Raw genomic sequence first — 55,447 nt, 5'->3', positions numbered from 1 at the left:
CGAGGCAGTGGTCGAAGAGGCGCTGATGGAAGCCAGCCCCGCGCTCGACGAAGAATCGCGCAACAGGCTCTCCGAGGTCCTGCGCGAGCTGCTCGAGTGCAAGCGCATCCTTGAACGCGCCCGCGAGCACTGAGCCTCCCGCTGGCATTCTCGGAATTTCCGTTTCATTCCTTTCAGAAATCGCCTAATCATTCCACCGCAATTCGGCCGCGCCGCCGGCCTCAGCGGTGGAGAGTTTCGCATGTCTGTTCGTTTTGGCCTGCTCGGAGCCGGGCGCATTGGCAAGGTTCACGCCAGGGCCGTGACGTCCAATCCCAAGGCACGCCTCGTCGCAGTCGCCGACGCCATGGCCCAGGCTGCCACTGACCTGACTAGCCAATATGGCGCCGAGGTTCGTACCATTGAGGCGATCGAGGCCGCCGGCGACATCGACGCCGTCGTCATCTGCACGCCAACCGACACGCATGCAGAGCTGATTGAGCGCTTCGCCCGCGCCGGCAAGGCCATCTTCTGCGAGAAGCCCATCGATCTCGACGTCGAGCGCGTCAAATCCTGCCTAAAAATCGTCGACGAAGTCGGCGGGACCTTGATGGTCGGCTTCAATCGTCGCTTCGATCCCCATTTCCAGGCCGTGCGAAAAGCCATCGACGAGGGCCAGATCGGCGACGTCGAGATGGTCACCATCGTCTCGCGCGATCCCGGCGCGCCCCCGGTCGACTACATTAAGCGCTCCGGCGGCATCTTTCGCGATATGACCATCCATGATTTCGACATGGCCCGCTTCCTGCTTGGCGAGGAGATTGACACGGTCAGCGCCCAGGCTTCCGTGCTGGTCGACAAGGCTATCGGCGCGGCCGGCGATTATGACAGCGTCTCGGTCATGCTCGCCACTGCCTCGGGCAAGCACGCCACCATTTCCAATTCGCGCCGCGCCACCTATGGCTACGACCAGCGCATCGAAGTCCATGGCTCCAGGGGCGCCGTAGCCGCCGAAAACCAGCGTCCGGTTTCCATCGAAATCGCCAGTGCGTCCGGTTACACCCGGCCGCCACTGCATGACTTCTTCATGACCCGCTACACCGAAGCTTATGCGAGGGAAATCAGTAGCTTCATCGATTTCGTGGAATCAAAATCTCCGGCCTCGCCGAGCGGCATAGACGGCCTCATCGCCCTTGCGCTTGCCGACGCCGCGCTCAAATCCGTCCGAGAAGGTCGGGCAATAAAAGTCAGCGAAATCACCGGCCCCCTGGCCGACCGCTCGGTGTTCCAGGGGCGGTAACGCTGCCGACTGATCTAGCCCCTCTCTCTCCACGCACACTCTTCTCCCTCCCCTCGATGGGGAGGGCCGGGGTGGGGTGGAGCCACAGAAGCAGACCTACGGGCGTTCATACCCCCACCCAACCTCCCCTGACAGGGGGAGGAGCCGGCTGGTGGCTCACCGACCTTTCCGTGACATCGATGCAATCCCTCCCCCTATCAGGGGGAGGCGAGGAGGGGTTCTTACCCCCAGAAACACAAAAAGGGCGGGAATGATCTCTCATCCCCGCCCCTTCGAAATCACTCGGCCGGCGCCATGTCCTTGCCGGTATAGACCTCTTCGACCCAGTACTGGTCGCGCCGGTCAAAGCCGTTGAACGGCGTCAGCGAGGCCTGGGTATAGGCACCCATCAGACCGAACTCGATCCAGTCATCCTCGTCGATATCGGCCGGCAGGGTGAACACCTGTGGCAGCACGTCATAGCTGTCACAGGTCGGGCCCCACAGCGTGAATTCGCTGAATTCGGCGTTGTTGTCGTGGATACGCGGACCGCGCCAGACGCGAACCGGCGGGGTGAAGTGCATGAACTTCACTTCCATCAGCGCGCCGTAGGCCCCGTCATTGACATAAACGGCCTGGCCGCCGCGCTGGTGTTTTACGCGCAGCAGCAGCGAGGTGGACGACGTCACGATCGCGCGGCCTGGCTCGATGATCAGCTCTGGCTTGCGCTTGCCGAAATGGTCTTCCACGGCATTGCCGATGGTTTCGAAATAGTGGTCCATCGGCGGCGCTTCGCTGGTCGGGTAGGGGGCTGGATAGCCGCCACCGATGTTGAGGCGCTTGAGTTCGATGCCGGCTTCCTCGACGATTCGAGCCGCTGCCGCGATGTGGCGCTCATAGGCATAGGCGTCTTCGCACTGCGAACCGACATGGAAGCAGAGGCTGGGCGTATAGCCCATCTTCTCTACGGCCGTCACGATTTCGGCCGCGCCCTGTTCCATCACGCCGAACTTGATGCCGAAATCATAGGATTTCAGCGCCTTGCCGGCCTTGAAACGGGTGGTCACTTCCACGTCGCGGCTGGGCGACACGACGGAGGCCAGCTGGTCGAGCTGTTGGGGATGGTCGATGGTGAAGCTGCGAACGCCGAACTCTTCATAGGCGCGTTCGATTTCGCGCTTGTTCTTGATCGGGTTGTTGTAGTGCATCACCGCGCCCGGCGCGTAGTCGCGCACCAGTTCCATCTCGCGGTTCGAGGCAACGTCGAACGCCTTGAGCCCTTCGGCATGCAGCTGCGCGATGATGTGCGGGGAGGGGTTGCACTTCACCGCATAGGTCAGCAGCCCGTCAAAGCCCTTCCGGAACACCTTGATGGCGCGATGAAACTCTCGTTCCGAAAACAGGAACGAGGGATAATCCGGCGCTTCCGCAGCGATCAGCGCGGAAGTATTGGGATAGACGGTTTTCGGCTCGTCGGTCATTGGACAACAGGCCTTTCGGGGCTGGAGGAAGGGTGGGGAAGTGCTGCGGGTCCGGGAATTTTCTGTCCCAATCATTCGGCCGGATGCGCATCGAAATGAGCGCTGCATATAGGGCGGTGTGCCCCCCGGCGCAAACGATTATTTCCCCCTGGAAACAACAATGTTCGCGCGTCATTTTCATGACAGATTGCAAGCGTTTTCGTCTGCATCCGGCACCGGTGCTTCGGTGATGAAAAAAAGCGATTGAGGATTGAGCCATGTCATTAAGAACACTGGTGTTTTCGGGTGTCGCCCTGGCGGTTTTGGCGCTTGGGGCCACCCTGGCCCTCACGACAGTCAACGCGCCGACACAGCCTCAGGTTCAACTGCTCGTTTCGCCTCCCGATGCGGGCGAGCGTCTCGTGCCCACCAGCGATGGCCAGGTGAAGCTCAGTTTTGCCCCGGTAGTGAAGGCTGTTTCCCCGTCCGTGGTCAATGTCTATGCCACTCGCATCGAGTCGCAGACGACCTCGCCCTTTGCCAGCGACCCCTTCTTCTCGCGCTTTTTCGGCGATCAATACTTCCAGTCCCGCCCCCGCGAATCCCGCTCCCTTGGTTCGGGCGTTATCGTCGAAGGCGCCGGCGTCATCCTGACCAATAGTCACGTTATCAGCGGCGCGACCGACGTCCGCATCGCCCTCAGCGATGGGCGGGAATTTGCGGTCGATATCGTGGTTGAAGACAAGCAGACCGATCTCGCCGTCCTTCGCGTCCGCGACCCCAAGGGCGCCACCTTCCCCGCCATTACTTTTGCAGACAGCGATGGCTTGCTGGTCGGCGATCTCGTCCTCGCCATCGGCAATCCCTTCGGCGTCGGCCAGACCGTGACCAGCGGCATTGTCTCGGCTTTGGCGCGCACCGGCGTCGAGGCCTCGGAGTATGAGTTCTTCATCCAGACCGACGCCGCCATCAATCCCGGCAATTCCGGCGGCGCCTTGGTCGATCTCGACGGCCATTTGGTTGGCATCAACACCGCCATTTTCTCTCAGACCGGCGGATCGGTCGGCATTGGCTTTGCCATTCCTGCAAATATGGCGCGCCTTGTCGCCGAGGCGGGAGTCACGGGCGGCCAGATCATCCGTCCCTGGTTCGGCGCCAAGATGCAGCCGGTCGACGCCGACATCGCCCAAAGCCTCGGCATGGACGCGCCCCACGGCGCCCTCCTGACCGAAATAGCGCCGGGCGGCCCCGCCGAGCGGGCCGGTTTCCGCTCGGGCGATGTCATCCTGTCCGTGGATGGTCAGCGCGTCGACGATCCCAGCGCCTTCAATTTCCGCCTCGCGACGAGGCCTATTGGGCAGATTGCCCGTCTGGAGCGCCTGCGCGGTGGCGCGGAGGAGACGGTCGAGTTCACCGTCGAGGCCGCACCCGCACCGTCTGACGCCGCTCTCGCCACAATATCGGGCAATTCCCGCTTTTCTGGGGTCTCGGTTCGCCAGCTCGATCCCGCCCTCGCCGAAGCCAAGGGCCTGCCCTATGACGCCACCGGTGTCATCATCACCGCGGTCGCTCCCGGCTCTCCCGCCGAAGGCATGGGCCTGCGCGTCGACGATATCATCCTCTCGCTCAACGATCGGGACATGGTCGATGCCGCGACCTTCTCCTCTCTTGCCTCCCAGCGCGTCCGCACCTGGCAAATCATCCTCCAGCGCAACGGCCGGGTGACCAGATCGATTGTGAGTGGCTGACGACGTAGTCGTCAGGCCCTGAGAGCTATGTTCGAAGGGCGGGCAAAAGCTAAAGCAGATTCAATTTCTCGGACATGTTCAGCAAGAGGCTGAATCTAAACGGGTTATTACCTGCCGTCCCCTGGCTTCCCTCGGGCTCGACCCGAGGGCCACTCAGCGAGCCCCCAAGCTGCAATTGGCGCTCAGACAGACAGCGCTCCAGATAGTGCGATCCCTACCGCACTCTGCTAATAACCTCCCATGTCCGATCTCTTTTCTGCCGATCCCAACGAAACCGACAAGGCCCGTCCGCTGGCAGATCAGCTCCGCCCCCGGACGCTGGATGAGGTTATCGGTCAGGAGCATCTGCTTGGCCCCAACGGCACGCTGCGCCGCATGCTCGCGTCGGGCCGCCTTGGCTCGCTGATCCTCTGGGGACCGCCCGGCACCGGTAAGACCACTGTCGCCCGCCTGCTCGCCGACCAGATCGGCTACAAGTTCGAGCAAATCTCGGCCATCTTCTCCGGCGTCGCCGATCTCAAGAAGGTTTTCGAGAAGGCCCGCTTCGAACGCCTCTCCGGCCACCGCACGCTGCTCTTCGTCGACGAGATTCACCGCTTCAACCGCGCCCAGCTCGACAGCTTCCTGCCCGTCATGGAAGACGGGACCCTGGTCCTCGTTGGAGCGACTACGGAAAATCCGTCCTTCGAACTCAACGCCGCCATGCTCTCGCGCGCCCAGGTGCTCCGCTTCCAGTCCCTCGGGCCAGAGGACCTCGAAAAGCTGATTGGCCGCGCCGAAACCCTGCTCGGGACAAATCTGCCACTCACCGAGGAAGCTCGTCACACCCTGCTCGGTCTCGCCGATGGGGACGGGCGGGCGCTGCTCGGCCTGGTCGAAGAAATTTTAGCATCGGTGGCGGCGAATGAGACGCTTGATGCTAACAGTCTGCTAACAATAGTGCAGCGTAGAGCGCCTATTTATGACAAGGCGCAGGACGGGCACTACAACCTGATTTCGGCGCTGCACAAGACCATTCGCGGCTCCGATCCCGATGCCGCGCTCTACTATTTTGCCCGCATGCTCGACGCTGGCGAGGACCCGCTTTTCCTTGCTAGACGCTTGATTCGTATGGCTTCTGAGGATGTCGGCCTCGCCGACCCCCAGGCCCTTCCCCTCGCCATCGCCGGTCGCGATGCGTACCAGATGCTAGGCTCGCCGGAGGGAGAACTCTCCCTCGCGCAGGTGGTCGTCTATCTCGCCCTCGCCCCCAAGTCGAACGCCGTCTACACCGCCTACAAGTCTGCAGTTTCCATTGCGAAATCAACGGGTTCGCCCATGCCTCCAATGGTCATTCTCAACGCCCCGACCAAACTGATGAAGGGCGAAGGCTATGGCGACGGCTACATTTACGACCACGACACGCCCGAAGCCTTTTCCGGCCAGGAATACTTCCCGGAAAAGATAGGCCGGCAGGCCTTTTATGAGCCGGTGGAACGCGGTTTCGAGAGGGATCTGCGCAAGCGCATGGATTATTTCGCCCGACTTCGTGCTGAAAAATCAAAGGGCAGGGACTAGTTATCCCCGCCCGGTGCTTGCGCGCTATTCTTACGCCGATTGTCGAAGGGTAAGGGGCGTGACGACACTGAGACATCAAAAGAAAAACGCACCAGCGAGGCCAGTGCGTTTGTCCGGTCAGTTGCGGTGGTGCCACGCACCGACCTTGCCGCTTTGCAGGCCGTAATCGTACAGCATGCTCAGCCATTGCGGTGAGCCGAAGAGGCTGCTGCTCTCCGGAAACTCTGCCGGAATGGCCGTGACACGATAGCTCACGCCGCTGTTCTTGGCCGAGCTGGCCAGCTCCGCAAGATTAGCGCGGCCGAGATATTTCAACATTGTCGGCACGGCGCGCTGCAGAAGGCTTACGCTGGATATCTGCACGGTCTCTCTAGTTGGCTCGACGACGCCGTTGAAGATCACATAGAGCTGGGCTGTGCCATTGCCGCGATTGCCGTAGCCGCCAGGCATGAGCAGAACCTGCTGGGTCACCCCTCCATCGACGTGCAGTTCGTTGAACGCCTGGCCCTGGGCTGCCACATCCACCAGAATCGGCGGGAACACGCCCGGAACTGCTGCAGACGCGAGGATGATATTGTGTACCAATTCCAGGCGGTTAGGCAGATTGCTGTTGGCAATGGCGCCGATATCCCAAACCACCGGGCGCTGGGCGTCGAGATTGGTCGTACCGACATAGAGGCGGCGACCGTCGCGATGCGCCTTGGCGATATCAGTGAGCACGCGCTCATCCACGACTGTGGCGATAGCGGCCCGCAGCGGCGCATTGCTGAGGATGGACGGCGCACCGAATACGGCCGAAATGAAATCGGCAGCGGGATTGGTGGCTTCGGTCAGCGACGAGAAGACCAATTTCAATTTTTCGTCGTACGGCGTGCCGAGAAAGGCGAGGGGAGCAATGATGGCACCCACGCTGATTCCGGTGACGACTTCGAATTCAGGCCGTTTTCCGCTCTGCGACCATCCGACCAGGAAACCGGCGCCATAGGCGCCGTTGATTCCGCCACCGGACAGGGTAAGAAAATCCACCTTTCCGTCCGAGCCGGCCTTGACGCGGGTGTGACTGAAAGCAAACTCGGGATCATCGCCCCAATAGCGCAGCGTCGTGCTCGTGCCTATGCTGGCCGTGTCAGCCAGCGCTGCCGGGACCAAGGCACGTTTGGGCGCGACGAACGAACAGGCACCCAAGGCGATCGCGACTGTCATGATGATAGAGAGTTTCAACAGGCGCTTCATGGGTCTAGAATTCCGATTCCTGAGGTTTAGCGGCACCTTAGAGTGCAGGAATTTGAATGGTGCAAACAAATTGTCAGGCTTTGCCGACAATCGCTTGCGGGGCCTTTAACCATGGGTAGCGTGCTGCTCGTCGGGGCAGGCGGGGCGCTGGGGGCCATGGCGCGCTACAGCTTTACCCTGTTGGTCACGCGTCATCTCGAGACCAACTTTCCCTTCGCGACCCTGCTGATCAACATAGTCGGCTCGGTGGTCATGGGGATTTTCATCGGCCTGCTGGCCCGCTTTATGCCACCCTGGCAGGAAGCCGCTCGCCTCTTCGTCGCGGTGGGCATTTTGGGCGGTTTCACGACCTTTTCAGCCTTTTCGCTCGACGCCATTACACTTATTGAGCGCGGCGAATTGGCAAACGCTACCTTCTATGTCGCCTTGTCGGTTGTGATTTGCCTCGCCGGCCTATATCTCGGGCTCTTGATTAGCAGAGGCGGAGCGGCATGAGCGCGGTCCAACATAAAGAAGTCACCCCAGACGAAGACGGCATGCGGCTCGACCGCTGGTTCGCGCGTAATTTTCCGCAGCTGGGTTTTGGGCGTTTGCAGAAGCTCATCCGCAACGGCGACATCCGCGTCGACAAGGCGCGGGCACAGACCAGCACGCGGCTGGTCGCCGGCCAGACTGTCCGCGTCCCGCCGATCGATGATCCCGGTACGGTCAAGCCGCTTCGGGTCAACGAGGAAGACGTGCGCTTCCTGCGCGATATCACCCTCTATGAGGATGATGACGTCATCGTCTTCAACAAGCCTCACGGCCTAGCCGTGCAGGGTGGCAGCGGTACCGTCCGCCACCTCGACGGCATCCTCAAGAGCATTCCCAATGCCCAGGGCGAGGCGCCGCGCCTGGTCCACCGACTCGACCGCGATACGTCCGGTTGCATCATCGTTGCCAAGACCGCTGCAGCCGCCAAGCACTTCGGCTCGGTGTTCCGCTCGCGTTCAGCGCGCAAGATCTATTGGGCCATCGTCGCCGGCAACCCGACACCCCGCCAGGGCGAGATTTCCTGCTTCCTGGCCAAGCAGGTGACGGCCGATGGTGAGCAGATGGTCGTTGTCCGCAACGGCACTCCAGGCGCCCAGCATTCCTCGAGCTATTATTCGACGACAGATACCGCGAGCCGGCGCTTTGCCTGGGTTACGCTGAAGCCTGTTACCGGCCGCACCCATCAGCTGCGTGTGCACATGGCCCAGCTCGGCACCCCGATCATCGGCGATCCGCGCTACTTCAACATCGAAAACTGGCAGGCAGCCCCGGGCCTCGGAGAGGGTTTGCACCTCCACGCCCGACGCCTGTCTTTGCCCCTGCGCAACGGCAAGCGCCTCGACATAACGGCGCCGTTGCCCCCGCATATGCGCGAGAGCTTCGATGCGCTTGGCTTCGATGCCGATCGCTACGACGTGCAATCCACCGATCCTGAGGACAATCCGTGAAACTTGTCATGTTCGACATGGATGGCACGCTGATCGACACGGAAGCGTTGATCACCGAGCACATGGCCGTGACCTTTACCTCCGCGGGCCTCACGCCTCCGACACCGGCGCAGTCGCGCCGGGTCATTGGCCTTTCGCTCCCGGTGGCCATGGCTCGTCTCCTCGGTTCGGACGACACGGATCTGGCCAATAGGCTCGCTGATGAATACCGGGCCCATTACCGGGCCTCGCTGTTGACGTCCGAGGGTCGGGAAGGGCTGTTTCCCGGCGCTCTGGACGCCCTCAACCTTCTGCGCGACCGAGCCGATACCCTTCTGGGCATTGCAACCGGCAAGGGGCTTTTCGGCGTTCACCGCCTGACGGCCCTGCATGGCATTGCCGACCATTTCGTCACTCTGCAGACCCCCGACCACAATCCCTCCAAACCCCATCCGGGCATGATGCTGCGGGCCATGGCCGAGACCGGTGCCGAAGCGAGTGACACCGTGATCATCGGCGATACCACGTTCGATATAGAAATGGGCAAGGCCGCGGGCACCAAGGCGATCGGCGTCACCTGGGGCTATCACCAGCCCGAGGAACTGATCGCCGCCGGAGCCGATCTGCTTGTGACGAGCTACGACGAGCTGCCCGCCGCTATCGATGCCGTTATGGAGTCCTGACCATGCGCGACCAATTGGAAGACGCCCACAAGCACATGGATGATGGCTATGGCCGCGCCCAGCACCTGAACAAGGTCGAACTGCCTAAGCGGTTCTACAAGGAAGTCGATGTTGCCCGGGTCGACGACGGCTATGCGGTGACGCTCGACGGCCGTCAGGTTCGCACGCCCGGTCACAAGATTCCGGTTATTGTTCCAGCACTTAGCATCGCCCAGACCATGGCGGCCGAATGGGCGGCGCAGGGCGAATTCATCGACCCGGCGACCATGCCCATGGTCCGTCTGATCAACTCCGCCGTCGAAAGCGGGGAGGAGAGGATTCCCGAGTTCCGGGCGGAAATCGGCAAGTTTGCGGCTGGCGATCTGCTGCTTTATCGCGCGGATGCGCCCCAGGAACTCGTCGCCGAGCAGGACCGCGAATGGGACGGCGCCCTGGTTGCCCTGGCACGCAAATTCGATGTGGCCTTCCAGCCGACGATCGGCATCATTCACCAGGCCCAGCCTGCGGAAACGCTGAGGAAGCTCGACTTAACCCTTGAAAATCAAGGGCTTCTGTCGCTGACGGCGCTGGTGTCTATCACCGGCATCACCGGTTCGGGCCTGCTCGCCATCGGCCTCCTGCACGGCCTATTTACGCCCGACCAGGTCTGGAAAGCCGCCCATGTGGATGAGGATCACCAGATCCGGCTGTGGGGTGAAGACGAAGAAGCCAGCGAGCGCCGCGCCAAGCGCCGGGTCGAATTCGACATCGCCGTCGCCGTCGTCGAGGCTCTCAAATAGGGGCTTGATGCTAGCAGACTGTTAGCATTTGCTGATATCAGTTGCGAATGCCCACGATCCAGTCGGCCGTCTCGGGAGCAATCTCCCGCAGCGGCCCCAGGACGAACTCTCGCTCATGCGCGAAGGGATGGGGGAGGGTAAGCCTGCCCGTGTGCATCTCGACCCGCTCATAGGCAATGATGTCGATATCGATGAGGCGGGGACCCCAGACCTCGTGCCGGACCCGACCCATGTCGCGCTCGATGTCGAGACAGACATGAAGAAGGTCGACCGGCTCCAGATCGGTTTCGACCTCGGCCGCCATATTGGCGAAATCCGGCTGATCGGTATTGCCCCAGGGCGCCGTGAGGATCACCGACGATTGCCGCGTCACCGAAATCCCGGCATGGGCATCCAGCCGCTTGATCGCTTGGACGAGTTGCGCCGCCGGGTCGCCGATATTGGCCCCAAGGCTGAGCCAGGCCCGCGCCATTATTGCGGCCTCACGCGGTGGAGTTCGATCGCCGCTTCGCCCCGCACCATGGCAATCGGTGCCTCGGGCTTGCGCACCCGGATAATGATCCAGTTGATTTCGTCGAAGGTTTCGAACAGGGCGTTGACGATATTCTGCGCCAGCGCCTCGATCAGCTTGGTGCGCTTGCCGTCGAAAGTTGCTTTCACCACGTCGAAAATGTCGGCGTAGGAGACTGTGTGGCCGAGCGCATCACTGCTCGCGGGGCCAGACAGGTCGAGACCACATTCGAGCTCGATGAAGAATCGCTGGCCGAGCTTCTTCTCTTCCTCGAAAACGCCGTGGTAGCCGTAAAAGCCCAGATCACGAAGGATGATGCGGTCGCCGGAAAATGCGGTGGTCATAAAAACTAGTTCCCTGTGTCCGGTGGGCCGTAGAGCGTGGCCTCGGAGACCCGAAGCACATCGGAATTGGCGCGCACATCATGGACGCGAAAGATATGGCCACCCATCGCATAACCGAGCGCGGTGGTGGCCAGTGTTCCCGGTAGTCTCTCCTGAGGTTCGTTGTCCAGCAATTTGCCGATCATCGACTTTCGGGATGTGCCGACGAGCAAGGCCAGATCCGGAAAATCGATTCTGAGATCAGCCAGTTGGCGCAGGATCGTGTAGTTCTGCTTGAGGCTTTTGGCAAAGCCGAAGCCGGGATCGAGAATTAGCTTTTCGCGTGGGAGGCCCGCCCGTTTGGCAATGGCGAGCGTTGAATGGAAATAATCGGCCATGGCGGGCAGGGGTTCGGTTTGCGCTGTCCAGCTCCGGTCCCAGTGCATGGCAATCACCGGCGCCTGGTAGAGGGCGGCGATTTCCGCCATCTCCGGTGGTCCTTGCAAGCCGTTTACGTCGTTGATGATGTCGGCACCCGCCTGGATAGCCTGGTCGGCCACGAGCGGCTTGTAGGTGTCGATGGAGATCGGGGTCGCGATACCGGCGCTGCGGAGGGCCTGGATTACCGGGATGACGCGGTCGAGTTCTTCCTGGACACCCACCGGCGCCCCGCCGGGCCGCGTACTCTCGCCCCCTACGTCGATGATGTCGGCGCCTTCCGCCAGCATGGCCTGGGCATGGGCCAGCGCTGCCGCAACACCGTCGTGCTGGCCACCATCGGAAAAACTATCCGGCGTCACATTGAGAATGCCCATGACCAGGGCACGCCGTCCGAGGACCAGCGGTGGTCGATTGGCGAGAGCGATTGTGTGGCTGCTGTGCATGGCAAGACCCATTTGGCTTTGCCGTGAGATAGACCCCACGCCCACAAAAGGCGAGGGGGAACGTGACTGCCAGCCCGGCCTTACCCCCACCCAGCCTCCCCCTGAAATAGGGGGAGGAGCCAGTCTGTGGCTCTCAAATGATTGAGCACACTCGATCTATTCCTCCCCGATCAGGGGAGGAGGGCTCCCGGGTCGCCTTACAGCCTACCGTTCTTCCCAGGCCTCCAGCGCCGATTTCAGCACAAGTGTCAAAACGGCGATCAGCGCCAGGGTCGAGGCGGCGGCAAAGGCCCCGGTGATGTTGAAGTCGTTGAAAAGCAGATTGATCTGCAAGGGCAAGGTATTGGTTTGGCCACGAATGGCGCCAGAGACCACGGAAACTGCCCCGAACTCACCCATGACCCGCGCATTGGTGAGGATAGCGCCGTAGATGAGCCCCCAGCGGATATTGGGGAGGGTGACGTGCCAGAACATCTGCCAGCCATTGGCACCCAGCGAAAGCGCTGCCTCTTCGTCCTCCGTGCCCTGCTGGCGCATGAGGGGTATGAGTTCACGTGCCACATAAGGCGCGGTGACGAAGAGGCTCACCAGCACGATGGCGAGCGGCGTGAACATGATCTGCACGCTGGCAGACTGGAGCGTCGGGCCAAGAAGGCCCTGGCCGCCATAGAGGAAGAGATAGACCACGCCCGCCACGATCGGACTGACGGCCGCCGGCAGCTCGATGACGGTGACCAGGAGGTCGCGACCGCGGAAACGGAAGCGGGTCACGAGCCACGCGAGCGCCACGCCGACCGCCATGTTGATCGGCACGACGATGATTGCCGTGATGACGGTCAGCCAGATCGCGTGCAGCGTATGGGGTTGGGTGATGTTCGCGACGTAAGTGCCGAGACCCTCGCGCAGGGCGAAGGCGAAAATGATTGCCAGCGGGACGGCCAGGGTGACGGCCGCCGCGACGACAGCGATGGAGATCAGCGCGATTTCGCCGACGGAACGGGCGGCCATCTCAGCTTCTCCGCTCGGCGTAGCGCGTCTGCCAGACGCCCAGCATGTTGGTGCAGATCATGGCCAGGAAGGCTACGACCAGCAGCACGAAGGCCAAGGCGGCCGCCGCCTCGTAATTATACTCATCCAGCCGGATATAGATGAGCAGCGACACGATCTCGGTCACGCCCGGAAGATTGCCGGCAATGAACACCACGGCGCCGAATTCGCCGAGCGAACGCGCAAAGGATAGAACGCACCCACCGATGAACGCGGGCATGATGGTGGGCCAGATCACCCGCGCGAAAATCTGCCAGCGACTGGCGCCGAGCGTCCTTGCTGCATTTTCGAGGTCGTCATCGACCTCTTCAAGTACTGGCTGCACGGCGCGCACCACGAAGGGGATGGAGGTGAAGGTCATCGCGGCGATAATGCCCAACTGGCTATAGTTGACCTTGATGCCATTGGGTTCGAGGAACTGGCCATACCAACCTGTCTTGGCAAAGAGCGTCACCAGAACCAGCCCGGCAACCGCGGTGGGCAGGGCGAAAGGCAGGTCCACCAGGGCGTCGAGAACTCGACGGCCCGGAAAGCGATAGCGCGTGAGGACCCAGGCGAGCAGGAGGCCGAGCACCCCATTGATGATCGTGGCGATAAGCGCCGAGCTGAAGGTGATGCGATAGGCGGCGAGTGCGCGGTTCGAGGTGATGATGCGCCAGAATTCCGGCAGGCCCATGCCGGCGACCTTGAGCAGCATCGCCGCCAGCGGCAGAACGATGATGAGCGTGAGATAAAACAGGGACACGCCCATGGTCAGCCCGAAGCCGGGCAGCAGGTGTTTGCTGCGTTTGTAAGCCATTGGCCCTTATGCCTTTAGGCGGGCCAAGGCCCGCCGTCGTGGTAGTGCTGAGATGGGTGGGGACATGAACACCCCCACCTGACCTCCCCCTATCAGGGGGAGGTTGGGAGGGGGTAAGCGACTACTGGTTGAGGAAGACCTTGTCGAGCAGGCCACCTTCGGCGAAGTGCTCGGTGGAGACCTTGTCCCAACCGCCGAATACCTCTTCGACGGTGAGCAGGCGCACTTCCGGGAAGCTCTCGGCGTGGGCGGCTACGACGGCTTCGTCATGCACGCGGTTGAAGAAGGTCGCGAGGATTTCCTGACCGGCAGGCGAATACAGATAGTTCAGATATTCGGTGGCGATTTCCTGGCTGCCACGGGCATCAGCGACCTTGTCGACCACGGCCACGGGGAATTCCGCCAGGAGGCTCACTTCCGGCACGACGGCGTCGTACTTGTCTTCGCCCAGAAGCTTGCGAATGCCGTGAACTTCGGCTTCGAAGGTGATCAGCACGTCGCCCAGTTCGCGTTCGGTGAATGCAGTGGTGGCGCCACGGCCGCCAGTCTCGAACACCGGCACATTGCTGAAGACCTTGGTCAGATAGGCCTCGATCTGGGCTTCGTCGCCCGCGAATTCCTCATTCGCCCAGGCGCGCGCGGCCAGATAGGTGTAGCGCGCATTGCCGGATGTCTTGGGGTTGGGGAAGATCACCGCAACGTCGTCGCGGGCCAGATCGGCCCAGCCGGCGATGTTCTTGGGGTTGTCGGCGCGCACCAGGAACGCCGGCAGAGAGTAATAGGGCGAGGCGTTGTTGGGGAATTCTTCCTGCCAATTGGCCGAAACGAAGCCTTCATCGGCGAGCTTCTGGATATCGGTCACCTGGTTGAAGGTGACGAGATCGGCCTGAAGGCCCTCCAGAATGGAGCGTGCCTGTGCCGAGGAGCCGGCATGGGACTGGTTGACCGTGAGATCGACACCGTGCTCGGCCTTGTAGTGGGGCACGAATTCCAGGTTCACCGCCTCATAGAGTTCGCGGGCGATGTCATAGGACACGTTGAGCAGATCGGTCGGTTGAGCCAGGGCAGGAGTGGTGCCGATGGCAAGGGCCAATACGGCAGAGGTAACCAGCTTGTTCATGACGCTTTTTCCAGCACTTCAGAAGGTGTTGGCGCTGGTGATGCGATGTCCTCCGGGGAGCGTAAAGCGCTAAATCACTGGTTAGGATGAGTAATTTACTGGGCTTGCAGCGGGAGCAACGCCGTTGCCTATCGCCCGCTTCCCGCGCCAATTTCTTCCTGCGCAGGAGGGGCCGGCCGCCAGCGGCGACCGGCATGAAGCCTATTTCGAAACGGCTCTGCCGATGAAGATGATGATGCAGGCGCCAATGAACCCGGCGATGAGGTAACCCACCCATCCACCAAAGGAGATGCCCAGAAGTCCGAAAACCAGGCTTGCGATAATCGCGCCGACAATGCCGAGAATGACGTTTTTGAGAACGCCGCCCCCCGCATTCATGAACATGCTCGCGAGCCATCCAGCGACGCCACCAATTATGATGGCGGCAATCCAACCCACTCCGTCAAAACCCATCGTGCTCTCCTCTCGCAACTGAGTCTTTCGACCCTTTGAGGGTGGCACAGCGGGAGGAAAAGGCAAGGCGCCGTAAGCACTGGCTTTACATCCCCCGCCGGACCAGCACACTGGAGCCCAAAGGGGGAGTTCGCATGAGACAATTGATCACCACATTGGGACGTTTCGACCGGGACCAGCTGGGACTGATCCTGCCGCATGAGCATGTCTTTGTGGACCTGCGTACCCCCGACCAGCCCGGCTATGCAGAGGCCGAGGCCGACGATGTCATCCGCTTGATGGCGCCCGAGATTGAAGCGATCAAGGCTCAGGGCGTGACGGCGCTGGTCGAATGCTCCACCGGCGGCGTGGGGCTGAGGGTCGATATCGACCTCGCGGTTTCGAAAGCCACCGGCCTGCCCATCGTCGTCCCCACGGGCAATTATCGTGAGCCGTGGATCCCCGATTGGGTCGCAGAGGCCAGCCTCGAGGCGCTGGAAGCGTGGATGGTTGGCGAGCTGACCGAGGGTATCGGAGACACGGGCGTGGTCGCTGCCTGGATAAAGGTCAGCGCCGGGGACGATGGCATCACCCCGCTCGAAACGCGGATCCTGCGGGCGGCGGCGCGTGCTTCGGCCCGGACCGGGGCCATCATTGGTTCCCATACGATCAAGGGGCGCGTCGTCCTCGACCAGCTCGACATCATCGCATCCGAAGGTGGTTCAGCCGAGCGGTTCATCTCGATCCATACGCAGGAGGAGAAGGATTTTGGTCTCCACCGGGAAGTGTTCGGCCGTGGCGCATGGTTGGAGTTCGACCATATCGGGCGCGTGCCCGATGCAGAGGTGGTCGCTCTCGTCACCCGTGCCCTGGCGGCGGGACAGGGCGAACGGCTGCTGCTGAGCCATGATCGCGGCTGGTATGATCCCGCCCTGCCGGGCGGTGGAACGCCGCAGCCTTATACGCATCTGGTGGGGAGCTTCCTGCCCGCCTTGCGAGAGGCTGGCGTCGATGAGGCAACGGTCACGCGACTAACGCACGACAATCCGTTCAACGCCTTTTCGCGGTGAGCCGGGGCGAGAGGTCGGGCGGGGAAGTCTGCTCCGCCCCAGCCGGGACAGGTGCGCGACGGAGCGCCACACCCAATATCCCGCATTCGATACTCTCCGCGCCAAACAAATTAATCTTTAATTCAATAGCTTGTTTCAAAGAGGGTCGCGCGGCCCGGATCTGTATCGGGGCTGGTGTGCCGGCCCGTCAAGTATTGGGTTGAATGTATGGCTGGCAATGCGGGCACTCCATTTCCAAACGAAATGGAGTTTGTCAGATATGCGCTCGATAGTGCGGCTATCGTGGCAATGACGGATGTGCGGGGGGCAATAACCCTCGTCAACAACAAGTTCTGCGAGATCAGCGGATATTCCCGCGAAGAACTTGTAGGCGCCAATCACCGTCTTCTCCACTCAGGCGTGCATGACGTACAATTCTTCCGCGATATGTATCGCGACATCGCAAACGGCAAGGTTTGGCACGGCGAAATATGCAACCGGCGCAAGGACGGCGCTCACTATTAGGTCGACACCACTATAGTTCCCCATATTGGCGCCAGTGGCAAAGTCGACAGCTACACGGCGATCCGCTTCGACATCACCGCGCGTCACCAGGCACAGAAAGAGCTCCGCCGGATCGTCAACATCGACCCGATGACCGGCATCCCGAATCGCAGGCACTTCCAGGAACACCTCGAAACCGCATTGCGGGAGGCACAAGACAATGCCCGAACCGTCCATCTGGCACTGCTGGACCTCGATACGTTCAAGGAAATCAATGATTGGTTCGGCCACGATGTGGGTGACCGGCTTCTGCGGATCATCGCCGAGCGACTGAGCGCGCTGGGCCGGGATGGCTACTTCGTGGCGCGTTTGGGCGGTGACGAGTTCGGCATCGTCCTCACCGGCAAGAACGATATCGAAGTAAACGCGATCATCGGCGAGGTGCTGGCGGTCATTCGTCGGCCGATCCAATTGGCCGACGTCACGCGGCGTTGCACCGCCAGCGTCGGCATCGCCATGTCTTCGCCGGATGGTATTTCCACCGAGGACATCTTCAAGAACGCCGACCTGGCGCTATACCGCGCCAAGGAATTGGGTCGGGACCGCGCCAGCATGTTCGAGCAGATATTGGGCGACGTTTCACGGCAAAGGAATGAACTGACCCGCGCTATCGAGGACGGTCTTGGACGCGGCCAGTTCCTTTTGCACTATCAGCCCGTCGTGCCGATGGCCGCGAACGGCGTCATCACGCTCGAGGGGCTGTTGCGGTGGCAGCACCCGCTCAATGGGCTCGTCGCACCGGGGGCCTTCCTCACCGATTTGCGTGACCCGGGGCTCTTTGCCGAACTGGGGATGCTCGTCGTGGAGCAGGCGGTCAACGACATGAAGGCGATGAAGCGTCAGGGCCTGACTGTCGGACGTATCGCCATCAACGTGACCAACGCGGATTTCCGGTCGGACGTGTTCATCAAACGCTTCTTCAATCTCACCGAGAGCGCGGCCCTGCCGCCCAGCGCATTCTGCATCGAGGTCACCGAAGGTGTCTTCCTCGGGCGCGATTTCGCCGACATCGAACGAAGGATCTGCCGATTGCACGATGCGGGGGTGGAGGTGGCGCTGGACGATTTCGGCACGGGCTTTGCGAGCCTTACCCATTTGCGGCGAATGCCGATCGACCGGGTCAAGATCGACCAGACCTTCGTGGCCAATCTGACGCAGAGCAGTGCCGACCTCGCGATCGTGCGGGGGATCATCGATATCACCCATGGCATGGGCAAGGTGGTGACGGCGGAAGGCGTGGAAACGCGCGCGCAGGTCGACCTGCTGCGAGATCTCGGATGCGATTCCATGCAGGGGTGGTATTTCGCCAAGGCACAGGCACCCGAGCGCCTGCCCTATGTGCTCAAGCACCTGCCTTCGAGCCGGGCGGAAACGGCTGCTGTGGAGAGAATCGCAAGCAAGTGAGAGCGGATGACCAACGACGCTATATCGCGTCGTTGGTGAGGTTCACTATCGGCTCAGTTCGTGGCCGGCGTGGCGAACAGATCGTATTCGTCATTGTCGGTGACCGTGACCGAGACGATATCGCCGATCTTGATGCCGTTGGCATTGTCGACGATCACCTGTCCGTCGATCTCCGGCGCATCCCATTTTGAGCGGGCAATGGCGCGGTTCTCTTCGGGGCGAACGTCATCGACGATAACGTCGATGGTGCGGCCGACCTTCTTCTGCAGCTGGTGGTAGGAGACGTCCTGCGCCACTTCCATCAACTGGGCAAAGCGCTCTTCCTTTACCTCGTCGGGAACGATGCCCTCGAGTTCATTGGCGGGCGCACCGGTGACGGGCTCGTACTTGAAGCAGCCGGCACGATCGATCTCGGCCTCTTCCAGCCAGTCGAGCAGGAACTCGAAATCCTCGTCCGTCTCGCCGGGATAGCCGACGATGAAATTGGAGCGGATGGTAAGATCGGGACAGATGTCGCGCCAGTTCTTGATCCGGTCCAGGGTCTTTTCCTGGTTGGCCGGGCGACGCATCGACTTGAGCACGTTCGGAGCGGCGTGCTGGAACGGGATGTCGAGATAGGGGAGCACGAGGCCCTCTGCCATCAGCTCGATCACCTGGTCGACGTGAGGGTAGGGGTACACATAGTGCAGGCGCACCCAGGCCCCCAGCTCGCCCAGTTCCTTGGCAAGGTCATAGAACTTGGCCTTGACCTCGCGGCCGCGATACTTCGAGGTCGCGTATTTGACGTCGACGCCATAGGCGCTGGTGTCTTGCGAGATGACCAGCAATTCCTTGACGCCGGAGCGGATCAGGCCTTCGGCTTCCGAAAGAATGCCGGCGGCGGGACGCGAAACGAGATCGCCGCGAATCTGCGGGATGATGCAGAACGAACAGCGATTGTTGCAGCCCTCGGAAATCTTGAGATAGGCGTAGTGACGTGGCGTCAGCTTGAGCCCGCTTTCGGGCACGAGGTCCACGAAACGGTTCGGCACGGGCGGCAAATGGTTGTGCACCGCCGCAACCACGCTCTCATACTGGTGCGGGCCGGTAATGGCGAGCACACTGGGATGGGTTTCGCGGATGAGGTTTTCCTCGACGCCCAGGCACCCTGTAACGATCACCTTGCCGTTTTCATTGAGCGCCTCGCCGATAGCCTCGAGGCTCTCCTGCTTGGCGCTGTCGAGAAAGCCACACGTGTTCACGAGGACGATGTCGGCGCCGGCATAATCCCGGCTAAATGAATAGCCCTGGGCCCGCAGCGTGGTCATGATCCGTTCGCTGTCCACGAGAGCCTTGGGACAGCCGAGGCTGACAAGGCCGATTTTTGGCGCCTGAGTCATGCGCGTTCAATGGTCCGAATTGAAGGAAGTTGGCGCGTCATACAGCAAATGACCCCGGTTACGCAATGTTACCGTCCCTTCAATCTGCGCGGGGCAGGCCTGAGCACAGCGGTGAGCACCTGATGTTGAAGGGAAAGGATCGGTGAACAGTGCGTCCGCAAAGGACACGGTTCTGCTTTAATCCATGTTCGATTAGCAAAGCGGCAGTCGATAGCGATGATCCGCTCTCGAAATGATCTGGCTCTGCGTTTGCCGGAGAATTGCCTCTGGACGCCTTATTTGGAGACTTCCTCTTGTTCGACCGACTCTCTGCCTATGCGCCGCAGGCTCTAGCCGTCCTGCGCATCGTCACTGCCCTGCTGTTCATCGCCCACGGCACACAGAAGCTTCTCGGTTTCCCGGCCGCCGAATTCGCGCCGCCGATGTTCTCGATCTTCTGGTTTGCCGGGGTCATCGAAATCGTGACCGGCATCCTGGTCGCCATTGGCCTGTTCACACGGCCCGCCGCGTTCCTGGCTTCCGGCACCATGGCCGTCGCCTATTGGATGGCGCATGCCCCGGCAAATTTCTTCCCCACCAATAACGGCGGCGATGCAGCGATCCTGTTCTGTTTCGTCTTCCTCTACCTCGTGTTTGCGGGTCCTGGCGCCTGGAGCGTCGACAAGAAGTAAGCTCGTTCTGCTGAAATGAAGAAGGCCGCCCGGAGCGATCCGAGGCGGCCTTTTTCGTTTCAGGTGAGGGAGTGGGGTGGGCTGCGTCTTGCAGTGCGTCGGGCCTTGAACGGTTCGCCCGGCGTTACCGATGGCTCCCGCGCCGGTGAGGAGCTGTGCGGCACAGGCTCGGTGGCGGGTGTGAAATATTCGTCGGCTTCGGCATAGTCGGTTTCGTCGCCCTCTTCGGCCAGTTCGCGAATGGCATCGCGGACCTCATCGAGCAATGAAGATGAGAACCGCGTCCGACTGACTGTCTCGCCCGTACTTTCATGGGTTTTGAACCAGACGATCAGCGCTTCACAGCCAATGCGCAGGCCGACCAGCGCGATCAATCCGAACACCAGGATCTCGAGGATACCCCAAAGCCCGTTCCCGAAACCCGTGCCGAACCGGTAGAAAAAATGGTTGATGGCCCAGAGCAATATGCCGGCCAGGCCAAGGGCATAAAGAATCGGCACCAGGCGCGGTGACAGGATTGCGTCGAGCCGGAACAATGTCTGGCGGGTGAAGAGACGTTTCAGATCGTCCAGTGTCATTGCAGGCTCCTCGATTCGAGCGTGTCAGCCAAAGTGGTCGGCCAGGGCAGGCCCGGCCAGCGTCGCGGTAGCAGTTCTGGTGGGACCGAAAATCTCTTCGAAGCGCGCCCGAAGCACAGAATCGACCTCCGGCAGGGTCACCAATTGCCCCAGATCTTCAAAACTCGTCACGCCCTGATCTACAATCCCACAGGGCACGATGCCATCGTAATGGCTCAGATCCGGGTCGACGTTGAGCGATATGCCATGAAAAGTCACCCATTTGCGCACGCGCACGCCGATTGCCGCAATCTTGTCCTCGCGCCCGGCACCCTTGTCCGGCCGCTGCACCCAGACCCCGACGCGCCCCTCCCGACGCTCGCCAATGATATTGTGGCTGGCCAGTGTGTCGATAACCCATTGCTCGAGGCCGTTTACAAGGCAGCGGATATCGCGGCCGCGTTTTGTCAGATCGAGCATGACATAGGCCACGCGCTGCCCGGGCCCGTGATAGGTGTATTGACCGCCCCGGCCCGCAGGATGGACCGGAAACCGCTGCGACAGGAGATCTTCCGGACGCGCCGAGGTGCCAGCGGTATAGAGGGCAGGGTGTTCCAAGAGCCACACCGCCTCGGAGGCCTGGCCGGCAGCGACCAGCCCGGCCCGCTCTTCCATGGCAGAGAGCATTGCGGGATAGTCCTGAGGACCATCAAAAATGCGCCACTCGACCGCTTCTGCGTCATCGCGATGCAGTTTCGAACGAATTTGGCACGCTTCGGCGCTGGGCGTTAAGACTTCCATAACCAAGCCTGAGCAATCCTTAATTTATCGAATCCGCCGGCGTCGGGCACAACGGACCTCAGAACATATCTATGAGCACACTGGACCATATTGAAGTCGATATAATCGTCGAACTCGGCGCAACCAACATGCCCGTGCATCACCTTTTGCGCATGGGCCGCGGTGCTGTGATCGAACTCGATGCCACCGAGCACGATCCGCTGAGCATTTATGCCAACAACACATTGGTCGCCAAAGGCGAGGTCAATGTCGAGGACGGGCACCTCCGTGTGCTGGTGACGGAAAAAGTTTTCCGCGTCGGCTGAGAAACAGACAGTCCCAAAGGCGCGGCCAGCCTGCCTTAAAAGGCCGTGAGAGCCGCCCCAGGGCGAAACTCTCCACAGGCGAAAAAAGAAATTACGATTTAACCGCTTGAGGTTCCCGGGAACCTTTGCTAAATCCCCACTCGCTTCGGGACGCAAGAAACGAAGCTTCTACCACACAGTGCGGTCGTGGCGGAATTGGTAGACGCGCAGCGTTGAGGTCGCTGTGTCGCAAGACGTGGAAGTTCGAGTCTTCTCGACCGCACCATTCTCTCCCGAAAGGGAGATGAAACAAAAAGCTGCCCTTGGGCGGCTTTTTTGTTGTCTGGAGTTCGGCGCGGCCGTGTCGCTCATCGAGGATGGCACCTGTCAGGCTTCGATCGTCTGGGGAATCGTCACCTCGGGCGATTTGAACCCCATTGCGATCCACGCGCCCAGCAGCCTTGCATAAAAGCCCGCAGTGACGAGAGGTCCGGACGGCAGATCATCCGGCAGGGAATTGCCCGCCGGCCGGTCGGATACCATCGTGCGAATGGACGGTGCCGGGGCCGTGCCTTCGGGCCAGAGGGCGCTATACAGGCTGAGCCAGTGTCCGCCCTTGAACTCAAGGAACACCGGCGTTCTGCAGCATGTCGTCACGACCCTTCGCGTTGGCGTCTCGGCGTTCAGGCGAAATTCGGCAAGATGCTCCTGTCCTTTCATCAATCTCACCCGATCCTTGCGATAGAGAACGAAGGGGGTGCCGTCGTTGCTTGCGAGCATCTTTCGGGCGAGGGGCAGGGCGTCAAGGCGCTTGCCGGCCTCGCGGCAGCTGTTGCAATGGCATTCGGCGGTGATGAAGGGCTCACCGGTCAATTCGAGCGCAAAGGCGCCGCATGCACAGGAGAGCTCTGTTTTCGTGGCCATTGAGTAATCCTTGGTTTGGGCGCAGGGCAGGGCGGCTATCAGGTCTTCTTTGCGGCCAATCGGCTCGGCGCCTTGAAGCGCCAGGCATCCTCGAGCCTTAGTGCCAGTTCCTCGTCGGTGATCGCTCCGAGGCGGACCAGCACGGCGTCATAGCCAACATAATGATCGGTCTCGAAGTAAATGTCCGGCGAAATCTCCATGAGCAGGACCTTCTGCTCCAGCGGGCAATGGAGAACCAGCGTTTCGGCATCGAGCAGCCGCACGAACGCGTTGTCCCGCACCTTCAATGCCGGCGTGCCGTAGCTGGTCGACGGCTTTATCTCTGCAAGCTGGCGCTGTTCTGCCAGCCGTCGGACGCGCTCGAACATTCGATCGAGTTCTGTATTGTCGCTCATCGTTCCCTCCTTGAAACCGCCTCTGGCCAGCGAGAAAACTTTTCGTTCCAGTCTGGCGCGTTCGCATCCGATTGGCTACAGCTTGCCTCGCCCCTGAAACCCCCAGGACACGAAAAGGGCTCCCTATGAGCAGCGAATTCGAGACTGAGCCTGGCCGGGACGCCGGGTTGGAAATCAACGCGTTCCGCGATTCGGAAGACCGTATCAGTCCTATCTGGCTCGAGCGGATGCGGAGCTATCTGCATGGACATGAGGCCGACGAACTCGCGCGCTTCATGGAGCCTCTGCACACCTCGGACGTGGGCGATGTGCTGGAGCGGCTCGAATCTGACGAGCGGCTGGCCCTTGTGCGCCTGCTCGGGGACCGGTTCGACTATTCCGCGCTCACCGAGGTGGACGAAAGCATCCGCGTCGAACTCATGGAGGCGCTGCCCAACGCTGAAATCGCGCGGGGCGTGTCCGGTCTCGACAGCGACGACGCTGTCTTCATCCTCGAGGATCTCGAAGATGAAGACCGGAACGAGGTTTTGTCCGCGCTTCCGGCCTTCGAGCGCCTCAGCCTCAAGCGCAGCCTCGATTTTCCGGAAGACTCCGCCGGGCGGCGCATGCAGACGGATTTCATCGCCATTCCGCCCTTCTGGACGGTTGGGCAGGCGATCGACTATCTGCGCGCAGAAAAGGATCTGCCGGACGAATTTTACCAGCTCTACGTCGTCGACGCCGCCTACAAGGTTCTCGGAACCCTGCCGCTCGACCGTTTCCTGCGCGCCCAGCGCAGCGCCAAGATCGATTCGATCATGAACACCACCCTGGTGCTGGTGGAAGCCAATGAGGACCAGGAAGAAGCGGCGAGAGATTTTGAGCGCTACGACCTTGTCGAAGTCGGCGTGGTCGATGAGAGCGGGCGCCTGGTTGGCGTGCTCACCATTGACGACATGGTCGACGTCATCACCGAGGAAGCCGACGAGGACATAAAACTCCTGGCCGGCGTTGGCGACGAGGACGTTTCCGACCGCACCATCGATACGGTGCGCAGCCGGGTGCCGTGGCTGGTCGTCAACCTCGTCGCCGCAGTCCTGGTCTCCTATGTCATCGGCTTTTTCAACGCCACCATCGAGCAGATGGTCGCCCTGGCTGTGCTCATGCCGATCGTCGCCTCGATGGGCGGCAATGCGGGATCCCAGACCATGACCGTCACGGTGCGCGCCCTGGCGATGCGCGAACTCGACGGGCAACGGCTCAAGCGCCTGATACGGCGCGAAATGATCGTCGGCTTACTCCACGGCATCATCTTTGCCATTCTCATCGGCATCGTGACCTGGGTACGCTACGCCAGTATCGAGCTTGGGGCGGTCATCGCCATGGCCATGATCACCAATATGATCGTGGCCGGCACAGCCGGAATTCTCATTCCGCTCGGCCTCGACCGGGTCAAGGCCGACCCGGCGATCGCCTCTGCCGTGTTCGTTACCACCATCACCGACATCGTTGGTTTCTTTGCCTTTTTGGGCATTGCGGGCCTCTGGTTCGGCCTCTTCTAGGCCGGCCCCCGACATTCGCAGGGGCTTGTCAACTGTTGCACTTTGGTCGCTTGCAAAGGCCTTTTGCCACGGTTAACGATTTGACACTGGCCGGGGGGCTTCGCCCTTGGGCGGCCAGCGTGAACGGCTGACAAGGAGCGAACATGCGCAGTCAACCGAAATCCAATGCCTGGCAAGCCACGAGCTGGGCCCTGGTTTGCCTCCTCTCGATGGGGCTGGTTTTCTCCGTGATTGCTGGCGTCTGAAGCGCTAGAGTTCTTCACTGACACAAATTGGAGAAGGGCGCCCCTGCCACAGGGCGCCCTTCCTGTTCTCTGAACGGAAGACGCGATGAAACTGCTGATTGGCAACCGCAATTATTCAACCTGGTCGCTCCGTCCCTGGTTGGTCCTGCGGCACTTTGAAATCCCGTTTGAAGACGAAGTTCTGCAATTATCGGGGCCGCGCTGGCGCGAAATCCTGGCGGAGCGGTCGCCGACCGGCAAGGTCCCGGTGCTTATCGATGGCGATCTCGTCATCCCCGAGACCATCGCCATCATCGAATATCTGGCTGAGCGCTTTCCCGATCTGCCGATCTGGCCGCGTGATTCTCGCGACAGGGCATTGGCGCGCGCCGCGGCCGCAGAAATGCATGGCGGCTTTTCGGCGCTGCGCAGTCATGCGCCGATGAATCTGCGTGCTTCGCACCCGGGCAAGGTTGACCACGACGCCGTTCGGGGGGATCTCCAGCGCATCGAACGTCTCTGGGGCCAGCACCTGGCGCGCTCCGGCGGCCCCTATCTGTTTGGTGAATTCTCAGCGGCCGATGCCATGTTTGCGCCCTTGGCGACGCGGCTGCGGACCTATGCCCTTCCGGTCCCAGACCAGGTTTCGGCCTATGTTGAAGCCATTTATGCCCTCCCGGCCTTCCAGGATTGGCTGAGCCAGGCGCTGCGCGAGCCATGGATCGTCGACGACGACGAGATCGACGTCATTCAGGGCCGCGTCGCTCCGGGAACGTTGGCATGATCCACATGGTCAAGCTGTGCGTGGGCATTTCCAGCTTCGAGGAGCTGGAGAGCTACCGGGACCAGCGCGCCCATTGGTGGGGCGCCGACTACGGTGAGGATGTGCATGTGCACCGCACCCGCATGATGCCCAAGCGCGCCGAAGAGATGGAGCGGAAGTCCTCCATCTATTGGGTCATTGCCGGGCAGATCGCCTGCCGCCAACCCATTCTGCGGCTCGCGCCCTACAAGGATGAGGAGGGCAAGGATTATTGCGACATCATCATGGCGCCTGATCTTGTCCGGACAATTCCCTATCCCAAGCGGCCGTTCCAGGGCTGGCGCTATCTCAAGCCTGAAGATGCCCCGCCGGACATGGCTGCGAACGACCCCAATAACTCGCACGAGCTCGCCGCCGAACTGGCCCGGCTGGGCTTGTTGTAGAAGGCAGTTAACATTTTAGTCAGCATAAATCCGCTTGTGCGACGCGGCGGAAAACCTGAGACTTACCGAAGTGATTTGGGGGATCGATAGTGCGACAAGGCGCGCATGTCATTGTCGTGGGGAATGAAAAGGGCGGGTCGGGCAAGTCCACCACAGCCTTTCATCTTGCCATCCACCTGCTGTACCAGGGCTATAAGGTCGCTTCCATCGACGTGGATAGCCGCCAGCAGACCATGACCCATTACGTCCGCAATCGGCGCAATTGGGCACGCAGCAAGGAACTGGCGCTTCCCCACACGACGCATTTTCACCTGCCTGTGGCGCGGGGCGATTCCGTCAAGGAAAACCACAGGGTCGAGTTCGATCTCTTCCGCCAGGCCATCGTGGAAGTCGAGCAGAAGGCCGATTTCGTCGTCATCGACACGCCGGGCTTCGATACCAATCTGACGCGTCTGGCGCATTCTCTGGCCGATACGCTCGTCACCCCGGTCAATGACAGCCTGATCGACCTCAACGTCATGGCGCAGATCGATCCGATATCCGGCGAACCACGAGAACTCAGCCATTATTCCCGGCTGGTGCAGCGCGCGCGTTCGGAGCGCCTCGCCATAGACGGTCGGAATATCGATTGGGTGCTGGTGCGAAACCGCATCTCGATGCTGTCGTCGCGAAACATGCGGCAAGTGCAGACGACACTCGAAAAGATTGCCTTGCGGCTGGGATGCAGGCTGGCCGACGGCATCGCCGAGCGGGTGATTTTTCGCTCGCTCTTTGCGACCGGCATGACCGTTTTCGATTCTCTGGATGACGAATTGCTGGGGGGCTTGCCAACCTCATCCCACATAAGCGCGCGACAGGAATATCGCTCGCTCGTTGCGGCGCTCAACCTTCCGGATCGCCCCAAGGCATCGGCGCGCAACGAAATCGTGGGGGCGGATCGGGCTGCCGATGCAGATCATCGCGCGCTTGCCGAGACGGATAGCTAACGCCATCCCCAGGTCAGGTGGAACCGGGACCTCGACCCCGTCCGGGAGCGCCTGCAGCAAAACCGCACGCGCCCTGTGGGGCTGTATCACTCGCTCATAGCAATGGCGAAATGCCTTAGCCCCGCGCGTATGCGATCTTGCGGGGCTGCGCCGCAGCAGTGATGCTTTCTCTTGCATCATAGATCGCGCGGGCATCGAGAATGGCCATATGGTGCTCTGCGGACCAGTTCCACAGCTCATCGATCGGCTGCTGCAGGGTCTTGCCCATCTCGGTGAGATTGTATTCCACGCGCGGTGGCACCTCGGGATAGATGGTGCGGCTGACCAGACCATCGCGCTCGAGATTGCGAAGGGTCAGCGTCAACATGCGCTGCGACACACCGTTGATCAGCCGCTTGAGTTCGTTGAAGCGCAACGTGCCATGGCGTCCCAACATCCCGACCACCATGACGCTCCATTTGTCGCCGATGCGATTGAGCACGTCCGACATGGCCAGGCAATTGGCTGATTTGGAAGTGTCGGTCAGGGACATGGGGGCGCCTTTCGTCTTTTTTATCAGGCACTGAATATAGCCATGGTTACTAAGAGATACCAGTGCCTATTTGTTACTGCCTCCGCACATCAGCCATGCACATGCTCTGCGGCGTAGAGATTGAGGTAGAAATCCAGATCGCCATTCCGCAGGCCCATCGACTCGAGCACCGCCCCCATGAAGCTGACTGGCGCCGTGCCCGGTGCGGTCACGATATGCCGATCGAGGACCGCGCGCGGTTGGTCCCGATAGTTCGCCACACCGCCATAGCCTGTGTCCGGCAAGCTTTCGGGTCCATTGGACGTGTGGGCGACGTCGTCGAGAATGCCGGCGCGCGCCAGCGCCAGCGTGCCATCGCATATCCCGCCAATCGTCTTGCCGGCATCGCGGGCGCGCACGAGCAGGTCGGAAAGGTCGGGAGCGTCCGGCGAAGCCCAGATCGTGCCGCCATTGACGACAATCGCGTCCACCGCCGCCAGGTCGATGTCATCGACCGACATTTGCGGCACCACCTTGAGCCCACCGGCAGACGTGACCTCCTCGCCGCGCGGCGAGGCGAACAGGGTTTCGATTCGATAATACTGTCGGGCGCCGGCATTGAGCAGCGCGGTTTCCCAGTCGGCAAAGCCGGAGGTCAGTATCGTAACGATTGTCGGCATGGCAAAATTCCTTCTTAGTGGCACCAACCTTGAATGATCCCAGTGACAGGCCGCGTCAGCAGCTTCACATGCGTGTCAAAGGAAGGGCGCTTTGCTTGAGGCCGACCGCGTGCACTGCTAAGAGGTCGGTGTCGACGGGCGCCAGACACGCGTTGGCATCTTGCCCTCGACGACGCCTGCCAGGTTCGGTCGCAAAGCCGCTCAGACACCTGGCGAAAATCCCCGGAGTTATCGCCTTGTCATTGCTGCGCCGTCTCGTCCTTGCCCTTGCCTTCGCCGTCTCTGGCTTGTTGCCGGTTGCGGCGATGCCCATGCTGCTGGTGGATCGCGACACTTTGCAGGTGCTTTACGCCGAAGATGCGGGCCAGCCCTGGCATCCGGCCTCGCTGACCAAGCTGATGACCGCCTATGTGGCCTTCGAGGAAATCGCCAAGGGGACGATCACGCTCGACACCCCGGTGACCCTGTCCAAGGCAGCGTTCAACCTGGCCCCGGCCAAGTCCGGCCTGCCAGTGGGCGGCACCGTGACGATGAAGGACGCGCTCTACATCCTGATCGTCAAATCGGCGAACGACATTGCCATGGCGATCGCCGAGACCATCGCCGGAGACGAACCGCGCTTCGTTGCCAAGATGAACGATGTTGCCCAGCGAATGGGCCTCACGGCAACGAATTTTGCCAATTCTCACGGGCTGCATAATCCCGCCCAGTTCACCACTGCCCGCGACATGGCGATCATTGCCCTCTATATCGAGCAGAGTTTCCCGCAATATATGCCCATGTTTTCGACTGGCGCCGTGCGCCTGGGCAAGACGCGCCTCGAATCGCAGAACGGCCTGCTCAAGGGTTTTGCCGGGGCTATCGGCATGAAGACGGGCTATATCTGCGCCTCCGGCCTCAACCTTGTCGGATCCGTGGATCGCAATGGCAAACGTCTTCTGGCCGTCGTTCTGGGGGGCTCATCAGGGCGCGAGCGCAATGAGCGCGCTGCCGAATTGCTGCTGAAGGGGCTCTCGGGATCGGCGCAGGCCACGGGCCAGAGCGTGCTGAACCTGGCCAATGCCGTCGGACGCCCGCCTGTGGACATGCGCGCCAATATTTGTGGCAAGGATGCCTCGGCGTATGTGAAGGCGCAGGAAGCCGCGTTCCCCATGGGGCTCAAGGGTCAGCCAAGCTACCTGACCGACCAGATCGCCCTGCGCGAATATACGGCCGTCGATCTCGGCCGCATCCGCACCGGCATCCCGATCCCGCGTCCGCGTCCGGCCCATACCCCGGTATTCGCCGTTGAGCCGGCCCTGGCAGATGCCTCGCTCAACGCAAATCTGCGGCCGACCCTTGGGACGATGGGCGGTAGCAGCGTGCCATTCCCACGCCCGCGCCCGGCATTCATGCAGTAGCGCGGCGTCGGCGCTCGCTAGCCTCGCCGCACCACGAAGCGCAGCACATCGCCGTCCTGGGACACAGCGCATTCGTGCCCCTTCTGTCGGCAGTAGAGTGGAATATCGATCCGCGCCATGGCGTCGGTCGCCAGAAGTTCGAGTTCGTCCCCGGCGGAGAGCTGTTCGATCCGCTTTTCGAGCTTCAGGACGGGCAGGGGGCATTTGAGCCCCCTGGCGTCTATCAGGTGACGATCAGTTGCCAAGAACCAGAACCCAGTGGATGCCATAGGCCGATGAGGCATTATAGCTCATCGCCACGCCGGCCTTGGTCGCGCTGGTTGCCAGCGCCTGCGCGTCGGCCGGATTGTTGCGCCAGCCGGAGAAGGTCTCGGCAAATGTCGGGTAGCCGGCGCTGAGCTTCATCGCAGCGAGCCCCTGTGGCGTCGAGGGCGCACTGCCGGACTGGGCATATTGGTTGGCGAGGGCCTGGGCCGTTCCGTCGAGTCCGGCGTCTGGCGTCAGCGGTGCGACGCCGCGCGTGGCGCGGTAGGCGTTGATCAGATTGATGGCCTGCACACGGTCAAGGGTGGCGCCCGGCGCGTCCATGCGGGCCGTCAGCCCCGGCGCCAGTCCACCGGGCGAACTCGCAGGACCCATCATGGAACAGCCGGCGATGGAAATGGCCGCCATAAGGGCGAGTGAGGCGGCCGTCAGCCGCTTGGCAGTCTTCGTCATGGTCTTCCTTACTGTCCGGTTGGGGCCGGGGAGGAGGGATAATGGCAGGCAGCGCCTTCGTCCCGGTTAATGCCGCGATCCCGCATTGCTGGTCCCGGCTTCGGCCATTATGGTCGGAAAGCCTTGTCGCGGCGCTTTGCGGCAAGCTCGGGGCAAAAGCGCCAGAGAGCGCAAAGAGGAGGGGCCAGGGCCATGGTTGAGGGCATTTACGAGATCATCGACGAGCGTTTCCGCACATTGTTCAATTCCAGTGCCGCGCTCGACCTCATCCACACGGGCTGCCGCTGGGCAGAGGGGCCGGTCTGGTTCAAGGATGGCAATTATCTCCTCTGGAGCGACATCCCCAACAACCGGATGCTCCGATATATCCCGGAGGGCGGGGTCTCGGTCTATCGCGCCGATGCTCGCTATTCCAATGGCAATACCCGCGACAGGCAGGGGCGCCTCGTCACCTGCGAGCATGGCGCCCGCCGGGTGACCCGCACCGAGGTCGACGGCTCCATCACCGTTCTCGCCTACAGTTTTGAAGGCAAGCGCCTCAACTCTCCGAACGACGTGGTGGTCCACAGCAATGGTAGCGTCTGGTTCAGCGACCCTACCTACGGCATCCAGTCGGACTATGAGGGCCACAAGGCCACGCCCGAGCAGGACACCAACAATGTCTACCGCATCGACCCGCAAACCGGCGTCGTAGAAGCGGTCGTCCGCGACTTCGTCCAGCCCAATGGGCTCGCCTTCTCGCCCGACGAAACGAGGCTATACGTGGCGGATTCTGGGTCGCCCCGCCACATCCGCGTCTTCGATGTGGTGGATGGCCGCGCCCTCTCCAGCGGCCGCGTTTTCTGCACTGTCGATCCGGGCGTGCCGGATGGCTTCCGCTTCGATATCGAGGGCAATCTGTGGACCAGCGCCGCCGATGGCGTCCATTGCTTTGCGCCCGACGGCACATTGCTGGGCAAGATCCTTACGCCCGAGCGCGTCGCTAACCTGACCTTCGGCGGCCCCAAGGGCAACCGCCTCTATATCGCCGCGACCTCGTCCATCTACGCCATCTATGTCACCACCAACGGCGCGGCCGTGCCCTGAGGGTTGCACGCAAACTTGCGAATAGGCGATAAAAACGGAACGGGATTGCCCGCTTTGTCGTCAGGCGGCCCGCTTCGGGAAATATTTTCTCCGCTGACGAAAATGGCCGCAAGCACGCGCCTTTTCAAAGGCGACTAAGTTGATAGGGTTTATGCATTAGATTACGGGAGGTTCCCAATGAATCGTGCATCTCGGTTACTCGCCTACACCGCGCTTGCGGCGTCGCTGACCCTGGGTTTCGCCGTCACCGCCCATGCCCAGGAGCGGACACTGATCAACGTGTCCTACGATCCTACCCGCGAACTCTATCGCGAGTTCAACGACGCGTTCGTCGCCCACTGGCAGCAGGAAAAGGGTGAAACCGTCGCAATCCAGGTCACCCATGGTGGTTCGGGTTCGCAGGCCCGCACCGTCATCGACGGCCTCGAGGCGGACGTCGTCACCCTGGCGCTCGAGAGCGACATCAATGCCATTGTCGATGCGACCGACCTCATCCCCGAGGACTGGCGCGGCAAGCTGGAAAACAATAACGCCCCCTACACCTCGACCATCGTTTTCCTCGTCCGCAAGGGTAACCCCAAGGGGATTCAGGATTGGGGCGATCTCATCGCCGACGGTGTTGAAGTAATCACACCCAATCCCAAGACCTCGGGCGGCGCCCGCTGGAACCTGCTGGCAGCCTGGGCCTGGGCCCGCGCCGAATACGGTAATGACGAGGCCAAGGCGCAGGAATTCGTCGGCGAGCTCTTCCGCCATGTGCCCGTGCTCGACACTGGCGCCCGCGGGTCCACCACCACTTTCGTGCAGCGCGGCATCGGCGACGTGCTCCTCGCGTGGGAAAACGAAGCCTACCTCGCCCTTGAGGAACTCGGCCCCGATGCCTTCGACATCGTGACCCCGTCGATTTCGATCCTTGCTGAGCCCCCGGTTGCACTTGTCGAGGCCAATGCCGAGCGCAAGGGCAATCTCGACCTGGCCGAGGCGTATCTCGAATACCTCTATTCCGACGAAGGCCAGGCCATCGCTGCCAGCAATTATTATCGTCCTTTCCGTCCGGAAGCGGCGGCAGCGGAAGACGTCGCCCGCTTCGGACCCGTCAATCTCGTCACCATCGAGGACTTCGGCGGATGGCGCGAGGCCCAGCCGAAATACTTCGGCGACGGGGGCATCTTCGACCAGATCTACACCGCTCCCTGACCCGGCACTCTGGTCGGCCCGGCAAGGGCCGACTGCTCCCGCTTTTCTGGCCGCACGCACCATTCGCTGCCGGCCGCTGCAAGAGGAGAGAGTCCATGGTGCCCTTTTTCGGAATCTTCCATCCAGGCGAATTACCTCGTCGCCCGAGCATCGAGGCTCCTGCCAAGGCCAGCTTTTTTGGCGGAGGCACATCGTCCGAGCAAATCAGCCGTCTGGAACACGAGGTAGCCTATCTCTACGGCAAGGCGCCCGAGCCTCCGGCCTATGGTGCCTCCGAGACCGCGCCGCGAGACATTTAGGTGCCACTTAAGGTGTGGGATGCGACACTGGCGCAGGGCCCGAGGCTATCGTTGCGCGCGTCAAATATGTGAGAAGGGGAATCGCGGCGCATCACCAGCGCCGTCCGCCGCCAGGTCCTTTGGATGGAGCGGCTCGCCTAACGCAATCGGCTGGAAGGATGCGCGATGAGTTTTACCGGCCCCTCGGCAAAGACGATTGTAATTATCGGTGGTGGCGCCAGCGGCGTCCTGATCGCCTCCCAATTGTTGCGCGATCCCGATCCGGATCTGCGCGTCACGGTGCTAGAGCGCCAAGGCCAGTTCGGTCAGGGTCTTGCTTATTCCGCCAGGCATCGCGACCATCGCGTCAATGTCCCAGCGCGTGGCATGAGCGCATATGCCGACGATCCCGAGCATTTTTGGCGCTGGCTGCAGCGCAAGTTTCCCGGGCAATATGAGAACTCCTGGGTATTTGTCGCCCGCAGGCTCTATGGCACCTATCTTGAAGATGTCCTTCGCGAGGCCGGTGAGAGTATTCCCGGGCGCCTGCGCGTTCTGTCCGAAGAAGCCGTGGCCCTGCACGAAACCGCCAGCGGCGTCGAAGTCGTTCTTGGCAATGGCACCAGCCTTGCCTGTCGGTCAGCGGTGCTGGCGGTGGGGCACGAAACCCAGCCGGCCCGGGGGCGTGGCATCGCTGTTCGCGTTGGCTCGGACCGCGACACGCCGCTCGACACTGACGCTCATGTGATGATCCTCGGCTCTGGCCTCAGCATGGTCGACGCCTGGGTTTCGCTTTCCGAGGCCCGGCATCGCGGGCCCGTAACCGTAGTGTCGCGCAACGGCTTGCTGCCTACGGCTCATCGTGACGTGGCCCCGCTCAGTATCGATGCCGCAGACGTGCCCTTCGGCACCAGCCTGACTTATCTCACCCGCTGGTTCCGCGACCTCATCGCCGAAACGACGGCGCGGGGTGGCGACTGGCGCAGCGTCGTCGATGGCCTGCGGCCTTACAACCAGCGTCTGTGGCAAAGCTGGCCGGACAATGAAAAGCGCCGCTTTCTGCGCCATCTCCGCCCGTGGTGGAATATCCACCGCCATCGCCTGCCGCCCGATTTGCATGCCGGTCTGGTCCGGGCAATCGCGAACGGTCAGGTGCAGTTGCTGGCTGCCGAATTTACCGGCATCGAGCGTGCCCCGGGCGGCGTCCGAGCAACGATCAGGCCCCGCGGTGGCGCCAGTGTCACCACAATGGATGTGGCCAGGGTCTATGATTGCGGTGGTGTCAGCGTCGATGTGCGGGCCAGTGGAAATCCTCTGATCCGCCACCTCGTCCAGACGGGTGCCGCCAGGCCCGACCCCATGAATATCGGCCTCGATGTCGACGGGAAATGTGCGCTGGTCTCCGAGGACGGTCACGTGTCGACGCGGTTGCGGGTGGTGGGGCCGTTGACCCGGGGCCGCTATTTCGAGATCGAAGCGGTCCCGGATATTCGTGTACAATGCGCCAGCGTTGCGCGTTCTTTGCTCGCGCCGGTGCCCGCGCAGGCCTGATTCCGGAGGCCTTCCAGCGAGAACCTTTTAGACGAAAGGATTTTCTATTTTCGGCGCAAAACTGACCCGGCGCCCGCCTTGTGAAACTCGACCGCACCGCTAGGGTTGCCCCACTGCGCCTGACCAGAGGAGACGCATTGATGGCACAAGACGCTCGTCGCGGATTCGCGTCGCGGAGGAGGGCACCATGATCAGTCTCGGCCGCTTTCGCCAGCCCAGCATCATTCCAGGCTTCGGGCTGACCTTCGGGTTCACCATCGCCTATTTTTCGCTGATCATCCTCATCCCGCTGATTGCGCTTGTCCTGCGTTCGGCGGGCCTCGGCTGGGGCGGCTTTTGGGCCGCGGCGACGGATGCGCGAGTGCTGGGTGCCTTGCGCACCAGTTTCGTCACGGCGCTCATCGCCGCCGCCATCAATGTTGTATTCGGCACCATGATCGCATGGGTGCTGGTCCGCTATCGGTTCCCCGGCCGCCGCATCTTCGATGCCATGGTCGATCTGCCTTTTGCCTTGCCGACCGCGGTTGCGGGCATCGCTCTGACAGCCATCTATGCGCCCAACGGCTTCATTGGCCAGCTCGTCGCTCCGCTTGGCGTCCGCATTGCCTACACGCCGATCGGCATCGTGATCGCCATGATCTTCATCGGTCTGCCCTTTGTGGTGCGCACCATCCAGCCCATTCTCGAAGAGACGAGCAAGGAGGTCGAGGAAGCCTCCGCAACGCTCGGGGCCAATCGCTTCCAGACCATTTCCCGCGTCTTGCTGCCCAGCCTGATGCCCGCAATTCTTACCGGCTTTGCCCTGGCCTTTGCACGTGCGGTGGGGGAATACGGCTCGGTGATCTTTATTGCCGGCAATATTCCCTTCGTCTCGGAAATCGCCCCGCTGCTGATCGTTATCCGCCTCGAGGAATACAATTATTCCGGGGCCGCCGTGATCGCCACGGTGATGCTGCTGATCTCCTTCCTCATGCTCTTCCTCATCAATCTCATTCAGGCCTGGAGCCGCCGGAGGTATGGCTATGGCAATTAGTCACCGTTCATCCCCCACTGACGAACCGACGCTGGTCCGCTGGCTGCTGATCGCCATTTGCCTCGCCTTCATGGCGCTGTTCTTGGTGCTGCCGCTCTACGCCGTCTTCGCCGAGGCATTTCGGTTGGGCTGGAACGCGTTCTGGACTGCGCTGGGCACAAAGGATGCTCAATCGGCCATTCGCCTGACCCTGCTCGTTGCCGCCATCGCAGTGCCGCTCAACGTCGTGTTCGGCATCTGCGCGTCCTGGGCGATCGCCAAGTTCGAGTTCAAGGGCAAGGCATTTCTCACCACCTTGATCGACCTGCCGTTCTCAGTCTCGCCGGTCATATCGGGGTTGGTCTATGTGCTGCTCTTCGGCGCCGGATCCATCCTTGGACCCTGGCTCAAATCCTACGGCATCGAGATTCTGTTCGCGGTCCCCGGCATCGTCCTGGCGACCATATTCGTCACCTTCCCCTTCGTAGCGCGTGAACTCATCCCGCTGATGCAGGATCAGGGCACGGGCGACGAGGAGGCCGCCCTCTCGCTGGGCGCCTCGGGCTGGCAGACCTTTTGGCGCGTGACCTTGCCTAACATAAAATGGGGCCTGCTCTACGGCGTGCTGCTCTGCAATGCCCGCGCCATGGGCGAGTTCGGCGCTGTCGCCGTGGTCTCGGGCAAGATCCGGGGTGAAACCACCACCATCCCGCTCCAGGTGGAGATGTTCTACAATGAGTACAACGCCACTGCGGCCTTCGCACTGGCTTCGCTCCTGGCGCTTCTGGCCCTGGTGACGCTCGTGCTCAAGACCGCGTTGGAATGGCGCTTCGGCGACGAGCTGGCCGCGACGGGCAGGGGGCACTAGCCGCTTCGACCCTCGCGCACAAAAAAAGCTGCAGGCACATCGCCTGCAGCTTTTGCTATTCTGGTGTCGGCACCCTGTTACGGGGTGACGGACTGCAACGTGTCGGGATCGAAGAACTGCATGGAGGTGGTGCCGTCGCCATTCTTGACCCAGGCGCGGACATACTGGCCCCACTCTTCGACGCCGGTGACGTCGACGCCCTGCGACTTCAGCGCGGCTTCAAGACCCATTCCGGAACGGCCAAAAATGGAGTCGGACGTGTCGCTCGCCATTGCAATGCCGGGTACAGCGGCAAGGCCAGCAGCAACCAAAACGGCAGCAAGTGTGATTTTCTTCATAGTCGTTGTTCCTTTCTCGTGAACAACGTCACCATGGACCCCCTGCATTGTGCCAAAGTTGCGTAACAATCGGGGAAAAGTAAGGTAACGAACTCGTCATATCGGCAGTCGACGCTTCTCCGGCAGGACGTAATGCTGAAGCAATCTTGAGCTGTCATGCTCGCTAAAATTCGGGAATCCAAAGTGCGCATTTTGCTGGTTGAAGACGAGCTGGGAATGGCCAAGGCGTTGACTGCGGCTTTGGCGCGTCACGATATTCTTGTCGACCACGTCAGCACTCTCGCCATGGCCGCCGAAGCGGTTCTCTCGGGCGTCCATGCCGCCGTCATCCTCGATCGCAAGCTCCCCGATGGCGATGGTCTCTCTCTCATCCCCGTCCTCCGGCGCAGCCAGGTGGGGCTCCCCATCATTGTCCTCTCAGCGCTAGGGACGCCGGACGACCGCGTGGCCGGCCTCGACAATGGCGCCGACGACTATCTCGCCAAACCATTTTCCGTCGACGAACTGCTCGCCCGCATCCGCGCTGTGATGCGCCGGCCGACGCTTGTCGAGGACCAGATCGTCAGTGTTGGCAAGCTGAGATTCAATCTCAACGAGCGCGCGGCGGTGATCGGCGAAGAACCGCTGACCCTGACGCGCCGCGAATTGCTGGCGCTCGAACTCCTGGTACGCCGGTCCGGGCGCACTGTCGCGAGGGCCGCGCTGGAAGAGGCCGTTTACGGCTTCGACGACGAGATCGCGTCCAATACGCTCGACGCGCATATTTCTCGGCTTCGTCGCAAGATCGCACCGGCAAATGTGGAAATCCACGGCATTCGGGGCGTCGGCTACCTCCTGCGGGCCATCCAGTGAGAAACCCCAGCAGGCCACGCTCACTTCGATCCATCCTCACCCGCGGCCTGGTCCTCATCCAGATCCTGGTGCTGGTTTCGTTTACGCTCGCCGCAACGGTGCCGATCATCAATATCCTGACCACCAATCAGGGGCTCGACGAGACTGTGATGGACCATATCGCCCGGTCTATCTCCCGGCGGACAGATGGCGCCCTGCAACTCGATCCGACTCCGGCGCTGCTCCGCGTGCGAGACAATTATTCGCAATTCATGTTTTACGCGGTGGATGCGAACGGACACTCCGTGTCGATGGGCGACGTGCCCGGTCCGGTCTATCTGATGACGACCGCGCTGACCCATATTTCCTCGGCCAATCTCACCGAGTCCGGATTTCAGGGGCGGCCCGAGGCGATCATACGCAAGCGCTCGATCAGCGATGGGCCGATCTGGATCCTATCGGCTGGCGGCCCTCCGATCGGCCTCGGGCTCATCAGAGTGGCATTTTCCAACCCATTCTTCGTCGGGCTTCTGGTTTTCCTGACTTCTGTAACCCTCATTATCATCCCAATCCTCATCCGCCGGGCCCTTCGGGGCGTGGAAGAAGTGGCCGATGAGGCCGGACTTATCGACATCAACAAGCCCGGCGTGCGCCTTTCCGACCGGAGTGTGCCCACTGAACTGCATCCCCTCGTCCACGCCTTCAACACCGCGCTGGGCCGGATCGACGAGGGCGTGGAGCGCCAGCAGCGCTTCATGGCCGATGCGGCGCACGAACTGCGCACGCCGATCGCCATTCTCCAGACCCGCCTCGACATGCTGCCTTCTGGGGAGCAACGCACCCTGCTCGAACTCGACGTCGCGCGTCTGTCTGGCATGGCCAACCAATTGCTCGACCTCCATCGAATGGAGCTGTCGCCCGGCATCCCGCAGGTTGTCGACCTTGTCGAGATCGCGTCTCAGGTCACCGCCGATGTCGCGCCGCTGGCAATCTCGGCGGGCAATGATCTGTCCTTCTCCGCCGACGCGAAGGCAGTGCATGTGCGCGGAGACGCGGGCGCGCTGTCCCGGGCCATTACCAATCTCGTCCAGAATGCCATGACGCATGGCGGGCCCGATATCGCCATCGAAGTGAGCGTTTCCGCCAGCGGCCGCGTGCTTGTGTCCGATACGGGTCCCGGCATCAGCCCCGAGCATCGAGAAGAGATATTCTGGCCCTTCCACCGGCTCGCACCGCTTCAGCACGGGGCAGGGCTGGGTCTCAGCCTCGTCAGCGACATCGTGCGTCGCCACGGCGGCGACGTCACCGTCGGGAGCAATGAGAGCGGCGGCGCCGTCTTCGAGATCACCCTGCCACTTGCGACGGACGCTCCGGCAAAATAGCCGCGTCGACCCTGTCGCGATCGCGCCCTCTTGGATAGGCTCGCCCACCTCGTGCCTGTTCCAAGGGATTCGATCCGTGACCAACCCATTCTTCACCACCTGGGAGACGCCCTACGAAGCGCCACCCTTCGATGCCATTGAAACCGGCCATTTCAAGCCGGCCTTCATTGCGGCCCTTGAACAGCACCGCGCCGAAATCGACGCCATCGGCGCCAGTGCCGAAGCGCCCAGCTTCGAAAACACCATCGCCGCCATCGAACGCTCGGGCCGCGCTCTGCGCCGGGTGGAGATGGTTTTCAACCAGCTGACTTCGGCTGCCACCAGCGACGCCTTGCAGGCCGTCGAGCGCGAGATTGTGGTGCTCGTCACCCGCCACTGGAACGCTATCTTCCTCGATCCAAAGCTTTTCGCCCGCATTGACGATCTCTATGCCCGTCGCGACGCGCTTGGCCTCGACCCCGAGGCTCTTCGCGTGCTGGAGCGCTATCATCTCGACTTCGTCCGCTCTGGCGCCCGCCTGACCGACGCCGAACGCGAGCGCTTTGCCGCCATTTTAGAGCGTCTTGCGACATTGGGCACCCAGTTCGGCCAGAATGTTCTCGCCGATGAGCAGGAAACTGTCTTCACTCTGAGCGAAGCGGAAATGGAAGGGCTGCCCGATTTCGCCCGCGCCGCAGCCGCCGAAACCGCCAGGGACCGCAAGCTCAATGCCCCCTATGCGGTGACCCCGTCGCGCTCCAGCGTCGAGCCCATCCTGCATTTCGCCAGGGATCGTGGTGTCCGGGAGAAAGTCTGGCGCGCCTTCGTCAAGCGCGGCGCCAATGGCAACAAGAACGATAACTCCGCCCTTATCGAGGAAATTGTCGCGCTGCGCGCCGAACAGGCCCGTCTTCTCGGCTATGAAAGCTACGCCGCCTACAAGCTGGCCGATAGCATGGCCGGAACGCCAGAAGCGGCGCGGGGCCTGCTCGAACAGGTCTGGGAGGGCGGCCGCAAGCGCGCCGAGTCCGACCGAGCCGCCCTGCAGGATCTTGCCCGCGACGAGGGACAGTCCGAGGCTCTCGAGGCCTGGGACTGGCGCTACTTTGCCGAGAAGCTGCGCCTGTCCCGCTATGACTTCGACGAGAACGAGCTGAAGCCCTATCTGCAGCTCGAAAAGGTGGTCGACGCGGCCTTCTTCGTGGCTGAAAAGCTCTTTGGGCTCACTTTCGTGCCCCGCGAAGACATCCCCGGCTACCATCCCGATGTCCGCGTTTGGGAGGTGGTCCGCGCGGATCGCATCATCGGCCTTTTTTACGGCGACTACTATGCGCGGGCGGGCAAACGCTCGGGCGCCTGGATGACCTCGTTCCGGGAGCAGTCCAAGCTCGACGGCGTGCAGATCCCGTTCATCGTCAACACCTGCAATTTCAACAAGCCGCCCGAAGGGCAGAAGGCATTGCTCTCGCTAGACGAGGCGCGCACCGTCTTCCACGAAATGGGCCATGGCCTGCATGGCCTGCTGTCCGATGTCACCTATCCCCGCATCTCGGGCACCAATGTGGTGCGCGATTTCGTGGAGCTGCCCAGCCAGATTTTCGAACATTGGCTCGAAGAGGCACCAGTTCTGTCACGCCTGACACATGTCGAGACCGGCGAGGCTATTCCCGAAGCCCTCCTGGAACGTATGCGCGCGGCCCGGACTGCTAATGCAGGGTTTGAAACGGTCGAATTCGTATCTTCGGCCATCCTCGACATGGACTACCATTCAGGCCCTATGGATGGTTCGGTCGCCGCGTTCGAGCAGAAGGTGCTGAAGAGCATCTCCATGCCGCGTGAGATCGCCTTGCGCCACGCCAGCACGCATTTCCTTCACCTCTTCTCGGGTGATGGTTATGCGGCGGGATACTACAGCTATCTCTGGAGCGAGGTTCTCGACGCCGACGGCTTCGGCGCCTTCAAGGACGCTGGCGATCCCTTCGATCCGGAGACCGCGAAACGTCTCTATGACTATATCTATTCCGCAGGCGGCAAACGGGACTTTGCCGAGGCTTATGAACTCTTCCGTGGGCGGCCGCCAGAGGTCCGGGCGCTGCTTGAGGGCCGGGGTCTGGTTCAGGGGGCTAACGAAGAGTGATACGGAAGAGGGCAGAGACACATGGCCTCTGCCCTTTTGATGGTGCAACGGCCTCGCGGAAGTAGCGAGGCCCATCGCATTACATTGCTGTGGCGGTGAACTTACCTTCATCGCACATGGATACGGTGAGCGCTTCCAGGTCGATTTCCGTGGCATCAGCGTTCCAACCGGCGGTGGCCGACGGGGCAGCGGTCGTGGTTGTGTCAGTCGAGCCAGCCGCTGGAGTGGTGGTGGACGCGGCGGCATCGGTTTCGGCCTTGCGCAGCTCGTCGCATTTTTCCTGCACGGCGGTGACCTGATCGGCAGGCACGGCCTTGCCGCTGATCATATGCTCTTCCTGTGCCACTGCCAGACCGGGCAGGGCCATGGCAGAAACAAGTGCGGCAATAGACAGAACAGATCTGACGTTCATTCGATTTCTCCTCGCAAAGCCAGTTTGTCTGGCCCCCTCGAAACGTGATTTCCCTTAGGTGGTTGCGTCGAAGAACAAGCGACTGTCCAATCGTTAACATGTAGCAACGTTTTGCTCCCATCGAACGAAAGAGCGTGCTTTGTCGGGCGCCACTAGCCCCGGGCGAATGGCGGGAAGCGTGGATTGCGATTTGCACGCTGAGCGGCAAACGCATTGAATCAACTCGCCAAGCCGTTCGGTGAAGTCATTGAAATTTATATATTTTGCTGGGACACGAATGGCCAAGGCGTCGCCGGATCCTTACAGCGTCAATTCACGGCCTGCTGGCCGCACAGCGACGTGCCCGTCCGTGGGGTATGATGCTTATCTCTGGCTTGCAGCTTGAGCCTTGGCACCGGGCGCTTTGTCGCAGTTGAAGTCGCTGGCGGAATGGCCATCTATGCATTGAGCCGAGGCTCTAAGTTTCTGTTTCAAATAACTTTTCCGCAAGAGCGGAACGAGGAGGTGCAATGTTTCCCCCGCGTGTGTGTCTATCATGTGCAGGTACGTGGCCGCGAGCCGCTGTACGGTGCCCATGGTGCGCATCGGTTCAAGTTACGACGCGCTGGCCAGCGGCCGCCGCAGTGGCATCGGGGAAACATCCGCGCCAGGATCAATCAATCGAACAGGATTCGTCGCAGCTGGAGCCCGCCGACTAAGGTTCGGCCAGCGATGACCACAGGTAGCGCCTCTCGGGATGAGGGCGCTGCAGGGGCTTGAGCGCAGTGTCCTTTGCGCTCGCCCCACCAATTTCCGACTAAACCCAGAATGGGTCTAAAAGAAGCGGCGGCCTCTCGGCCGCCGCATTCCTCAGTTTGCTTCGACAGCCACCACAGTGCCTGGCGAGTATACGATGGTGCGGTTCGAGAGGTCCACGAAGTAGACGCGATCGGTCGTGTAGAAATAGCCGTAGGTATCGTCGCCCTCAATTGTGTGGACCACGATCTGTTCCGGCACCTGATAACCCACGTCGATTGCGCCCTCGATGACGACCGGCTCGGTCGGATTCAAACGGACATACTCAACCGACGCCGCTTCGACGCCACCCGCAGCGCCGATGGTCGCGCCGGCAAAGCCTCCGATCGCAGCGCCGATCGGTCCAAAGATGAGGCCGCCGACAATAGCGCCGGCAACGCCGCCAGTCGCGCCACCCACGGTCCCTCCGACAGCAGCTTCGGCGTCGTTGCTATCCTTGATCAACTGGGCCTGGGCGACGGTGGGCAGGCTCAGGGCGGCCACGGCGAGAGCGCCAATAATGAGCTTTTTCATCTTATCCTCGTGTGAAAATCAGAGGAGGGGTAAGGCCAGACGGAAGGATTGGTTCCGTTCCCCAGAGGATTGATCGATCACACTTTTCCGCCTCGGCTTGTCCCGCAGGATCGGTTCACCACGAGGCCCAGGACGCTGGCGGAAGCTCTCTTTTGTCAATGTTGATCGGGTGGCAGGGCCTGCGCCAATTCGGCTTTCGCCGGGCGCAAGCGAGGTGTTCGCTGACCGATTGGTCACGCCTCCCAACTCTCGTCCTCGCATGCTTGGATGCGGTCGCTGACGCGGCGACTGGGTTCGATTTTCGCAAGCGGACAGTGGGGCGCCGAACATAAACTCATCGTTCCAAGGCCTTGCTGTGATCCTGCATCCAGTGGGAACCGCCTGGGTAAGCGGCGTCATCCTCAAACGCTGAGTTGACTTCCCAAAGAGGACGGTTACCAGTGCGGCAGGTTTTCGGTGCGCAGTGCTAAGTAACCGGATTTGTTTCAAAATGCGTGACTACTTGCTGGCGGATGCTTGTCCGGCTAAGCAAGTAAATCAATTGCGGGCATTGAGGAGGCCATTTTGGCTGGTGTCGATCTAGGCGTATTGCCCCAACCCAAGCGCTTATCGCTGTCGGAAAGCGTCGCTGACACGATTGCCGAGGCGATCGCGACGCGTGTGATCGCGCCCGGGGAGCGGATCATCGAGACGACCCTGGTCGAGAAGCTTGGCGTCAGCCGCGTTCCTATCCGTGAGGGACTAAAAGTCCTGCATGCGCAAGGCATTATCAGCGGTGGCGGACATAAGGGATATCGCGTTACGGCGTTTGATCCGCAGGTCACCCAGCAGGTTATGGAAGTCCGGCTGTCGCTCGAAACCTTCATGCTGCGCGACGCTATCGTCAATTGGCGGGCAGGCAAGGGCAGCCCCATTGTCCTCGATGCGGCGATCGAGCAGATGCGAATCTCTGCGCGCTCCGGAAGCATGCGAAATTCGCTGATCGCCGACCTGGAATTCCACCGGGCGATCCGCGACGCGGCCGACAACGCGATCGTCGGCACGCTCTGGGATACCATTGCCCGTCACGTGCTCATCGTTTTCAATTTTGAGCGTTTCCGTGACGAAGACCTCGATGCGGTCCCGCGGCAGCATGAGCTGTTCCGAGATTGGATCGTCACCGAGCTCGCCAAGCCGGAAACGGACTTCCGGGATATCCAGCGCGCGCTCGAAGATCACATGCTGCTCATCGCACGCAAGCGGGCCGGCGACATCTCGATCAAGAGCTGATAGAGCAGGCTGTTGCCTAATTGTATACTGTATGACAAAGTTCGGTCCGAGGGATGAGTGGCATCCCGAAGTCGCCTCTGGCGGCCCCTCGGACTAGGACTTGCGATGTATCGAATAGGCGTCGACGTCGGTGGAACGTTCACCGATTTTACCCTTCACAATGACGCCTCTGGCGAGGTGCATTTTTACAAGACGCCCTCGACGCCGCATGATCCATCAGAGGCGATAGAGCAGGGCCTGCGCGGCATGCTCTCGCTCTTGGGCTATGATGCTGCGGAAGTCAGCTACCTCGGCCACGGCACCACGGTTGCCACCAATATCGTCATCGAGCGCCGGGGTGCTCTGACAGGATTGGTGACCACCAAGGGCTTTCGCGACGTGCTCGAATTGGGGCGCCAGGCGCGTCCTTCGATCTATGACTACCGTGTCGAAAAGCCACCGGTGCTGATCACGCGCGACCGCCGCGTCGAGGTCGAGGAACGCATTGGCCCCGCAGGCGAAGTCCTGCAGGAACTCGACGAGGCGTCCCTCGAAGCGGCCGTTGCCCGACTCGCCGAACTCGGCGTCGAGAGCGTCGCCGTCTGCTTCCTCCACAGCTATCGCCGCCCTGAGCACGAAGAAAAGGCCAAGGCCGTCATCGAGCGCCTGCTGCCGGACGCCTACATCACGCTGTCGAGCGAGATCCTGCCGGAATTCCGCGAATTCGAGCGCATGTCGACGACGGCTGTGAATGCCTTTGTCGGCCCGAAAATGGGAAATTACCTCAAGCGCTTCCGCGACCGCGTCAAGGATGTGGGGATCGGGGCTGAGCCCTATACCATCCATTCCAATGGCGGGCTGATGTCGATCGACACGGTCTATGCAAACCCGGTCCGTACCTGCGTGTCCGGTCCCGCTGCTGGTGTGGTGGGCGCTGCAGAAATCGGCCGCGTTGCCGGTCTGCCCAATCTCATCACCTTTGACGTCGGCGGCACGTCCACGGACGTTTCCCTCATCGACAACGGTACGCCGCTCTTTACCAATTCGCGTCTGGTGGCCGGCTATCCGGTCAAGACGCCAATGCTCGACATTCACGTCATTGGCGCAGGCGGCGGCTCGATCGCTGCCATCGATGATGCCGGCTCGCTCAAGGTTGGTCCGCGCTCCGCTGGCGCAGCCCCGGGGCCGGTTGCCTATGGGCGGGGCGGTACCGAGCCGACGATTACCGATGCCAATCTCTGCCTCGGCCGTCTTGACGCCAAGACGCTGCTCGGCGGCCGTATGGAGATCGACCTCGAAGCCGCCCGCACGGTCATCCGGGAGAAGATCGCCGGGCCGCTGGGGATTTCGCTCGAAGAGGCGGCGCATGGCATCATCCAGATCGCCAACGCCAATATGAGCCGTGCCATTCGATCTGTTTCCGTCGAAAAGGGCTACGACATGTCAGACTTCGCGCTCTGCGCCTTTGGTGGCGCCGGGCCGTTGCATGCGGCAGAAGTCGCAGTCGAATGCGGCTTGCCACATGTCCTGCTCCCACGCGAGCCCGGCACGCTCTGCGCGCGCGGCATGCTGCTCACCAACCTCTCCTCGGACTATGTGCGAAGCTATTTTGCGGACGCGACCGAAGAGAACTGGGCGCATGTGCTCACCCTCTTTTCCGCCATGGAGGCAGAAGGTGACGCCTGGCTCGACAAGGAGGGCGTGCCCCCATCCCAGCGCCGCTTCAAGCGCATCCTTGACGCGCGCTATCGGGGCCAGAACTTTGAGGTTAAGGTCGATTGCGACGGCCTCGCCGAGGGCGATCTTGCTGGCCTCGTCGAGCGCTTTCATGCCGCGCACACCAAGGAATATGGCTATGCCATCGAGCACCGGTCGATCCAGCTGGTGTCGGCGCGCCTGCAGGCGATCGGCGACGTCGAAAAGGCACCCCAGTCTGAAGTGGCTGGCGGGACTTCCTTTGAGGCCGCAAAGGTCGGGTCGCGGAACGTTTATTTCGACGCGCGCCATGGCTGGCTCGATACGCCCATCTACAATCGTGGCGATCTGCCATCTGAACAGGATCTCGTCGGTCCTGCCATTATCAATGAAATGAGTGCGACCAGCCTCATCCTGCCTGGCCAAATCGTCCGCGCGGATATCTGGGGCAACCTTGTCGTGAGGACCAACCCATGAGCGCGAACTCGGACCATATCGAAGACCCCATCCAGATGGAGGTTTTCTCCAACCGTCTGCTGGCCATTGCCGAGGACATGGGGTCGATCCTGATCCGCTCGTCCTTCTCGTCCAACATCAAGGAGCGTCGTGACTGCTCGACGGCCCTCTTCGATGCACAGGGGCGCCTGATCACCCAGGCTGATCACATTCCGATCCATCTCGGGGCGATGATCGGTGCTGTGGAAGCCATGCTCAAGCGCTATCCGCTCGACTCGATGCAGCCTGGCGATGCCTATATTGCCAACGACCCCTATCTGGCCGGCGGCAGCCATTTGCCGGATATTTCCATCATCACGCCGGTGCACCAGGACGGCAAGGTCCGCTTCTTCTGCGGCAACATAGCCCACCACGCCGACGTTGGGGGCAAGACGCCTGGCTCGACCTCGGGTGCGTCGCGGTCGATCTTCGAAGAGGGCATTCGCCTCCCCATCATCCGCATCGCCCGTGCAGGCGAAATCGACGAGGATTTGCTCGAGCTGATTGCGCACAATACCCGCGACCCTGAGGAGCGCCTGCTCGACCTGCGCACGCAGGTGGGTACCAATGTGCGCGGTGGCGCCATGCTCGTTCAGCTGATCGAGCGCATGGGTTGGCCGGCTGTCGAACAGGCCATCGAGGACATTCTCACCTATACGCGGCGTCGGCTGCGCAACCGCGTCGCGGCATTGCCGGATGGTGTCTACACCTTCGAGCGGTCGATGGACGATGATGGTTTCCCCGGTGAGCCCGTGCCGATCGTCTGCACGGCCACGGTGGACGGCGATCGCCTGTCGTTCTCCTTTGATGGGTCTGGCCCGCAGGCGCGCGGCGCAATCAATCTGCCCGACAGCGCGCTCAAGGCCTCCATCTATTACTGTGTGAAGGCTGTTCTCGATCCGGGCCTGATGCCGAACCAAGGGATTATCGACCCCATTTCCATCTCGGCGCCGCTCGGAACGATCGTGAACCCCAAGGCACCGGCTGCAGTCGCTGCCCGTGCGGTGACTTCCAACCGCCTCTGTGGCGCGGTGTTCGGCGCGCTCTATCAGGCAATGCCGGCGGACCGGGTCATGGCCTCGTGCAACGATTCCACGTCAGCGGTTTCGGTGTCAGGCTGGCACAATGAACGTCAGGCGACCTATGTCTATCCCGAGAGCATGGGCGGCGGGGCCGGGGCTTTTTCGGACCGTGACGGCATGGATGGTGTGCACGTCCATACGGTGAACTCGACCAATCTTCCGGCTGAGGCGCTGGAGCTCGAATATCCGCTGATCCTCGATGAATATGCCCTCGTGACCGATTCTGGTGGCGCTGGCCGTCATCGTGGCGGCATGGGCATGGTCCGCCAGATCCGTATCCGCGAGGACAACACCACATTCTCCGCACGCTCGGATGCGCACGTCATCCCGGCTCCGGGTGTGTTTGGTGGCAAGTCCTCCAATACAACCCGCATCCTGCGCAATCCGAGCCAGCCGAATGAGGAGATTCTTCACTCAAAGGCCAATGGACTGACCCTGTCGGTCGGCGAGGTGATCCGCGTCGAGACACTCGGCGGCGGTGGCTATGGCGATCCCAGCGAGCGAGCGCTCGAAGATATCGCCAGGGATCTTCGGGAAGAGAAGGTCAGCCGTGCTGCGGCAGAGCGGGACTATGGCTCTGCGCGTGTGGAACAGGCGCTTGCCCTCTAGCCTCAGAGGACAAGCACCCGGCCGAAATCGAGAAGGGGCGGTGGCTTATGCCACCGCCCTTATTGCTGAAATGACCTCGTCGATCTCTTCCATCGCCAATTGTGGTCCAATCGGCAGGCCCAGCAGACGCACGGCGGCGCGTTCCGTAACAGGAAAGCTGCCGATGCTGATCCCGTAATCCGCAAAGACCGGCTGCAGGTGCATGGGCGGAGCATAGGTCAGATTGGTCGCAATTCCGCGCTGGGCGAGCCGGTTGGCGAGGCCGTCGCGATCATCGGCCTCGATGACGTAATTGCGCCAGGCGTGGCCGTAACCTGGAAGGGTCTGAGGCAGGTTGATGCCCGTTCCGGCCAGGCCCTCACTGTAGCGTGCCGCCTGGGCTCGGCGGTCCGCCAACATATTGTCGAGATCAGGCAGCTTGGCGCGCAGGATTGCGGCCTGCATCTCGTCGAGCCGTTCATTGAGGCCGTGGGTCTCGTGATGGAGGCCGCCCATGCCGCCGGGGCCATGCATGGTGTAGTGGCGGGCCCGCTCCTGGCCATAGGCGGAGAGTTTTCGCATTTTTTCAGCAAGGTCGGCATTCTCGGTGACCGCAGCGCCGCCACTACCGAAGCTTCCAAGGTGCTTTGACGGCGCAAAGCTGAAGCAGGTGATGTCAGCGAATGTCCCGATTTTCTGGCCGTCTATGGTTGCGCCGAGGCTGAGGCAGGCATCTTCCACCACCACCAGATTGTGTTCCCGCGCGATGGCCATGATCGCCTTCATGTCCGCCGGATGCCCATAGAGGTCGACGGGCAGGATCGCCCTCGTGCGCGGCGTGATCGCGGCGCGAAGGGCGTCCACGTCCATGCATTTGCTTACCGGGTCGATCTCAACCCAAACCGGCCGGGCGCCGGTGTGATGGATCGAGGAGGATGACGCGATATCCGTGTTGCCGACGGTGATGACCTCGTCGCCCGGACCGATGTCGAGGGCGAGGAGGGCGACCTTGAGGGCGGCCGTGCCGGAATTGACGCAGACCGCATGGGCTGCGCCGAGCCAGGCGGCAAACTCCGCCTCGAAGGCCGGCACTTCATCGCCCCAGTCGAACCGGCCGCTGGCGATGACGCGCGCTATGGCGGCGTCGATCTCCGACTTACGGCGCTTATAGAGGCGTTGATGATTGTGAAACCGAACCGCCATCATTTCCTCTTTGGTACGTAGGCGATCACTTCGATCTCGACCTTCACCTCGGGGGAGCCGAGACCTCCGATGATGATGCCGCTGTGGGGTGGGCGATGGTCGCCAAAGAACTTCTTGCGCTCCGCGCTGATGGCAGCGGAATCCGCCCGATCCGTCAGGAAAACCATGATCTTGACGACGTCCTGGGGGGTGGCGCCGATATGGGCGAGGATGCGTCCGATATTCTTGTAGACCTGTGCGGCCTGGGCGCCGGCATCGCCGAGGCCAACCCACTGGCCATTCTCGTCCCGGGCCACCTGACCCGCGACATAGGCGAAATCCCCGGCGATGGAGACATGTTCGTAATTGGCCGCCGGGAACACGTCGGGCGGGCTGGTGAGGATGATTTCGTTGGACATTTTTAGAGTCTCCTTTTTCCGGATTGATTGGCGATGACGGCGTCAAGCAGCGTCGGGTCGAAATGGGCTGACGCTTCGCGCGGTGCTGCGTCGGCGAGGGCGCGAGTGCGTTTCTGGGCTTCTTCTGTGCTGTAGAAGAAGGTCATGAGGTCGCCGTAGAGACGCTTGAAGAGCGCCGGGTGGGCGGCTTCAAAAGCTGCGACGAGGGCGGGCCTTGCTGAAGTATCGGCCGACGAAATGCTGTTTAGTGCTTCTTTCAGAGAATTCTTGTCGGCCTCGTTGAGTGTTTCTGCAATCTGTTTTGAATACAGCTCAACAAACTTAGAGTAATCAGCAGTATTCTTGCATTCTGGAATCAATTCAGAATGCAGTATAGCTAGATTTGAAGCGTTGAAATCTGAATCTGAATTAGGTATGGCGGTCATACGAATTCCATTTTGATTGAGCTTTTTCATGAAAGATCTGAATGCCGATGTGGTGGTGATCGGGGCAGGGCCCACCGGCGCCGCTGTTGCCTGGCGCCTGGCCAGCCAGGGTGTGGATGTGATCTGTATCGACCGGGGCGAGTGGTTCGACTACGAGGCCATTTGCCGGGATGCGGCGGACTGGGAGGGGCGCCGGGGGAGCGTATTGCACTCCAATCCGAACGTGCGTCGTGGCGCCTATGACTACCCGGTCGATGATGTCGATACGCCCATTAAGCCTATGATCGGCAACGGTATTGGCGGGAGCTCGGTGTACTGGTCGGCCCATGTTCCGCGGTTCCGGCCGGAGGATTTCCGGGTCAAGACGCTGGATGGCGTGGGGGACGACTGGCCGGTGGCCTATGAGGACCTGGCGGCCTATTACCAGCTCAATGAAGACCGCTGGGGCGTGGCGTCCTGGCCGGGCGATCCCTCGGCTGCGCCGCACGCCGAAAACGCCCTGACGCTGCCTACGATCGGCGCGCACGGAACAAAAATCGCTAGGGTATTCAACCAGTTGGGCTGGCACTGGTGGCCGGTTGATCTGGTCGTCGGCCGGGATGGCGACGCGCCCGAGAACGGCCATTGCACCCATATCGGCCCCTGCGATCTGGGCTGTCCGAGCCGGGTGCGGTCCGGCGCCGACAGGGCGTTTGCCAAGGAAGCGGTGGCATCGGGCGCGCGCTTCGTGACGGGCACGCGGGTTCTCAAACTCGAGCATGATGCTAGCGGAATGATAACATCTGCGCTCTGCAGAAGTGAAAGTGGCGACTTCCGCGTTACCGGTAAGCGCTTCGTCATCAGCGGCAATGGCATGGGCACGCCGCGCCTCCTGCTGCTGTCGGCCTCCGAGATGTTCCCGGACGGTCTCGCCAATAGCTCGGGCCTCGTCGGCCGCAATCTGATGCTGCATCCCTATGCCCGCGTCGACGGTCATTTCGAGGAGCCGGTCGGCGCCTGGGTCAGCGGGGAGAAGGCGGGGCTGGTCTCGTTCGAGTTCTACGCCACGCGACCCGAGCACGATTTCAAGCGCGGCCTGAAGTTGCAGCTGACGGGCGGGCCGGGTCCACTCGCGCTGGCGAAGGGTGCGGTCTATGGCAAGGCGCTGCCCTGGGGAGCAGGACACCATGAAGCGTTCGAAAAGCGCTTCGACCATGTCTGCGGCTTCACCGTCTGCGCCGAGGATCTGGCCGAGCTGCACAACACCATCACGCTGTCGAGCGTGCTGAAGGACAGCGACGGCCTGCCGGCCCCGAAGATGACCTACACGCTCTCCGAAAACTCGCGAAAGATTCTCGACTTCGGGATGGAGCGGGCGGAGGAGGTGTTGCGGATGGCCGGGGCGACGGAGATCTTCGAGACGCAGCTCAGGGCAGAAGCCGGATTCCACATCATGGGCACCGCGCGCATGGGCGAGGACGCCAAGACTTCCGTGGTGGATCCCTTCGGTCGCTGTCACGACGTCCCCAACCTCTACCTCGCCGATGCCAGCGTCTTCGTCACATCCGCGGCCATCAACCCGACGGCGACTGCGCAGGCCCTTGCCCTCAGAACCGCTGACCACATCGTGGCGACCCGCCACGCTTGATCAAAACGAGGCGCCGGCACATAGGTCGGCGCCTGTTCCCGGTGCACTGTGACGATTTTGCGTTTGTAATACAAGTATACAGTAGACTATCTTGGCGGGAATGTCGGCGAGAGACGCTTTGGAAGGGAAACTGCCTTGAGACTGAACGGCATGGTTGCCATCATCACCGGTGGCGCGAGCGGCATGGGGCGCGACACGGCGCTGCTATTTGCCAAGGAAGGGGCATCTGTCGTTGTCGGCGACGTCGACCTGGATGGCGGTGCATCGCTGATTGCCGAAGTCGAGGCCGCAGGCGGCAGGGCGGCGTTCCAGCGCACCGACGTATCGATCGAGGCGGATGTCGCGGCGCTCGTAGCTCTGGCCGAAAGCAAATACGGCAAGCTCGACACCATCTTCAACAATGCCGGCATCGAACAGCCGGTGACCCCCTCCGACCAGATCAGCGAAGAGCTGTTCGAGCGGGTGATCGACATCAACCTCAAGGGGTGCTTCTTCGGCTGCAAGCACGCCCTCCCGGCGCTGTTGCGCAATGGCGGCGGCACCATCGTCAATAATTCCTCGGTCAGCGCCTTCGCCAATGTGGGCGGCAACCTCTCCTATGCCGCCTCCAAGGGCGGCATCATGTCGATGACGCGCGTTATCGCGATCGAATATGCAGCGCGAAACATCCGCTGCAATGCCATCAATCCCGGCGTGATCGATACCAGCATGAACCGCCGCAATCTCGACCTTGCCGTCGACAAGGAAGCGGTGGAGCAGAAGTGGCGCTCGATCACCCCGCTGGGGCGCATGGGCACCGGCAATGAAATCGGCGAGGCGGTTCTGTTCCTCGCTTCCAAGCAATCGTCCTTCGTGACAGGCATTGGCCTTGTCATCGACGGCGGAAGGATCGCGACATGAGCGGCAAGCTTTCAGGAAAAATCACAGTCGTCACCGGCGCTGCGCGTGGCCTCGGCCGCGCCATTGCCCAGCTCTATGCAGCGGAAGGCGCGATCGTCTATGCGCTCGACGTGCTGGAGAACGAACTGGCCCCTCTCAAGGACCTGCCCGGCGATATCCGTCCGATGCGGCTGGACCTGACTGACGGTCCCTCGATCGGCCCCGTCTTCGAGGCGATCGAGAAGGAAGCCGGCCCCATCGATGTGCTGGTCAACAATGCTGGCATCATCTTCTACAAGCCGGTCGAGAGCGTCACCATCGAGGATTGGGATCGGTTGATCGGCGTCAACCTCAAGGGGGCCTTCATCTGCGTCAAGGCCGTTGCGCCGTCGATGAAGGCCCGCAAGTCGGGCGCCATCATCAATGTGTCGAGCAATGCGGGCATTGTCGGCGATATCGACGAGTCCACCTATTGCGCGTCGAAGTTCGGCATCGAAGGCCTGTCGCGCGCACTCGCCAAGGAATTCGAGCCCTACAATGTCTCGGTAAACATCGTGACCCCTGGTCACCCGATGCACACGCCGATGAGCGAGACGACCTATTCGGAAGAAATGCGCAAGATCTGGAAAGACCCGATCGAGCTGGCTCCGGCCTTTGTTCACCTGGCCTTGCAGGATGCCAAGGGGCTCAATGACCAGCGGATTCGCGCCTGGGATCTGGTGGTCGAACTGCAGGGCTAAGGCCTACTTCTATTGCGTCTCAGAACGGGGAGATGGCTCGCCGAGCCCGTTGGAGACGCTCAACATACCTCATCTCCTGAGGACTTCAGGGACCCTTCGGGGTCCCTTTTTTTATTGTCCAAGGTCCTAAGGCACCATGCAAATAAAAAGGCCCCGGACCGAAGTCCGGGGCAAGTGGGACGGGAAATCACTTCGCTGGAAATGCTCTATGAAATCTTGTGAACGGCGCGCTGGGTGCCGCCCTTTTGAGACTGGCTGGTGACCGTGATGGTGGCGCCGGCAGGGGCCCGAACCAGCCATTCGACCGGCTTGGCATTGGCAGTCCACTGCTGGCCCCAGGGGGACCAGGGGTAGAGGCGCTCATTGCGGCCAGCGAGGTTTCCGAGCTCGACCTTTTCAGGGTTCATGGCCAGCTCGCCGCCGTCGACGGTGATCGAGGCGACAACCGGCTTGGCAACCTTGTTGGTGATGGCCACGTCGGAGAGGTTGGTCGGCAGATAGCCGAAATTGCCAATTACGGCGCGCACCTTGTAGAGGTCGGCGCCCATGGGGATGACCGAAAGGTCTTCGATCTTGACCTGGGGCGCGGCAGCGGCGTGCTTGAGATTGAACAGCACGTTCTGGCGACAGATTTCCTCGAGCAGATTGCCGGGCGGATTGCGGTAGGTCCAGATATTGACCATGCCGCCGATTTCGACCTTGCCCAGCTGCGGGTGGTCAAAGCTCTTCCAGTCGCGCCAGCCCTTCTCGGCCATGTTGGCCTTGACGTAGTCGTAGACCTTCTGCTGGATTTCGGAATTGCGCGGGTAAAGGTTGTAATAGCCTTCCTTGGGCACGCCGGCGGTGCGCTCGAGGTCCCAGAGTTCCGTGCCGAAAGAGATGATGCCCATCTCCTCATAGGTCCAGTCCATGAGACCGCCGCGACGCACGACGGATTTGTCGGGCGTGAACTCTTCATAGATCGAGACGGTGGGGTAGCCGGTGAGCTCGGTGCCGACCTTGCCGATCTCCTTGTAGAGATTCATGTCGCGGGCGCTCATGGCGCTGTCCGGCTTGGTCATGGACGGGCGGAGGATGATGCCGCCATGGGTGTGATAGGCGCACATGCCGCAGATATTGGGATGGGCCAGGATGAACTTGGCCATGCCGAAGGCTTCGGGCTCGGAGAGCGGGTGCTCGCCGGCGCCATATTCCTGGGGCGACCAATTGGTGGGGAAGTTGCGGTTCATATTGCCGTCGAAAGGCTTTTCGACCGGCACATTGACGCCGTTGTAATTGCGGATCGTGCCTTCCGGGTACATGCGGTAGTATTCGCCGCCTTCTTCGCCCGGAGCGCGCTGGATCATGATGTCCGGATTGTTGGCATCCTTCTTCCACTCGCCCTTGGGATCCGGGACGCGCATCCAGACAATGAAGCCGTCGCCATCGATATCTTCGGGGATCAGGCCTTCGATGCGATCTGCGCCGGGCATGAAACGGCCATTGCCGCACCAATTATAGTAGGGCGAGACCAGGGACAGCTCGGCCCCATCCGGATTGATGCGCGGCAGGATATAGAAGGTCTGGGTGTCGACGAGGCGGGTGACTTCCTCGTCCTTGCCATACTGGGTGAGGAGGTGGAACACGGCATAGAGCGCGGTCGCGCTGGTGGCGTGCTCCTCGGCGTGGATCTGGCCGTCGATGTAATAGCCAGGCTTCTCGTCGAGCGGGCCGGTTTGCTTATTGCCGATCTCGATCAGCCAGACGTCGCGGCCCTCGAAGGACTTGGCCAGCGACGACATGGTGGCAAGGTTTGGATGGGCCGCGACCAGCCGCTCAAGGGCGGCGGTCATTTCGGCATAGGTGTAGTAGCGATCGAAGTGGACGTCCAAGTCGGTCATGACAAATCCTAGAGCGCGACAGGCGCGGCATTGCCCTGGGGGGCGGTTCGGATACAGGCGCTGAAATGGCCCGGCGAGATCTCGACGGGTTCCGGCACGACCTTGGCGCAATCCTCGATGGCCAGCGGGCACCGTGTGCGGAAGACGCAGCCGGAGGGCGGGTTGATCGGGCTTGGGATGTCACCGGTGAGGATGACACGGTCTGGCCGGTGGCGCTTGTC

Annotated in this window: 59 protein-coding genes and 1 tRNA gene (2 of these 60 running past the window's edge); 34 read left to right on the top strand and 26 right to left on the bottom strand. The window is 61.6% G+C overall.

Annotated elements, in window-relative coordinates; all coding sequences use genetic code 11:
- Positions 1-133: the end of a MerR family transcriptional regulator gene (locus N0P34_RS13040; RefSeq protein ID WP_275603667.1), read on the top strand. The gene continues 323 nt to the left of window position 1, outside the view; 133 of the gene's 456 nt are visible here — the last part of the coding sequence; its start codon lies off the left edge, out of view; the stop codon is at positions 131-133.
- Between the two features lie 108 nt (positions 134-241).
- Entirely contained in the window at positions 242-1,279 is a 1,038-nt protein-coding gene (gene iolG, locus N0P34_RS13035; protein ID WP_275603666.1) for an inositol 2-dehydrogenase, read from the top strand.
- A 278-nt stretch (positions 1,280-1,557) separates the two neighbouring features.
- On the opposite strand, the gene N0P34_RS13030 is transcribed toward iolG, so the two are convergent.
- The gene (locus N0P34_RS13030; RefSeq protein WP_275603665.1) at positions 1,558-2,739 is read right to left on the bottom strand and encodes a hypothetical protein; all 1,182 of its coding nucleotides are present in this window, start codon (positions 2,737-2,739) and stop codon (positions 1,558-1,560) included.
- A 257-nt stretch (positions 2,740-2,996) separates the two neighbouring features.
- Here N0P34_RS13030 and N0P34_RS13025 point away from each other — a divergent pair, with 257 nt between their 5' ends.
- The gene (locus N0P34_RS13025) at positions 2,997-4,466 is read left to right on the top strand and encodes a Do family serine endopeptidase (RefSeq protein ID WP_275603664.1); all 1,470 of its coding nucleotides are present in this window, start codon (positions 2,997-2,999) and stop codon (positions 4,464-4,466) included.
- Between the two features lie 240 nt (positions 4,467-4,706).
- Positions 4,707-6,023: a replication-associated recombination protein A gene (locus tag N0P34_RS13020; RefSeq protein ID WP_275603663.1), complete on the top strand. Its 1,317-nt coding sequence runs from the start codon at positions 4,707-4,709 to the stop codon at positions 6,021-6,023.
- 117 nt (positions 6,024-6,140) lie between these two features.
- Here N0P34_RS13020 and N0P34_RS13015 read toward each other — a convergent pair whose 3' ends face one another.
- The gene (locus N0P34_RS13015; RefSeq protein ID WP_275603662.1) at positions 6,141-7,256 is read right to left on the bottom strand and encodes a patatin-like phospholipase family protein; all 1,116 of its coding nucleotides are present in this window, start codon (positions 7,254-7,256) and stop codon (positions 6,141-6,143) included.
- Between the two features lie 42 nt (positions 7,257-7,298).
- Here N0P34_RS13015 and crcB point away from each other — a divergent pair, with 42 nt between their 5' ends.
- Genes crcB through N0P34_RS12995 form a run of 4 tightly spaced genes read left to right on the top strand, consistent with a single transcriptional unit; the run spans position 7,299 to position 10,178 of the window.
- Positions 7,299-7,751, top strand: coding sequence for a fluoride efflux transporter CrcB (gene crcB / locus N0P34_RS13010; protein WP_345774429.1), 453 nt, complete (start codon positions 7,299-7,301; stop codon positions 7,749-7,751).
- On the top strand, positions 7,748-8,737 hold the full coding sequence (locus N0P34_RS13005; protein WP_275603661.1) for an RluA family pseudouridine synthase: 990 nt from the start codon (positions 7,748-7,750) through the stop codon (positions 8,735-8,737). Before crcB ends, N0P34_RS13005 begins: the two co-directional genes overlap by 4 nt.
- Positions 8,734-9,399, top strand: coding sequence for an HAD-IA family hydrolase (locus N0P34_RS13000; RefSeq protein WP_275603660.1), 666 nt, complete (start codon positions 8,734-8,736; stop codon positions 9,397-9,399). Before N0P34_RS13005 ends, N0P34_RS13000 begins: the two co-directional genes overlap by 4 nt.
- Before the next feature lie 2 nt (positions 9,400-9,401).
- A complete protein-coding gene (locus N0P34_RS12995) occupies positions 9,402-10,178 on the top strand; it encodes an ATP12 family protein (protein WP_275603659.1) in 777 nt (258 codons plus the stop codon).
- A 37-nt stretch (positions 10,179-10,215) separates the two neighbouring features.
- Here N0P34_RS12995 and folK read toward each other — a convergent pair whose 3' ends face one another.
- From folK to N0P34_RS12960, 7 genes are all read right to left on the bottom strand, one after another.
- On the bottom strand, positions 10,216-10,650 hold the full coding sequence (folK, locus tag N0P34_RS12990; RefSeq protein ID WP_275603658.1) for a 2-amino-4-hydroxy-6-hydroxymethyldihydropteridine diphosphokinase: 435 nt from the start codon (positions 10,648-10,650) through the stop codon (positions 10,216-10,218).
- On the bottom strand, positions 10,650-11,033 hold the full coding sequence (gene folB, locus N0P34_RS12985) for a dihydroneopterin aldolase (protein ID WP_275603657.1): 384 nt from the start codon (positions 11,031-11,033) through the stop codon (positions 10,650-10,652). The genes folK and folB overlap by 1 nt, the downstream gene beginning before the upstream one ends.
- Before the next feature lie 5 nt (positions 11,034-11,038).
- Positions 11,039-11,896, bottom strand: coding sequence for a dihydropteroate synthase (folP, locus tag N0P34_RS12980; protein ID WP_275603656.1), 858 nt, complete (start codon positions 11,894-11,896; stop codon positions 11,039-11,041).
- A gap of 204 nt (positions 11,897-12,100) precedes the next feature.
- Entirely contained in the window at positions 12,101-12,904 is an 804-nt protein-coding gene (gene cysW / locus N0P34_RS12975; protein WP_275603655.1) for a sulfate ABC transporter permease subunit CysW, read from the bottom strand.
- A gap of 1 nt (position 12,905) precedes the next feature.
- Complete coding sequence (gene cysT / locus N0P34_RS12970) at positions 12,906-13,742, bottom strand: sulfate ABC transporter permease subunit CysT (protein ID WP_275603654.1); 837 nt, start codon at positions 13,740-13,742, stop codon at positions 12,906-12,908.
- A 121-nt stretch (positions 13,743-13,863) separates the two neighbouring features.
- Positions 13,864-14,862 (bottom strand): thiosulfate ABC transporter substrate-binding protein CysP, encoded by a 999-nt coding sequence (gene cysP, locus N0P34_RS12965; RefSeq protein WP_275603653.1) that lies wholly within the window; start codon positions 14,860-14,862, stop codon positions 13,864-13,866.
- A gap of 201 nt (positions 14,863-15,063) precedes the next feature.
- Positions 15,064-15,315: a GlsB/YeaQ/YmgE family stress response membrane protein gene (locus N0P34_RS12960; RefSeq protein ID WP_275603652.1), complete on the bottom strand. Its 252-nt coding sequence runs from the start codon at positions 15,313-15,315 to the stop codon at positions 15,064-15,066.
- A 134-nt stretch (positions 15,316-15,449) separates the two neighbouring features.
- Here N0P34_RS12960 and N0P34_RS12955 point away from each other — a divergent pair, with 134 nt between their 5' ends.
- The 3 genes from N0P34_RS12955 (at position 15,450) to N0P34_RS12945 (ending at position 18,311) form a co-directional block, all read left to right on the top strand.
- The gene (locus N0P34_RS12955) at positions 15,450-16,364 is read left to right on the top strand and encodes an esterase (protein ID WP_275603651.1); all 915 of its coding nucleotides are present in this window, start codon (positions 15,450-15,452) and stop codon (positions 16,362-16,364) included.
- 207 nt (positions 16,365-16,571) lie between these two features.
- The gene (locus N0P34_RS12950; protein WP_275603650.1) at positions 16,572-16,868 is read left to right on the top strand and encodes a PAS domain S-box protein; all 297 of its coding nucleotides are present in this window, start codon (positions 16,572-16,574) and stop codon (positions 16,866-16,868) included.
- A gap of 12 nt (positions 16,869-16,880) precedes the next feature.
- On the top strand, positions 16,881-18,311 hold the full coding sequence (locus N0P34_RS12945; RefSeq protein ID WP_345774464.1) for an EAL domain-containing protein: 1,431 nt from the start codon (positions 16,881-16,883) through the stop codon (positions 18,309-18,311).
- Positions 18,312-18,364: 53 nt separating this feature from the next.
- Here the strand turns inward: N0P34_RS12945 and rimO are convergent, their stop codons facing one another.
- The gene (gene rimO, locus N0P34_RS12940) at positions 18,365-19,690 is read right to left on the bottom strand and encodes a 30S ribosomal protein S12 methylthiotransferase RimO (RefSeq protein ID WP_275603649.1); all 1,326 of its coding nucleotides are present in this window, start codon (positions 19,688-19,690) and stop codon (positions 18,365-18,367) included.
- 293 nt (positions 19,691-19,983) lie between these two features.
- On the opposite strand from rimO, the gene N0P34_RS12935 reads away from it, so the two are divergent.
- A complete protein-coding gene (locus N0P34_RS12935; RefSeq protein WP_275603648.1) occupies positions 19,984-20,361 on the top strand; it encodes a DoxX family protein in 378 nt (125 codons plus the stop codon).
- Between the two features lie 59 nt (positions 20,362-20,420).
- On the opposite strand, the gene N0P34_RS12930 is transcribed toward N0P34_RS12935, so the two are convergent.
- Positions 20,421-20,939 carry a DUF4282 domain-containing protein gene (locus tag N0P34_RS12930; protein WP_275603647.1) on the bottom strand — a complete coding sequence of 173 codons (519 nt, stop codon included), beginning with the start codon at positions 20,937-20,939 and terminating at the stop codon, positions 20,421-20,423.
- A gap of 24 nt (positions 20,940-20,963) precedes the next feature.
- Positions 20,964-21,719 carry a lipoyl(octanoyl) transferase LipB gene (gene lipB / locus N0P34_RS12925; RefSeq protein ID WP_275603646.1) on the bottom strand — a complete coding sequence of 252 codons (756 nt, stop codon included), beginning with the start codon at positions 21,717-21,719 and terminating at the stop codon, positions 20,964-20,966.
- Positions 21,720-21,790: 71 nt separating this feature from the next.
- On the opposite strand from lipB, the gene N0P34_RS12920 reads away from it, so the two are divergent.
- On the top strand, positions 21,791-22,024 hold the full coding sequence (locus tag N0P34_RS12920) for a FliM/FliN family flagellar motor switch protein (RefSeq protein WP_275603645.1): 234 nt from the start codon (positions 21,791-21,793) through the stop codon (positions 22,022-22,024).
- 180 nt (positions 22,025-22,204) lie between these two features.
- Positions 22,205-22,289 (top strand) — tRNA-Leu (locus N0P34_RS12915).
- Positions 22,290-22,390: 101 nt separating this feature from the next.
- On the opposite strand, the gene N0P34_RS12910 is transcribed toward N0P34_RS12915, so the two are convergent.
- Complete coding sequence (locus N0P34_RS12910; protein WP_275603644.1) at positions 22,391-22,927, bottom strand: hypothetical protein; 537 nt, start codon at positions 22,925-22,927, stop codon at positions 22,391-22,393.
- Positions 22,928-22,965: 38 nt separating this feature from the next.
- Positions 22,966-23,322, bottom strand: a complete 357-nt coding sequence (locus N0P34_RS12905; RefSeq protein WP_275603643.1) for a hypothetical protein — start codon at positions 23,320-23,322, stop codon at positions 22,966-22,968.
- A gap of 125 nt (positions 23,323-23,447) precedes the next feature.
- On the opposite strand from N0P34_RS12905, the gene mgtE reads away from it, so the two are divergent.
- The 4 genes from mgtE to N0P34_RS12885 all read left to right on the top strand — a co-directional run bounded on the left by mgtE (position 23,448) and on the right by N0P34_RS12885 (position 27,279).
- Positions 23,448-24,863 (top strand): magnesium transporter, encoded by a 1,416-nt coding sequence (mgtE, locus tag N0P34_RS12900; RefSeq protein WP_275603642.1) that lies wholly within the window; start codon positions 23,448-23,450, stop codon positions 24,861-24,863.
- 330 nt (positions 24,864-25,193) lie between these two features.
- Entirely contained in the window at positions 25,194-25,871 is a 678-nt protein-coding gene (locus tag N0P34_RS12895; RefSeq protein WP_275603641.1) for a glutathione S-transferase family protein, read from the top strand.
- Positions 25,868-26,293 carry a DUF1489 domain-containing protein gene (locus tag N0P34_RS12890; RefSeq protein ID WP_275603640.1) on the top strand — a complete coding sequence of 142 codons (426 nt, stop codon included), beginning with the start codon at positions 25,868-25,870 and terminating at the stop codon, positions 26,291-26,293. The genes N0P34_RS12895 and N0P34_RS12890 overlap by 4 nt, the downstream gene beginning before the upstream one ends.
- 89 nt (positions 26,294-26,382) lie before the next feature.
- On the top strand, positions 26,383-27,279 hold the full coding sequence (locus N0P34_RS12885) for a division plane positioning ATPase MipZ (protein WP_275603639.1): 897 nt from the start codon (positions 26,383-26,385) through the stop codon (positions 27,277-27,279).
- Between the two features lie 115 nt (positions 27,280-27,394).
- Here the strand turns inward: N0P34_RS12885 and N0P34_RS12880 are convergent, their stop codons facing one another.
- Both N0P34_RS12880 and N0P34_RS12875 read right to left on the bottom strand, forming a co-directional pair.
- Entirely contained in the window at positions 27,395-27,811 is a 417-nt protein-coding gene (locus N0P34_RS12880; protein ID WP_275603638.1) for a helix-turn-helix domain-containing protein, read from the bottom strand.
- 89 nt (positions 27,812-27,900) lie between these two features.
- Positions 27,901-28,470 carry a DJ-1/PfpI family protein gene (locus N0P34_RS12875; RefSeq protein ID WP_275603637.1) on the bottom strand — a complete coding sequence of 190 codons (570 nt, stop codon included), beginning with the start codon at positions 28,468-28,470 and terminating at the stop codon, positions 27,901-27,903.
- Positions 28,471-28,706: 236 nt separating this feature from the next.
- On the opposite strand from N0P34_RS12875, the gene N0P34_RS12870 reads away from it, so the two are divergent.
- Positions 28,707-29,870: a D-alanyl-D-alanine carboxypeptidase family protein gene (locus N0P34_RS12870; protein ID WP_275603636.1), complete on the top strand. Its 1,164-nt coding sequence runs from the start codon at positions 28,707-28,709 to the stop codon at positions 29,868-29,870.
- A gap of 17 nt (positions 29,871-29,887) precedes the next feature.
- Here N0P34_RS12870 and N0P34_RS12865 read toward each other — a convergent pair whose 3' ends face one another.
- Positions 29,888-30,115 carry a sulfurtransferase TusA family protein gene (locus N0P34_RS12865; protein ID WP_275603635.1) on the bottom strand — a complete coding sequence of 76 codons (228 nt, stop codon included), beginning with the start codon at positions 30,113-30,115 and terminating at the stop codon, positions 29,888-29,890.
- Positions 30,105-30,587, bottom strand: a complete 483-nt coding sequence (locus tag N0P34_RS12860) for a CAP domain-containing protein (RefSeq protein ID WP_275603634.1) — start codon at positions 30,585-30,587, stop codon at positions 30,105-30,107. Before N0P34_RS12860 ends, N0P34_RS12865 begins: the two co-directional genes overlap by 11 nt.
- A gap of 192 nt (positions 30,588-30,779) precedes the next feature.
- Between N0P34_RS12860 and N0P34_RS12855 the strand changes: the two genes are divergently transcribed.
- The 6 genes from N0P34_RS12855 to cysW (N0P34_RS12830) all read left to right on the top strand — a co-directional run bounded on the left by N0P34_RS12855 (position 30,780) and on the right by cysW (N0P34_RS12830) (position 36,579).
- Complete coding sequence (locus tag N0P34_RS12855) at positions 30,780-31,673, top strand: SMP-30/gluconolactonase/LRE family protein (protein ID WP_275603633.1); 894 nt, start codon at positions 30,780-30,782, stop codon at positions 31,671-31,673.
- A gap of 177 nt (positions 31,674-31,850) precedes the next feature.
- Entirely contained in the window at positions 31,851-32,870 is a 1,020-nt protein-coding gene (locus N0P34_RS12850; RefSeq protein ID WP_275603632.1) for a sulfate ABC transporter substrate-binding protein, read from the top strand.
- A gap of 95 nt (positions 32,871-32,965) precedes the next feature.
- Positions 32,966-33,169, top strand: a complete 204-nt coding sequence (locus N0P34_RS12845; RefSeq protein WP_275603631.1) for a hypothetical protein — start codon at positions 32,966-32,968, stop codon at positions 33,167-33,169.
- A gap of 165 nt (positions 33,170-33,334) precedes the next feature.
- A complete protein-coding gene (locus tag N0P34_RS12840; RefSeq protein ID WP_275603630.1) occupies positions 33,335-34,699 on the top strand; it encodes an FAD/NAD(P)-binding protein in 1,365 nt (454 codons plus the stop codon).
- A gap of 187 nt (positions 34,700-34,886) precedes the next feature.
- Complete coding sequence (cysT, locus tag N0P34_RS12835) at positions 34,887-35,732, top strand: sulfate ABC transporter permease subunit CysT (protein ID WP_275603629.1); 846 nt, start codon at positions 34,887-34,889, stop codon at positions 35,730-35,732.
- A complete protein-coding gene (gene cysW / locus N0P34_RS12830) occupies positions 35,722-36,579 on the top strand; it encodes a sulfate ABC transporter permease subunit CysW (RefSeq protein WP_275603628.1) in 858 nt (285 codons plus the stop codon). The genes cysT (N0P34_RS12835) and cysW (N0P34_RS12830) overlap by 11 nt, the downstream gene beginning before the upstream one ends.
- Before the next feature lie 77 nt (positions 36,580-36,656).
- Here the strand turns inward: cysW (N0P34_RS12830) and N0P34_RS12825 are convergent, their stop codons facing one another.
- Positions 36,657-36,917, bottom strand: coding sequence for a hypothetical protein (locus N0P34_RS12825; RefSeq protein ID WP_275603627.1), 261 nt, complete (start codon positions 36,915-36,917; stop codon positions 36,657-36,659).
- 183 nt (positions 36,918-37,100) lie between these two features.
- On the opposite strand from N0P34_RS12825, the gene N0P34_RS12820 reads away from it, so the two are divergent.
- The 3 genes from N0P34_RS12820 to N0P34_RS12810 all read left to right on the top strand — a co-directional run bounded on the left by N0P34_RS12820 (position 37,101) and on the right by N0P34_RS12810 (position 41,246).
- On the top strand, positions 37,101-37,769 hold the full coding sequence (locus tag N0P34_RS12820) for a response regulator transcription factor (RefSeq protein ID WP_275603626.1): 669 nt from the start codon (positions 37,101-37,103) through the stop codon (positions 37,767-37,769).
- Positions 37,766-39,130 (top strand): HAMP domain-containing sensor histidine kinase, encoded by a 1,365-nt coding sequence (locus N0P34_RS12815; RefSeq protein ID WP_275603625.1) that lies wholly within the window; start codon positions 37,766-37,768, stop codon positions 39,128-39,130. Before N0P34_RS12820 ends, N0P34_RS12815 begins: the two co-directional genes overlap by 4 nt.
- A gap of 76 nt (positions 39,131-39,206) precedes the next feature.
- Positions 39,207-41,246 carry a M3 family metallopeptidase gene (locus tag N0P34_RS12810; RefSeq protein WP_275603624.1) on the top strand — a complete coding sequence of 680 codons (2,040 nt, stop codon included), beginning with the start codon at positions 39,207-39,209 and terminating at the stop codon, positions 41,244-41,246.
- A 79-nt stretch (positions 41,247-41,325) separates the two neighbouring features.
- On the opposite strand, the gene N0P34_RS12805 is transcribed toward N0P34_RS12810, so the two are convergent.
- Together N0P34_RS12805 and N0P34_RS12800 are read right to left on the bottom strand one after the other, a co-directional pair.
- Positions 41,326-41,658 carry a hypothetical protein gene (locus N0P34_RS12805; RefSeq protein ID WP_275603623.1) on the bottom strand — a complete coding sequence of 111 codons (333 nt, stop codon included), beginning with the start codon at positions 41,656-41,658 and terminating at the stop codon, positions 41,326-41,328.
- 849 nt (positions 41,659-42,507) lie between these two features.
- The gene (locus N0P34_RS12800) at positions 42,508-42,966 is read right to left on the bottom strand and encodes a DUF1236 domain-containing protein (protein WP_275603622.1); all 459 of its coding nucleotides are present in this window, start codon (positions 42,964-42,966) and stop codon (positions 42,508-42,510) included.
- A gap of 564 nt (positions 42,967-43,530) precedes the next feature.
- On the opposite strand from N0P34_RS12800, the gene N0P34_RS12795 reads away from it, so the two are divergent.
- From N0P34_RS12795 to N0P34_RS12785, 3 genes are all read left to right on the top strand, one after another.
- Entirely contained in the window at positions 43,531-44,235 is a 705-nt protein-coding gene (locus N0P34_RS12795) for a GntR family transcriptional regulator (RefSeq protein ID WP_275603621.1), read from the top strand.
- Positions 44,236-44,340: 105 nt separating this feature from the next.
- A complete protein-coding gene (locus N0P34_RS12790) occupies positions 44,341-46,386 on the top strand; it encodes a hydantoinase/oxoprolinase family protein (RefSeq protein WP_275603620.1) in 2,046 nt (681 codons plus the stop codon).
- The gene (locus N0P34_RS12785; protein ID WP_275603619.1) at positions 46,383-48,095 is read left to right on the top strand and encodes a hydantoinase B/oxoprolinase family protein; all 1,713 of its coding nucleotides are present in this window, start codon (positions 46,383-46,385) and stop codon (positions 48,093-48,095) included. Before N0P34_RS12790 ends, N0P34_RS12785 begins: the two co-directional genes overlap by 4 nt.
- Positions 48,096-48,140: 45 nt before the next feature.
- Here the strand turns inward: N0P34_RS12785 and N0P34_RS12780 are convergent, their stop codons facing one another.
- Genes N0P34_RS12780 through N0P34_RS12770 form a run of 3 tightly spaced genes read right to left on the bottom strand, consistent with a single transcriptional unit; the run spans position 48,141 to position 50,130 of the window.
- Positions 48,141-49,277: a DegT/DnrJ/EryC1/StrS family aminotransferase gene (locus N0P34_RS12780; RefSeq protein ID WP_275603618.1), complete on the bottom strand. Its 1,137-nt coding sequence runs from the start codon at positions 49,275-49,277 to the stop codon at positions 48,141-48,143.
- Entirely contained in the window at positions 49,277-49,675 is a 399-nt protein-coding gene (locus N0P34_RS12775; RefSeq protein ID WP_275603617.1) for a RidA family protein, read from the bottom strand. The genes N0P34_RS12780 and N0P34_RS12775 overlap by 1 nt, the downstream gene beginning before the upstream one ends.
- 2 nt (positions 49,676-49,677) lie before the next feature.
- Entirely contained in the window at positions 49,678-50,130 is a 453-nt protein-coding gene (locus N0P34_RS12770; protein ID WP_275603616.1) for a hypothetical protein, read from the bottom strand.
- Here N0P34_RS12770 and N0P34_RS12765 point away from each other — a divergent pair.
- From N0P34_RS12765 to N0P34_RS12755, 3 genes are all read left to right on the top strand, one after another.
- Complete coding sequence (locus N0P34_RS12765; RefSeq protein WP_275603615.1) at positions 50,129-51,727, top strand: GMC family oxidoreductase; 1,599 nt, start codon at positions 50,129-50,131, stop codon at positions 51,725-51,727. The two genes, N0P34_RS12770 and N0P34_RS12765, sit on opposite strands and share 2 nt — an antisense overlap.
- Positions 51,728-51,862: 135 nt before the next feature.
- Positions 51,863-52,627: an SDR family NAD(P)-dependent oxidoreductase gene (locus N0P34_RS12760; protein WP_275603614.1), complete on the top strand. Its 765-nt coding sequence runs from the start codon at positions 51,863-51,865 to the stop codon at positions 52,625-52,627.
- Positions 52,624-53,346, top strand: a complete 723-nt coding sequence (locus N0P34_RS12755) for an SDR family oxidoreductase (RefSeq protein WP_275603613.1) — start codon at positions 52,624-52,626, stop codon at positions 53,344-53,346. The genes N0P34_RS12760 and N0P34_RS12755 overlap by 4 nt, the downstream gene beginning before the upstream one ends.
- Before the next feature lie 206 nt (positions 53,347-53,552).
- Here N0P34_RS12755 and N0P34_RS12750 read toward each other — a convergent pair whose 3' ends face one another.
- Both N0P34_RS12750 and N0P34_RS12745 read right to left on the bottom strand, forming a co-directional pair.
- On the bottom strand, positions 53,553-55,226 hold the full coding sequence (locus N0P34_RS12750; protein ID WP_275603612.1) for a M14 family metallopeptidase: 1,674 nt from the start codon (positions 55,224-55,226) through the stop codon (positions 53,553-53,555).
- 8 nt (positions 55,227-55,234) lie between these two features.
- Positions 55,235-55,447, bottom strand: partial view of an ABC transporter ATP-binding protein gene (locus N0P34_RS12745; RefSeq protein ID WP_275603611.1) — the end only. It continues 816 nt past the right edge of the window; only the last 213 of its 1,029 coding nucleotides appear in the window; the start codon falls outside the window, past its right edge; its stop codon occupies positions 55,235-55,237.

It is taken from the genome of Devosia sp. FJ2-5-3, from assembly GCF_029201545.1.
Taxonomy (GTDB): domain Bacteria; phylum Pseudomonadota; class Alphaproteobacteria; order Rhizobiales; family Devosiaceae; genus Devosia.
The sequence above is the reverse complement of the archived record's forward strand: the minus strand, read 5'-3'. Positions and strand labels throughout refer to the sequence as shown.

Bases quoted from the DNA above. Each gene is read 5' to 3' on its own strand.
- cysP (WP_275603653.1), bottom strand. From the start codon at position 14,862: ATGAACAAGCTGGTTACCTCTGCCGTATTGGCCCTTGCCATCGGCACC.
- N0P34_RS13025 (WP_275603664.1), top strand. From the start codon at position 2,997: ATGTCATTAAGAACACTGGTGTTTTCGGGTGTCGCCCTGGCGGTTTTG.
- N0P34_RS12755 (WP_275603613.1), top strand. From the start codon at position 52,624: ATGAGCGGCAAGCTTTCAGGAAAAATCACAGTCGTCACCGGCGCTGCG.
- N0P34_RS12895 (WP_275603641.1), top strand. From the start codon at position 25,194: ATGAAACTGCTGATTGGCAACCGCAATTATTCAACCTGGTCGCTCCGT.
- lipB (WP_275603646.1), bottom strand. From the start codon at position 21,719: ATGGAAGTCTTAACGCCCAGCGCCGAAGCGTGCCAAATTCGTTCGAAA.
- N0P34_RS12905 (WP_275603643.1), bottom strand. From the start codon at position 23,322: ATGAGCGACAATACAGAACTCGATCGAATGTTCGAGCGCGTCCGACGG.
- folP (WP_275603656.1), bottom strand. From the start codon at position 11,896: ATGCACAGCAGCCACACAATCGCTCTCGCCAATCGACCACCGCTGGTC.
- N0P34_RS12920 (WP_275603645.1), top strand. From the start codon at position 21,791: ATGAGCACACTGGACCATATTGAAGTCGATATAATCGTCGAACTCGGC.
- N0P34_RS12790 (WP_275603620.1), top strand. From the start codon at position 44,341: ATGTATCGAATAGGCGTCGACGTCGGTGGAACGTTCACCGATTTTACC.
- cysW (WP_275603655.1), bottom strand. From the start codon at position 12,904: ATGGCCGCCCGTTCCGTCGGCGAAATCGCGCTGATCTCCATCGCTGTC.
- N0P34_RS13030 (WP_275603665.1), bottom strand. From the start codon at position 2,739: ATGACCGACGAGCCGAAAACCGTCTATCCCAATACTTCCGCGCTGATC.
- N0P34_RS13005 (WP_275603661.1), top strand. From the start codon at position 7,748: ATGAGCGCGGTCCAACATAAAGAAGTCACCCCAGACGAAGACGGCATG.
- cysW (WP_275603628.1), top strand. From the start codon at position 35,722: ATGGCAATTAGTCACCGTTCATCCCCCACTGACGAACCGACGCTGGTC.
- N0P34_RS12850 (WP_275603632.1), top strand. From the start codon at position 31,851: ATGAATCGTGCATCTCGGTTACTCGCCTACACCGCGCTTGCGGCGTCG.
- N0P34_RS12800 (WP_275603622.1), bottom strand. From the start codon at position 42,966: ATGAAAAAGCTCATTATTGGCGCTCTCGCCGTGGCCGCCCTGAGCCTG.
- cysT (WP_275603629.1), top strand. From the start codon at position 34,887: ATGATCAGTCTCGGCCGCTTTCGCCAGCCCAGCATCATTCCAGGCTTC.
- N0P34_RS12930 (WP_275603647.1), bottom strand. From the start codon at position 20,939: ATGACACTGGACGATCTGAAACGTCTCTTCACCCGCCAGACATTGTTC.
- N0P34_RS12825 (WP_275603627.1), bottom strand. From the start codon at position 36,917: ATGAAGAAAATCACACTTGCTGCCGTTTTGGTTGCTGCTGGCCTTGCC.
- N0P34_RS12785 (WP_275603619.1), top strand. From the start codon at position 46,383: ATGAGCGCGAACTCGGACCATATCGAAGACCCCATCCAGATGGAGGTT.
- cysT (WP_275603654.1), bottom strand. From the start codon at position 13,742: ATGGCTTACAAACGCAGCAAACACCTGCTGCCCGGCTTCGGGCTGACC.
- folB (WP_275603657.1), bottom strand. From the start codon at position 11,033: ATGACCACCGCATTTTCCGGCGACCGCATCATCCTTCGTGATCTGGGC.
- folK (WP_275603658.1), bottom strand. From the start codon at position 10,650: ATGGCGCGGGCCTGGCTCAGCCTTGGGGCCAATATCGGCGACCCGGCG.
- N0P34_RS12880 (WP_275603638.1), bottom strand. From the start codon at position 27,811: ATGTCCCTGACCGACACTTCCAAATCAGCCAATTGCCTGGCCATGTCG.
- N0P34_RS12875 (WP_275603637.1), bottom strand. From the start codon at position 28,470: ATGCCGACAATCGTTACGATACTGACCTCCGGCTTTGCCGACTGGGAA.
- N0P34_RS12960 (WP_275603652.1), bottom strand. From the start codon at position 15,315: ATGGGTTTTGACGGAGTGGGTTGGATTGCCGCCATCATAATTGGTGGC.
- N0P34_RS12775 (WP_275603617.1), bottom strand. From the start codon at position 49,675: ATGTCCAACGAAATCATCCTCACCAGCCCGCCCGACGTGTTCCCGGCG.
- N0P34_RS12910 (WP_275603644.1), bottom strand. From the start codon at position 22,927: ATGGCCACGAAAACAGAGCTCTCCTGTGCATGCGGCGCCTTTGCGCTC.
- N0P34_RS12840 (WP_275603630.1), top strand. From the start codon at position 33,335: ATGAGTTTTACCGGCCCCTCGGCAAAGACGATTGTAATTATCGGTGGT.
- rimO (WP_275603649.1), bottom strand. From the start codon at position 19,690: ATGACTCAGGCGCCAAAAATCGGCCTTGTCAGCCTCGGCTGTCCCAAG.
- N0P34_RS12995 (WP_275603659.1), top strand. From the start codon at position 9,402: ATGCGCGACCAATTGGAAGACGCCCACAAGCACATGGATGATGGCTAT.
- iolG (WP_275603666.1), top strand. From the start codon at position 242: ATGTCTGTTCGTTTTGGCCTGCTCGGAGCCGGGCGCATTGGCAAGGTT.
- mgtE (WP_275603642.1), top strand. From the start codon at position 23,448: ATGAGCAGCGAATTCGAGACTGAGCCTGGCCGGGACGCCGGGTTGGAA.
- N0P34_RS12770 (WP_275603616.1), bottom strand. From the start codon at position 50,130: ATGAAAAAGCTCAATCAAAATGGAATTCGTATGACCGCCATACCTAAT.
- N0P34_RS13020 (WP_275603663.1), top strand. From the start codon at position 4,707: ATGTCCGATCTCTTTTCTGCCGATCCCAACGAAACCGACAAGGCCCGT.
- N0P34_RS12955 (WP_275603651.1), top strand. From the start codon at position 15,450: ATGAGACAATTGATCACCACATTGGGACGTTTCGACCGGGACCAGCTG.
- N0P34_RS12780 (WP_275603618.1), bottom strand. From the start codon at position 49,277: ATGGCGGTTCGGTTTCACAATCATCAACGCCTCTATAAGCGCCGTAAG.
- N0P34_RS12950 (WP_275603650.1), top strand. From the start codon at position 16,572: ATGGCTGGCAATGCGGGCACTCCATTTCCAAACGAAATGGAGTTTGTC.
- N0P34_RS12765 (WP_275603615.1), top strand. From the start codon at position 50,129: ATGAAAGATCTGAATGCCGATGTGGTGGTGATCGGGGCAGGGCCCACC.
- N0P34_RS13015 (WP_275603662.1), bottom strand. From the start codon at position 7,256: ATGAAGCGCCTGTTGAAACTCTCTATCATCATGACAGTCGCGATCGCC.
- N0P34_RS12855 (WP_275603633.1), top strand. From the start codon at position 30,780: ATGGTTGAGGGCATTTACGAGATCATCGACGAGCGTTTCCGCACATTG.
- N0P34_RS12845 (WP_275603631.1), top strand. From the start codon at position 32,966: ATGGTGCCCTTTTTCGGAATCTTCCATCCAGGCGAATTACCTCGTCGC.
- N0P34_RS12890 (WP_275603640.1), top strand. From the start codon at position 25,868: ATGATCCACATGGTCAAGCTGTGCGTGGGCATTTCCAGCTTCGAGGAG.
- N0P34_RS12750 (WP_275603612.1), bottom strand. From the start codon at position 55,226: ATGACCGACTTGGACGTCCACTTCGATCGCTACTACACCTATGCCGAA.
- N0P34_RS12805 (WP_275603623.1), bottom strand. From the start codon at position 41,658: ATGAACGTCAGATCTGTTCTGTCTATTGCCGCACTTGTTTCTGCCATG.
- N0P34_RS12860 (WP_275603634.1), bottom strand. From the start codon at position 30,587: ATGACGAAGACTGCCAAGCGGCTGACGGCCGCCTCACTCGCCCTTATG.